We start from the raw sequence: 57,418 nt of genomic DNA on the forward strand, positions 1-57,418 counted from the left end.
CCCCACGAATGCGCCAACTACTTCAAATCATGCGGGTACGAACCAGAATGATCGAAAACCGCTCTAGCTGGCAGGTTCCGTCACTTCCGAAACATCCCAACCACCTGCTGTCGCGACGTATAGACGTGCGACATTCTGGTATTGGCGGATCCGCGTTTCCAGCAAGGCCAGACGTGCGCGCTGGTAGGAGCGGCTGGCATCCAGGACTTGCAGGATGCCGCTGTTGCCGACCTGGAAGCTGCGCCGCGACAGGTGGAGCGAGCGATCCGCGATGGTTGCGGTTTCGTGGCGAGCTTCCAGTTCGCGGCTGTCGCTGTCCAGCGCGGAAAGCAGGCTGGAGACCTGCCCGAAAGCTTCGGTCACGACTTGCTGGTATTCCGCAGCGGCCGCGCGTGCTTCCGCTTCCGCACCGCGTTTGTTGGCCTTGAGTGTGCCGCCATGGAAAATCGGGGCTGTCATGCCGGCGAAAATATCGAAGGCGTTGAACTTGCTGTTCGCGATCTTGCCGGGTTCGGAGGTGGACTGCGTGATCGAAGCGCCGATCGTGATGTCCGGGTAGAGTTCCGCTGTCGCGACACCGACGCCGGCAACCGCGGCATGCAGACGCGATTCTGACTCCAGAATGTCCGGTCGTTTGTGGACCAGCGCCGAGGGCAGTGCGACCGGGACGCTGGCAGGCAGGATGAAGTCATCAAGCACGAAGTCGGTCGAACCCAGTTCGGCCGGAGAAATGCCGAGCAGGACCGCCAGCATGGCACGCCCTTCCGCCAATTGTTGTTCCAGTGCGGGAAGGCTCGCCTTGTCTCCGGCAAGCTGGCCTTGGGCGCTCAGCACTTCGACGAGTGTGCCGGCGCCGGCGTTCTTGCGCGCTTGCGTGAGAGAGAGGTTGCGCTCGTCTTCGGAAAGCAGCTTGCGCTCGGTCGCAATGCGGTCGTTGAGCGCCGCGATGGCGAGAACCTGCGACACCACACGGCCGGCAATGACGAGATGCGCGGCGGAGGTCGCCCGCTGTTGCGCTTCGGCCTGTGCGGCGGCTTGCTCAAGCGCGCGGCGGTTCTTGCCGAACAGGTCAAGGTCGTAGGAGACGCCGCCGCCCACAGTGTAGAGATCGAACTCGGGATTGGAGATACTCTGTCCACCGAAACCGTCGAAACCGAAAGCGGCAAGGTTTACCTGCTGGTATTCCCCGCGGCCTTGCGCATCGACCTGCGGAAGGCGTTTGCCGGCAACGGCCGCGATGCGCTCGCGAGCCCTGGCAAGCGTCGCGCGGCTTGCGGCAAGGCTGTGGTTCCCCACCAGCGCACGGTCGACCAGCGCGTCCAGCTCCGCGGAGCCGAACACCTTCCACCATTGGCCTTCCGGCCCCTCGTTCAGCACGGCGCGGCTGCCGCCATCGTCGGCATACCCTGCAGAGGCGGAGGGCGCGGGCGGTGCCGTGAAGTCCGGCCCAGCCGTCATGCAGCCTCCGGCAAGCAGGCACGAACCAAGCAGCGGGACGAGGGCGGCGGCGGTGGTGCGCTTCATGTCATTCCCCAATTGGAAGCGTGGCATCCCCGCCCTTTACCTTGTCCACGCGCAGCAAGAGCACCAGCGGAATCAGTACCAGGGTGAGGATGAAGACGAAGTGATAGATCGAAATGTTGCCGACCATGCTGGCCTGGCGCATGACCTCGCCGTTGAGACGGGCCAGCGCTTCGGTCGAATTGAAGTCCAGACCGGGGCGAGCGTAGAGAACGGCCGGGTTATCTGGACGCAGACCCTGGATAAGGGTGTTCCGGGAGGCGGCAATGTCCTGAACCAGTTGCACGTTCAGCAGCGAGATGCCGATGGCGTTGCCGATATTGCGGGTCAGCGCATACATCGATGCGCCTTCGTTGCGCAGCGCCGGAGCCAGCGTTGAAAACACCACGACCGAGAGCGGCACGAAGATCAGGCCGCTGCCTAGCCCCTGCACGAAGCCGGTGATCAGCAGCGTGCGTTCGTCCACATAAAGGTCCATGTGCGAATACATGAGCATGCTCATGCCCATGATCGTCAGGCCCGCGATAATGACTACGCGTACGTCGAGGATCGAAACCAGCCGCGTTACGATGACCATGGAGACCAGCGTGCCGAACGCGCGAGGCAGGCCGACGAGGCCAGTGTGGAGCGCCGAGTAGCCCAGTAGCGACTGGGTCATCACCACCACCATGGGGATGGTGGCAAAGGCGACGATGCCGATCATCATGCTGAAGATGGAACCCACCGCGAAGTTGCGGTCGCGGAACAGGCGCGGCTTGATGAAGGTATCCGTCGCGGTGAACATGTGCACCACGGTCAGGTAGCCGGAGATGCAGAGGATCAGCGCATAGATGCGGATCTCGGTGGATTCCCACCAGTCAAGATGCTCGCCGCGGTCGAGAATAAGCTGCAGTGATGCGAGTGCGATCGATACCGTGACGAAGCCGAACAGGTCGAAGCGATGCACTTCGCGGTTGTGACGGCGGATGAGGAAGGCCGCCATCCCTGCAAACGAGAGGACGCCGAAAGGCACATTGATGAAGAAGACCCAGCGCCAGCTCAGCGTATCGGTGAGGTAGCCGCCCAGCGTCGGGCCGATGATCGGCCCAGCCATCGAACCCAGTGCGAAAATGGCCATGGCCTTGGCGTGTTCTTCAGGCGGATTGATGTCGAGCAGGATCGCCTGACTGAGCGGGATCAGCGCTGCACCGAAGGCGCCTTGCAGGAAGCGCGCGAACACGATCATCGTCAGACTGGTAGAAAGCCCGCAAAGAGCCGAGGCCAAGGTGAACCCGCCGACCGAGAACAGCATGACGTTCTTGCGGCCGACCCTTCCGGCGAGCCAGCCGCTCAGCGGCGTCGCGATCGCGCCTGCCACCAAGTAGGATGTCAGCACCCACAGCACCTGCTCCTGCGATGCCGAGAGGCTCGATTGCATATGCGGCAGCGCTACGTTCGCAATCGTGATGTCCACCGCGACCATGGTCGAGGCGATCATCGAAGGCACCGTGATCAGCATCCGTCGAGCCTTGCTCGGATACTGGATGGGGAGTTCGGACGTCATCGCATGGGCCGCTGGCAGCCTGCGCTACTGCTTCGTTCCCGGCGCTTTGGCCGCGGTATCGGACCCGAAGAGGTGGCGCTGGTGTCCGGTGTCGACTTCGACGGTTGCACTCAGGCCGGCGCTGAGAGGCAGGCCCTCGGGGGCGTTGTCGATCGCGATCTGGACAGGAAGGCGCTGCACCACCTTCACCCAGTTGCCTGTGGCGTTCTCGGCGGGAAGCACAGAGAAGCTCGAACCCGTGCCGGGGCTGAAGCTCTCGACATGGCCTTCCAGCTTTTCGTCGGGATAGGCATCGACCTCGATTTCGGCCGCTTGACCCACGCGCATGTAGCGCAGCTGGTTTTCCTTGAAGTTAGCCTGCACCCAGTAGTGCAGCCCGGTCAACATGAAGACCGGACGACCGGGCGTGACATAGTTGCCCGGCTGAAGCTGGTTGACCCGGGTCACGACGCCATCCTGCGGCGCGCGCACGACCGTATCGCCAAGAGCAATTCGCGCCTGTTCAAGCTTGGAGGCCGCCTTGCGAACCGACGGTTGCGAGGCGACGTCGCCCGTGACGCTTCCGGCAAGGCTGGCGCGCAGGCTTTCCGCCTTGGCCTGCGCTGCGGCGATGCTGTCGCGTGCGGTGCGGGCTTCGGTCACGGCTTCGTCGTACTGGGCCTGAGAAGAGATGCCTTCGGCCACCAGCGACTTCTGGCGGGCTGCTTCACTGGTCGCCAGGTCGTAGCGTGCCTTGGCCGCGCTGACTTGTGAGAGGGCTTCGCGGTGATCCGCCTGGAGCGAGCTGGCATCGGTGCGGGCATTGGCCAGTTCGGCCTCGGCTTCGGCAACGGCCGCTTCATAGCTGCTGGCCTTGATACGGAACAGCACGTCGCCCTTGCTGACGCGCTGGTTTTCACTGACCTCGACCGAGACAACCGTGCCCGAGACGCTGGGACTGATCGCGACCATGCCGGTCTGCAGCGAGGCATTGTCGGTCGACTCGTAGCGCCCACCGGTAAGGTAGAACCACCCGGCACCGATCAGGACCAGAGCCGGTCCTGTCACCATGAGGATGGTCCGCAGGCTGCGCTTGCGGGGCGGCGTTACGGTCTCGTTTTCGCCTTCGGCCGAAATAGTGGTCTCAGCGTTCATGAAACTTCCTGTTCTGACTGCTATGTGCCGATACTAAGCATGGCTACTATCGGCAATAGGAAGATAGGAGATGACATTGGAACGGGTCCTTCCGCTGGACGGTGTGCACAACTTCAGGGACTGCGGAGGGTATTCCGTAGCTGGGGGCGGACGCCTGCGCTGCGGGGTTCTTTGGCGTTCCGGACAGCATCATGGCGCCACCGATTCGGATCTGGAAAAGATTGGCGCACTTGGGCTCGCCAGCGTGTTCGATCTGCGCACATCGAAGGAGCGCGAATCACATCCCTGTCGCCGTCCGCAAAACTTTGAAGCAGAAGTGTTTTTCAGCGATGATCCGGTGCGCAGGCATGCGCCTCATATCGCTGCGGCACAGACCCCGCGCGAGCGCACGGCGCAATCGACGCACGAAAGCCTCGTACGCAATTACAGCGCGATTTGCTTCCGCCCGGAGCTTCAGACGATGGTCGGACGCTATCTCTCACGGCTGGCCGAGGGACACGGACCGAGCCTCGTCAATTGCATGGCAGGCAAGGACAGGACCGGAATCGCGGTCGCGATGCTTCACCTGGCGGTAGGCGTACACCGCGACGATGTGGTCGAGGACTACCTGCTGACGAACACGGCGGGAGATCCCGAAGCGCGTATCGCGGCCGGCGCGGAAACGATCCGTGCGGTTACCGGGCAACTCGACGATGCTGTCCTGCGCGTGCTCATGGGCGTCCAACCGGAATATCTCGAAACGGCCTTGGCCGCGATCGAGGAGCGCCATGGCTCCATCGATGCCTATCTCGAAGAGGCGCTTGGTATCGATGCGGCAACGCGTGACAGGCTGCGTGCCGAGCTGGTCGAGGACTAGCCGAGAAACGTCTTCACGTCGCCCATGAACCGGTCGAGCTGGTCGTGGTGCAGCCAGTGCCCGGCGTTCTCGTACTCGATGAGCTGCGCGGTGGGAAAATGGTCCATGCGACCGTCCGAAGCCGGGCTGGAAGCGAAGCTGTCCTTGCCCCACAGCATCAGGATCGGACAGGTGATGGCTTCCCACAAGGCGATGATTTCATCGGTGGGCCGGTCCGATGCGGACCAGACGTTGAGGTAATTGTCGAACTTCCAGCTCCATGTGCCATCCTCGTTCCGGCTGGCGCCGTGGATGGTCAGATGCCGCGCCTGTTCATCGGTGAGGAAAGTGTTTTCCGTTTTCATCCGCTGATAGGCGTCGCGCCGCGTGGCATACTTGCGCGGCGTACGGCCAGAGGCCTTGCGCTTGTCTTCCACCCACTGGCGCAGCCGCTCGCCGACGCTCTTCTCTTCCATCTCGCGGCGGATCTGCGGCGGCGGGCCGAGCCCTTCGATGTTGACGAGCTTCTCGACCTTTTCAGGATAGAGGCCGGTGTAGCGGGTGGCGATGTTGCCGCCCAGCGAATGGGCGATGATCGTCACCTTCTCATAGCCCAGCGTATGCACGAGCTGCGCGAAGTCGTAGACGAAGGCGTCCATCCCGTAGTGCCCCTCGGGCGACCACTCGCTGTCGCCATGGCCGCGCAGGTCGGGGCAGATCACGTGCCAGTCGTGGCGTAGCTGTTCGGCCACCCAGTCCCAGCTGCGGCAATGGTCGCGTCCGCCGTGCTGGAGAATCAGCGGCGGCGCACCGTAATTGCCCCAATCGACGTAGTTGAGGCGAAGGCGCTGCGATATGAAGCGGTTGGAGGTGGGGCCTAGCTGCGTTTCCATGCGCGGGAAATTGGTACGGACCGCGCGCAAGGTCAATCGAAGCCCTGATTTACGGGGGAGAACAATTTCGATTGGCGCCCTGCGCTTGGCAAAAGCGCGCCAATGTCCCTATTTCGCCACTTGAGAGATTCACGCCGGAGGCAAGTTACATGGCGACCACGCACAAGACCCGCATGCTCATTATCGGTTCCGGCCCCGCCGGCCTGTCCGCCGCGATCTACGGCGCGCGTGCCGGGCTCGAGCCGATCGTGGTGCAGGGTCTGCAGCCCGGCGGGCAGCTGACGATCACCACCGACGTCGAGAACTATCCGGGCTTCCGTGACGTCATTCAGGGCCCCTGGTTGATGCAGGAAATGCAGGCGCAGGCCGAGCATGTCGGCACGCGCATGATGTGGGATACGATCACGTCCGTCGATCTTACCGGCGACACCTTCAAGGCGATCGGCGATGGCGGCGACATTTACGAAGGCGATACGCTCGTCATCTCCACCGGCGCGCAGGCCAAGTGGCTGGGTGTACCTGGCGAACAGGAACTCTCGGGCAAGGGCGTTTCCGCCTGCGCCACCTGCGACGGGTTCTTCTATCGCGGCAAGAAGGTGGTGGTCATTGGCGGCGGCAATACCGCGGTCGAAGAGGCGCTGTACCTCACTAACCATTCCGATGACGTGACGCTGATCCACCGCCGCGACTCGCTGCGCTGCGAGAAGATTCTGGAAGACCGGCTCATGGCCAATCCCAAGATCTCGGTGCTGTGGAACAAACGGGTCGAACGCTTCGTAGGCGGCGAGAACAGCGAGCTTCGTGCTCTCGCGCTGATCGACACGCAGACGAGTGAGGAAAGCGAGATCGAGACCGACGGCGCCTTTGTTGCCATCGGTCATGCACCGGCGACCGAGCTGTTCAAGGACAAGCTCGCCATGGACGATTCGGGCTATCTTCTGGTCAAGGCGGGTACGCCGAAGACCGACGTGCCGGGTGTCTTCGCTGCAGGTGACGTCTGCGATCACACCTATCGTCAGGCGGTCACTGCCGCGGGTATGGGCTGCATGGCCGCTCTCGATGCCGAGCGCTATCTCGCCGAGAAGGAATTCAGCGGGGTTACCGCAACCGTACAGGGCTGACGGGGCTCAGTTACGCAGCACCTCCAGCACCTGCTCGACGAGCCAGTCCTGCGCGGCCGGCTCGACGTAGCTGTGCGTCGCCTCTGCAAAGGTGCAGATGCGCGGATCGGTCTTGTCCCATTTCGACAGGAAGGCGAGGCCGGTGCGGTCGCGGCCTGCAATCAGGAAACGAACCTCTCCGGAAAATGAAGCCAGTCCCGCCGCGATCTCTGCAGCAAGGCCTTCCGGGGCCTTCGGTGCAGGGCGGAGGGCGGAAAGCAGACTGCGGATCAGGCTGCCGATCGGGACTTTCCCGGTGAGCAGGCGCTTGATCGCGGCCGGATCGGTCAGGCGGCGGCGATAGTGGTCGCGTACGACTTCGGCCGGAGCCTCTTCCGAGTCGTCTTCGATGGTCCAGGGGTTGGACAGGATCAGCCCATCGCACCCGGCGCCACCAGCCAGCATCAGGGCACTGGCTGCATCGCAATTGCCGAAACCGACCACGCGGGTAAGGTGGGGGCACTGCGCGCGAAAAGCTGCTAGGGCAGCGGCCAGATCGGGTACGCTGGAGCGAAAGCCACCGTTGATGCCCTCGCTGTCGCCGGTGCCTCGGCGGTCGAAGCGCAGGACTGGATGCCCGGCCTGAGCAATGTGGTCCGCAAACAGTGCTTGTCCGTTCCACGCTCCTGCCCGGATTTCATTGCCGCCGGTCACGAGCAGCAGTCCGGTGGTGCCTGCTGCCTCGTCCAGCGTTCCGACAAGTTGGGCGCCCTCGCAACGAAAGGTGAATTGACGCCGGGTCATGCCGTGATCTCGGCCGTCAGGATGGCGGCTAGTGTATCGGATTGCGTGGCATCCTCGTCGGGTTCGGCCCGCAACCACAAGCCGCTTCCACCGAGCTTGCCTTGTTCGATGACGGTTGCGCCGCTGTCGGGCACCAAGGGCTCGAAGTGGCTGTAGAAATCAGCGCCAAACTCATAGCCGGCAAGGTTTATTCCCGAGGTCCGGGCCTGCTCGGCTAGCGTTTCGCGGGTTTCCTCGCGTCCGGCTTCGCGCGAGGACAGAACCCGCGCGCGGAGCATCTGGCGAAGGATCGAGGCCGCCTTGACCGGTACATAGTGCAGGGCCGGAAGCTCTACCGGCGTGAACAGGCAACCACCTCTAACGCCCAGCGCATGGGTAGCGCTGAAGTGGCGGCCCGCTTCGATGGTCGCAGCGAGCCAGCCGGGAATCGTCTGTTTGCCGAGAGGCTGCAGGCTTTCGTTGCAGCCGGGCAGGTCAGGCAGGAATGCGTCGATCCCGGCCGCATCGAGTCGACGCATCACTTCCACCGTAAAACGGCGCAGGCGATTGCCTTCGTCGAACAGGGCAGGGAGGATCAGCAGGCGGTGGCGGCGCTGGCGGTCGAAGGTGAGGGCGTATTCCTGGCTCATGCCGCCATCGGGCAGCGGACAGGGCCAGTTCGTCGGCGTCATCGCAAAGGCCGCCGCATGCTCATGCCTCGGCGAGCTTGGCCTCGGCAAAGGCGAGCAGGCCGCCATAGGTTTCGAGCATCTCGCCGTCGATCTCATCGTCTTCGATAACTATGTCGAGGCGGTCTTCCAGTTCGGTCAGCAGACCGGCCACGGCCATCGAGTCCAACTCGGGCAGGTGGCCGAACAGGCCGGTGTCGGCATCGAAACCGTCAGCCTGGCCCGGCTTGAGCCCCAGCACATCGGTAAGGATGCGGCGCAGCAACTGGTCGGTATCGTTGGACATGGCCCCTCGGTGAACTCGCATGATTAACGGCGCGCCTCTAGCCGCGCTTGGCCTTGGCGGCAAGGCGTCGCAGGCCGATCTTGCCAAGCTCGGGCCAGTTGCGCAGCGCCATCGGGCGGAACATGTCGAGCCGGAAGCGGGGGCGGACTTCCTCCATCCAGTCCCGTTTGTACGGATCATCGCCCGTGCCGAAGTCGACGAGATCGACCTTGTCGGTGTCGATCACATGGCGGAACAGGGCCGCAGTGAGCACCGATCCGGGCGATAGCGGCTTGGCCGCCTCGCGGTGGGCGAGCTTGTGAATGAAAGCCGTTCCACCTTCGACAGTCCACATTTGCGCTGCGATTGCCTCGTCGCCACCGGCGGGCCGGGCAACGGCCAACCTGAGTCGCCCGGCTTCGCCTTCCTGCTGCGCAAAAGCGCGCAGGAAATCGGGCGAGCCTTCCTCGGGCTTCCAGCTTTCGCTGTAGATATCCTCATACGCGGCCCAGGCATCCGCATCGAAATGCGTGAGGATCTGCGTATCGACCTTGTTCGATTTGCGCTTGAGCGTGGTGCGCAGCTTGCCCGGTCTGCCCGCGATATAGGCGTCATAGTCGCGGCCAGACACGGCGAGGATGTGGTTCGTATCGCAGACTTCCCGCCGCACGAGCCAGCCGGCCGATGTGAAGGCGGCTTCAAGCAGGCTGGCGCTATCGTCCTCATCGGGAAGACCGGAGATTGTGATGCGGTGTGCTCGTCCAGCGAGTTCGCGAGCAAGTTCTGCAAGCGGGGGCTGATCGTCCGTCACGATGGGGCGGAAACGAAACGTATACCAGTTGGCCAGTGCCGTGAGGTGACCGTCCGGCCCTGCCAGTGCGAGCACTGCCGCACTGTCCGCCTCCCGGGCTACGGCGAGGAGGGGCTTTAGGTCACAATGCTCTTCCAGCAACTGCCACCAGGCGAGCCGGTCGAACGGGGCATGCTGGGAGGCATCGGAGAGCAGCCGCGCAAGCTGGCCATCCGATTGCACTTCCTTAAGATCGGAGTGATATTCGATCTTTACCACGTTACTTCGAAACCCTTCCACGGAGCCATTGTCTGACCATGCGCGGCAGTCCTGAAAATTCCGTCCTGCCGCTCGACCATCTCGCCCTACGCGGGGACGACGAGGCCGATGCGCTGGTCTTGCGTGAAGGTGTGCTTAGCTACCGAGAATTAAGATCGCGTGTCTCTCGCCTCGCCGCGTGGCTGGCGCATGAGGTGCCCGATAAGGGCGCGCGCGTGGCAAGTTGGGCTGCGAAAGGCGAACTGACCTGCCTCATGCCGCTGGCCGCGGCGCGGGCCGGGCTGGTCCATGTACCGATCAACCCGCTGCTCAAGCACGCACAAGTGGCGCATATCCTGGCGGACAGCGGCGCCGTGATGCTGATCGGTACGCCCGCGCGGCTCAAGACGCTGCAGGATGGCGATGTTTCGTCGCAGTGCCGGATCGTCGAGGAAGCACAGGCTTTGAACGACGCGCAGGATCTGGCCGGCGACCTTGCCCCGTCGACAGCCGATCCGGACGATCTGGCCGCGATCCTCTATACCAGTGGTTCTACCGGAAGGCCCAAAGGCGTGATGCTCAGCCACGCCAATATGTGGCTCGGCGCGGATAGCGTGGCCGACTACCTTGGCATGGCAAGCGATGACCGCACGCTGGCCGTGTTGCCGCTTTCGTTCGACTACGGCCAGAATCAGCTGCTTTCGACATGGTACGCTGGCGGCTGCGTAGTCCCGCTCGATTACCTCATGCCGCGTGACGTCATGAAGGCCGTCGAGCGTCATGCGATCACGACGCTGGCGGCTGTCCCGCCGCTCTGGGTGCAGGTCTGCGAGCTCGACTGGCCCGCCGAGACGGCCGCGCGCTTGCGCCGGCTGACAAACAGTGGCGGCGCGCTAACCGTCGATCTCGTTCACCGCATGCGCGCGTTGTTTCCGGGGGCGCGTCTCTTCGCCATGTACGGTCTCACCGAGGCCTTCCGGTCGACCTATCTCGATCCCGATCTGATCGATACCCATCCGACCTCGATGGGGACCGCCATTCCGCACGCAGAAATCTTGGTAATCAACGATATGGGCGACATAGCTGAGGCCGGACAGGAAGGCGAGCTGGTGCACTGCGGGCCCTTGGTCGCGCAGGGCTATTGGCAGGACCCGGAACGCACGGCCGAACGCTACAAGCCGGCGCCGAAAGCGTCCGTCTATGGCGGCACGGCCGTCTGGTCCGGCGACCGCGTGAAGCGAGACGCAGACGGTTTGCTCTATTTCGTCGGTCGACGTGATGCGATGATAAAGAGCGCGGGTAACCGCATCAGTCCGCAGGAGATCGAGGAAGCAGCGCTCGCCACCGGCCTGGTGGCCGAGGCGGTGGCTCTCGGCGTGAAGGACGAGCGGCTCGGGCAGGCGGTCCATCTCGTCGTTAGGGCGGCGCCGGGAACTTCAGATGCGCAAACAGAATTGCCGCGTAAACTAATGCAGGAACTGCCGAACTTCATGCAGCCGAAAGTCATTCATTGGCGTGATGCCATGCCCATTGGGCCGAACGGCAAGATCGACCGGACCAGCCTGCAGACGGAGCTTGCGGCATGAAGCAGCTTGGCCCGATTCCCGCCGGCTATGAAGCCGTCGATGGCGTGCTTGCAATTGCCGGGAAACCTGTAACCCACTGGGTCGATCAGGCCGGCACGACGCCGCTGTTCCTCTACAGCGCAGACCATGTCCGCCAGCGCGTCGCCGACTTACGCGCCGCAATGCCCGATCGGTTGGCGCTGCACTATGCCGTGAAGGCCAATCCCTTTCCGCGGCTGCTTTCGCTGATGACGCAGCTCGTCGATGGGTTCGACATCGCCTCGGGCGGAGAACTCGAAATCGTGCGTGGTGCGGGCGTCCCGCTCGATGCTGTTAGCTTTGCCGGGCCGGGCAAGCGCGATGCCGAGTTGGAAGCGGCGATCCGTGCTGGCGTGACGCTCAATCTCGAATCTGAGGGTGAAGCAGCACGGGCGCTTGCCATTGCCGAACGGCTGGGCGTGACGCCGCGTCTGGCCGTGCGCGTCAATCCCGACTTCGACCTCAAGGGCTCGGGCATGAAGATGGGCGGCGGTGCCAAGCCGTTCGGTGTCGATGCCGAACGTGTGCCGGCACTGGTCCGCACGATTCGCGAGAGCGGTGCGGAGTGGCGCGGCTTTCACATTTTCGCTGGCAGTCAGGCGCTCGATGCCGAGGCGATTGCCGATACGCAGGCGCAGGCACTGGCTCTTGCGGCGAAGCTGGCAGAGGATAGCGGAGCGCCGCTCCCCCATTGCAACCTCGGCGGCGGCCTCGGGATTCCCTATTTCCCGGGAGACACCCCGGTCGACTTGCCGCTGGTGGGCGAAAAGCTGGCGGAGCAGTTCGCCAGCTTGCCTGACGTGCTTGCGGAGACGGCGTTCTGCATAGAACTCGGGCGCTATCTGGTCGGTGAAGCAGGCGTCTATCTGGCCCGGATCATAGACCGCAAGGAAAGCCACGGCGAGATTTTTCTCATTACCGACGGTGGTTTGCACCACCAGCTCGCTGCATCCGGCAACTTCGGTACGGTGGTGCGCCGCAACTATCCTTCCGCCATCGCCACCCGTTTCGATGTCCCGGTCGAGGAAGAATCCTCGATCGTCGGGTGCCTGTGCACCCCGCTCGACAAGCTGGCCGACAAGGGCGGCTTCCCGCGCGCCGAGGTGGGCGATCTCGTTGCCGTCTTCTGCGCAGGGGCGTACGGCGCGAGTGCCAGCCCAGCCTCGTTCCTCGGGCAGGGACCGGCAGCGGAAATGCTCGTCTGAAAAAGCCGTAAGGATTTAAGTGGTTGCGCGTCCCGTTTTGGGACCCGGTTACTTTTCAGTGGCCAAGGCTAACGCAATGTTCACCCTTTTTTCGGATTACGGAGGCTGGATTTTGCCAGCTATCCCTTCGTGCCTGCAGGAACAGGGGCGGTTGGCGCAAACAAGGATGTGTCCATGCCGCGTTACCGCTTTGCCCGACATCTGGCCGCTGCTGCGCTTGCCAGCGTCGCCCTGACGGGGTGCATGGGATCGGCCTCGGGACCGGAATTGCCGCCTGCCTCGTTCGTGGCGATGCAGGAAGGTCCCGGTGAGGAATACGTCATCGGGCCGCTCGACACGCTGACGATTTTCGTTTGGCGCAACCCGGAACTCGGCGCGAAAGTTCAGGTCCGGCCCGACGGGCGGATTACCACCCCGCTGATCACCGACATGCCGGCCGTGGGCAAGACGCCCTCGATGCTGGCCGAAGACCTGCGCCTGCAGCTGTCGCAGTACATCGAGGATCCGCTGGTCTCGGTGATCGTCGACAACTTCTCCGGCACGTTCAGCCAGCAGATCCGCGTTGTCGGTGCCACCGAGAAGCCAGCCTCCATCCCCTACCGCGCCAACATGACCGTACTCGACGCGATGATCGCCGTCGGCGGCCTGTCCGAATATGCAGCGGGCAACAAGGCGCGGCTGATCCGCTTCGACAAGAGCAGTGGCAAGCAGAAGGAATACAACCTGCGCCTGGGCGACCTGCTCAAGAAGGGCGAAAGCAAGGCCAACGTGATGCTGCAGCCCGGCGATGTGATCATCATCCCCGAAAGCATGTTCTGAGGGGCGGGCGCAGGCGATGACCAACCTCTACGAAGAGCTGCTTTCAGCAATACACAGCGTCTGGACACGGCGCTGGATTGCCCTAGGGCTTGCCTGGGGCATCTGCCTGCTGGGCTGGCTGGTGGTGGCGTTGATCCCCAACAGCTACGAATCGCAGGCGCGGATTTTCATTCAGCTCGATGATGCGCTGGCCGAACAGGTCGGCATCGGCGTTGCCGACAAGAAGCGCGACATCGAACGCATTCGCCAGACGCTGACCAGCGCAGTGAACCTGGAGAAGGTCGTTCGCGGCACGCGCCTCGGGGATACCATCGAATCGCCCAAGCAGATGGAATCGACGGTTCTAGCATTGGCCGACAATGTGAAAGTGGTGAGCCAGCAGGATAACCTGTTCGAGATCACCGCCACCGCAAGCTACTCGTCCTTTTCCGACGCCGAAAATGCCAAGCTGGCGCAGGACATTGCGCAGAAGCTGATCGACATCTTCCGTGAGGAGAACCTCTCGGGCGACCGTGGCGAAATGGTCGAGACGCTGGAATTCGTGAACCAGCAGCTCAAGCAGCGCGAGAAGCAGCTTGAAGTGGCCGAGCAGAAGCGCACGGCTTTCGAGGCTGCGCACCCCGAACTTGCCCAGGGCGGGACAGCGGTGATCCAGCGGCTCGAAACGTCGCGCGCGGCACTGCGTGATGTCGAGGCCGATCTTGCCGCCGCGCAAAGCGCCCTTGCCGCTATCGACGGACAGATCGCGGGTACGCCGCGCACCATCGCCAGCCCCAACGGCGGCGGCGCGCAGGCGGGGCTCGCCAAGGCCCAGTCCGATCTCGCATCGATGAAGGCACGTGGCCTGACGGACAGCCATCCGGACGTTATTGCCGCCCGCAACCAGATCGCTGCACTCAAGGCTCCGGCCGCGCAGGAAGCCGCCAGCGGCGGTGGAACCATCAACCCGGCTTACAGCTCGTTGCAGTCCATCCGTGCCGAGCGCTCGGCGAATGTTCAGGCCCTCCAGTCGCGCCGTGCAGCATTGCAGTCCGATGTTTCGTCGCTGATGTCCGCCGCGATTCAGGATCCGGAGCTGTCCGCACAGGCTCAGCGCATCAATCGCGACTACGACGTTCTGCGTCGCCAGTACGACAAGCTCCTGCAGGACCGCGAGGAACTCAAGCTGCGCGGCGAGGTGAAAACCGAACGCGAGGCAGTGAAGTTCGAAGTGGTCGATCCACCGACGACGCCGCGCTCGCCGGTCGCGCCCAATCGCCCGGTATTGCTGTTCGGGGTGCTGATTGTCGGCATCTGCGGTGGTTGCGCCGGTGCTTTCGCGTTGAGCCGCGTGCGTTCGGTGTTCAGCACTACGGCCGGTCTCGAGCGGAGCACGGGGCTGCCGGTTCTGGGCGCGATTTCGCAGAATCTGACCGATGCCGCGCGCGCGCTGCGCCGCAAGCGGATGAAATATTTCTACGGCGCCAGCGCAGCGCTGGGTGGGTTGTTCGTCGTGCTGCTCGCCGTCGAATTCGTCCAGCGTGGCATGGTGGCGTGAGGGGAACAGCATGACCGACCAGAGCAAGATCCCCATGCCCGAAGGGTCTGAAAAGCGCAGCGAATCGCTGCTCGAACGCGCCGCCGGCCGTTTCGATTTCAGAAGCGCGATCGCGAAACCCGGTGGAGTCCCGGCCGAGGCCCGCGCCAAGGCGCAGCCGCCGCGCGAAGCTCCGGCCCCGCCGCCGCGTGCCGTTGCTGAAACGCCAGCGCCGGCCCCGGCACCCATCGTCAACGAGGAGGTGCCGCCGGCACGGCCGGCACCAGAACCAGCACCAGTACCCGCGCCGATACCTGTTGTCTTCCACGGGAAGCCCCATCCGGTCGACCGCGAGCATCTGCGCGAGCAGGGTCTGATCGTACCCGAGGGGGCCGTAACCGGTCTGCTCGAAGAATTCCGCATCGTGAAGCGCCAGATCCTCGTTCAGGCCGCCGACCTGCGCCGCCAGAAAGCTGGTCCGATGGCGCAGCGCGTGCTGATCAGTTCCCCGCACCCGGGCGAGGGCAAGACCTATTGCGCGCTCAATCTCGCGCTTTCCATCGCGGCGGAAAAGGAAAGCGAAGTCCTCCTTGTCGATGCCGACTTCGCCAAGCCTTCGATCCTGTCGGCGCTCGGCATGCCTGGCGGTCCCGGTCTGATGGATGCGCTGATGGATGAGAGCATCGACGTTGCCGACTGCGTGCTGGGCACCGATATTCCGGGGCTCTGGGTGCTTCCTGCCGGCGATACGAGCAACCACGACAGCGAATACCTCTCCAGCTCGCGCACGGCACGGGTGCTGGAACGGCTGACCGAAGGCACGCCGCAGCGCATCGTCATTTTCGATTCTCCTCCGGCGCTTGCTGCGTCGCCGGCGGCCGAGCTTGCCAAGTACGTCGGGCAGACCGTGGTCATTGTCCGGGCCGACAGCACCGGGCAGGGCTCGCTCGAGGATGCGATCTCGCTCCTCAACGCCTGCCCCAACGTCCAGCTTCTTCTCAATGCCGCGCAGTTCAGTCCCACCGGTCGCCGTTTCGGCACCTATTACGGTTACAAGGGGTGAAACGGATGCGACAGTCATTGCACAGACTGGCATCGATCAGGTTTTCCGCGACCTCGGGCATGGCGCTTGTCGCGCTGGCCGTGGTGAGCATGCCGTCCGCGGCCTCGGCCCAGTCCATCGGTTACGATGGCTTCAACGGCAGCGACAGCAGTGGTTCCGAGGCTTCGCCATCTCAGCCCTCCAAGGCGAGCAAGCGCGGCGGGAAGGGCAGCAAGCGGCTCGAGATCAGCCCCTATATCGAGGTCGATCAGATCGTGAATGCCCAGCTTTCGCCGGGCAACGATGTGCTGACCTATACGCAGCTGGCTGCAGGCATCGACGCGGGCATCGCTGGCCGTAACAATGCCGCGTCGGTCTCGGTTCGTTACGAACGCCAGTTCGGATGGGGCAAGAAAGCCGCCGATGGCGATGCGATCAGCGGCATTGCGCGCGGTTACACCACCATCGTGCCGGGCGTGACGCTGGAAGCAGGCGGTCTCGCCACACAGGCCAGCGTCGAAAACGGCGTTGTCGCGGGCAACAACGGTCAAATTTCGGACAAGAGCAAGACCAAGATCTACTCGGTCTATGGCGGTCCTTCGGTGGCGACGCGCGCGGGGGCCGTGAATCTCACGGCGAACTACCGCGCCGGCTACACCAAGGTCGATCAGTCGAATGCCTTCGTATCGGCGCCGGGCGTCGCGGCCGTGGACGTTTTCGATGAGAGCGTGACGCAGGTCGCAGACGTCGAGGCAGGTGTGGCGCCGGGCACTGTGCTTCCCGTGGGTCTCGCGGTTGGCGGTAGCTTCTACCAGGAAGACATTTCGAATCTGGACCAACGCCTGCGCGACATGCAGGTCCGCGCCATGGTGACAGTGCCCGTCAGCCGCACGGTGCAGGCTGTGGGCGCGATCGGGTACGAGGACGTCGAAGTATCGAGCCGCGATGCGGTGCGCGATGCTGATGGCAATCCCGTGATCGGTTCGGATGGCCGCTACGAGACGGACAAGAGTGCACCGCGCGTGCTGGCGTACGACGTCAACGGTCTGACCTGGGACGTTGCCGTGATGTGGCGCCCGAGCCGGCGCACTTCGCTCTCCGCGCATGTCGGACGCCGCTACGGCGCCACGAACTTCGGCGGCACGCTTTCCTATGCGCCCGATGACCGCAAGCAGCTCAGTATTGCGGTCTACAACAACATCGCCGGCTACGGCGGTCAGCTCAACCGCCTGATCAACGAACTGCCCGACGACTTCGAGGCCGTGCGCGACCCGGTGACGGGCGATCTGACCGGCTGCGTCGACACGCTCGAAGGCAACAACTGCCTTTCCGGGGCACTGGGATCGCTGCGCTCCTCGACGTTCCGCGCGCGCGGCATCTCGGCGAGCTACACGATGAAGATCGGCCGGCTCAATGCAGGCGTCGGTCTCGGCTATGACCGCCGCAAGTTCATTGCTGCCGAAGGCACGGTGCTGGCTTCGGCCAATGGCGTGATCGACGAGAACTACTGGCTCGCCGGATATCTCAGTGGCCCGCTCGGCCGTGACGCCGGCTGGGCGACCAATGTCTATGCAAACTGGCTCTCGTCCAACGATCCGCTGTTCGGGGATGTGGCCGGCTATGGTGCTTCGGCCAGCTATTCCCGCCTGCTGACGAGGCGCCTGCGCGCGAACGTGGCGGTCGCTGTCGACGGCTCAAGCCGCGACACGCCCGACATCGACGATATCTGGACCGCGTCGGCACTGGCCGGTCTTCGCTACAATTTCTGAGTCCCCTGGGAGGACATACAATGTTCGACGATTTCTACGGGCTCCAGGCAAGGCCCTTCCAGCTCACGCCGGATCCGGAGTTTTATTTCGAGAGCCTGACCCACCGCAAGGCGCTCTCCTACCTGGGCTATGGCCTTGCGCAAGGTGAGGGCTTCGTGGTCATCACGGGCGAGGTCGGTTCGGGCAAGTCCACGCTCGTCGCCTACCTCATGGCCACGATCGATCCTTCGCGCATGACGGCGGCCAACGTCGTGACGAGCGCGCTGGACGGTGAGGAGATCGTCCACGTTGTCGCGCAGGCGTTCGGTCTTCAGGTTGCCGGGCACGACAAGGCCTCGGCGCTGGGCGCCATCGAGGCCTATCTGCACGAGGAAGCGCGCGCCGGCCGCCGCTGCCTGCTGATTGTCGACGAAGCGCAGAACCTCTCGATCAGCGCGCTCGAAGAGCTGCGCATGCTGTCGAACTTCCAGCTTGGATCGCATCCGCTGCTGCAGACGCTGCTGCTCGGCCAGCCTGAATTCCGCGACGTGCTGATGGAGAGCAACCAGCTTGAACAGCTGCGCCAGCGTGTGATCGCCGCGCACCACCTCAGCGCGATGCTGCCCAAGGAAGTGCAGGCCTACATCGAACACCGCATGACTTGCGTGGGCTGGAAGGGCAATCCTAGCTTCGACCAGCGCGTCTTCGCGGAGATCTATGAGGCGACCGGAGGTATTCCGCGCCGGATCAACCAGATCGTCAATCGCCTGCTGCTGCTGGGCGCTGTGGACCAGCGCACGCGTATCGATGGGTCAATGGTCCGTCAGGTCCTCGACGAAATGAACGACGATGGATCGCTGGCTCTGGTGACGCAGAAGCCGGAAGCGGCCGAACCGGTACCGGCCCCGGTGCAGGAAGACCCGCGCCCCTTCGTGCAGAGCGAAGCACCGGCGGACGATGTCGCCGTCGAAGCCGAAGCGCCGGCCCCGCAAGCGGTTCAGCCGGACGGGCTCGATGCAGCCGCTGCGGTGGCTCTCATCGAATCCGCGCTCGTCGACCGAGACGCGCAGATCGCCGAATTGAAGCAGGCGATGGATGACCTGGCCGCGGCTGCGGAAGAACGCGCTGCCGCAGAAGCCGAAAGCGAGAACGAGCAGGTCGCCGCGTTGCAGGCGCAGCTGGTTGACGTCAGTGATCATGCGGCCAAGCTCGAAGCGCGCCTCGGCGAGCAGGAGCGCACGCTGCGTCACACACTGACCATGCTGATCGAATGGATCGAAGGCGGTGAAGGCCAACGCGAAGCGGCCTGATCCATTTTCGTCCGGGGAGTTTCGTCCGATGAATTCCAGCGAGCCGATCAACGGACTCTCGGTCGATGTCGAGGACTGGTTCCAGGTGGGCGCCTTCGAAAAGGTGATCGACCGGGACAGCTGGCCCTTGCTTGCCGACCGCGTGGAGCGCAACTGCGACGAAATCCTGCGTCTTTTCGATGATTGCGGGGTGAAGGGGACATTCTTCACACTCGGTTGGGTGGCTGAACGGCATCCCGTGCTGATGCGCCGGATCGCTGCAGAGGGTCACGAGATCGCCAGCCATGGCTGGGATCACGAGCGCGTGTTCCGCCTTGGCGCCGAAGGCTTCGCGCAGGACATTGCGCGGGCCCGCAAGGCCATCGAGGATGCCTCGGGTACAGCTGTTCTCGGCTATCGGGCTCCGAGCTTTTCCATCGACGCGCGTACGCCCTGGGCTTTCGAAGTTCTGGCAGAGCAGGGCTATGCCTACAGCTCCAGCGTGGCGCCGATAACGCACGACCACTATGGTTGGCGCGAGGCCCCGCGCTTTGCTTTTCATCCCTTGCCCGGATGCGATCTCGTTGAAATTCCGGTGACCACCGCAACTTTCGCGGGTCGTCGTCTGGCTGCCGGCGGGGGCGGGTTCTTTCGTGTTCTGCCTTATGGGTTCTCGCGCTGGGCCATCCGGCAGGTGAACCGCGAGGAAAAGCGTCCCGCCGTGTTCTATTTCCACCCCTGGGAAATCGACCCCGAACAGCCCCGCGTCGCCGATGCGCCGATGCGCTCGAAGCTGCGGCATTACACCAACCTTGGAGTGATGGCCGGCAAGCTCCGCCAACTGATCGGCGATTTCCGCTGGGGACGCATGGACGAACTTGCGGCCCGCGAGGCAGGCCGAGCAGTGGCGCTCGCGGCATGAATGCTCCGTTTGCCCTGATGCGCAGCACAGTGCGCCTCGTCGATCTGGCCGACCCCGGCGAGATCGATCGGCTTGAAGGCTTCGTTGCCCGACATCCGGAAGGTACGCCCTACCATCGCCCGGCGTGGTTTGTATCGGTCGCCAGCGCCACTGGTAACGAGGCTCAGGCTCTGGTGCAGGAGCGGGGCGGGGACATCGTCGCATTCCTTCCCGTCGATGTCATTCACTCGCCGATTTTCGGGCGCGTTGTCGCCTCGACCGGTTTCGCTGTAGGCGGTGGTCTACTGGTGACTGAAGGCGCCGATGCCGACGCGATGTTCTCCGCGGTGGAGGAACTGGCGCGGCGCCAGTCCTGCCTTTCGATCGAGCTGCGCGGTGGCACACTCCCGACCGAGGGCGAGGGCTGGGCGCTGAAGACCGAATCCCACGCCAACTTCGCCCGTCCGCTTGCCGCAGACGATGACGAGCAGATCAAGGCGATTCCGCGCAAGCAACGCGCCGAAGTGCGCAAGTCACTTGCCAACGATCTGACCGTGGAAGTCGGCTCGTCCGAACGGGACAAGGCGGCGCACTACGAAGTTTTCTGTGAGAGCTATCGCAATCTCGGGACGCCGGTCTTCCCACGGGCGCTGCTCGACAGCGTCGTCGATGCTTTCGGCGAGAATGCCGATATTCTCACCGTGCGGCATGAAGACCGGCCCGTGGCCAGCGTCATCAGCGTCTATCATGGCGGTGCGGTCATGCCCTATTGGGGCGGGGGCACTTGGGATGCACGGCGTCTGCGGGCCAATGACCGCATGTACTACGAGCTCATGCTCCATGCCCGGCGCCGGGGTTGCACGAGCTTCGACTTCGGTCGCTCCAAGACCGGAAGCGGCGCTTATCACTTCAAGCGCAACTGGGGTTTCGAGCCCGAACCGCTGACCTACGCGACATGGACCGTGCCGGGTTCGACAGCTCGCGAAGCCGATCCGACGAGTTCGAAGCTGTCGCTGCAGATTGCGATTTGGCAGCGCTTGCCGCTGGCCGTTGCGAACCGCCTGGGGCCGCTGATTGCGCGCGGGATCGGCTAATGGGCGAAATCCTGTTCCTGGCCCACCGCATCCCGTTTCCACCGGATCGCGGAGACAAGATCCGCTCACACCACATCTTGAAAGCGCTGGCCCGGCTTGCGCCGGTGCATGTCGCCACTTTCGCGGATGACCGGCACGATCACCAGTTCGAAGCCAATCTGGCAGCCATTTCGGCGAGCTATCGTCTTGTCGACCGCAACAAGTCGTTGTCGGTGGCTGGGATCGAGGCACTGGCGACGGGCAAACCTCTCAGTCTTGTCGCGTTCCACGACGGGCGGCTCGAACGGTATGTTCACGAGGTTCTGGCGCACCATCCGATCGATGTGATCTACGTCTTTTCCGGTCAGATGGCACAATATGTCCCGGCCGACTTCCGGGGGCGCGTCGTGGCCGATCTGGTCGATGTCGATTCCGCCAAGTTCGAGGCTTACGCAGCCAAGGGCAGGGGCTTCCGCTCCTGGATGGAGCGCCGCGAAGGCAAGCTCCTGTGTGCTGAAGAGGCGCGCATCGCCCACACGCGCGACGTAACCCTGCTGATCAGTCAGGCCGAAGCGGGGCTACTGCGCTCCCGTCTTCCCGACCCGGCAGATCCGTCTGCGCATGTCTGCGCCATGGGCAATGGCATGGACAGCGAAGGTTTCGATCCTTCGCTTGTCGAGCCCGAGGCCCAAATGCTCGAAAAAGGCGCGCCGCGGCTGATCTTCACCGGTCAGATGGATTACGCGCCCAATGTCGAAGCGGTTACTCGCGCCATGGATCGCGTGATGCCGTTCGTGCGCAAGGTCTATCCCGAGGCAACTCTGCACATCGTCGGGCGCAATCCGCCTGCGTCGCTTCAGGCGCGCAGCGGCAAGGACGGCATCGAGGTCTGGGGCAGGGTGGAGGACATCCGGCCCTGGCTGGCCGCTGCCGACATCGCACTGATTCCGCTCGAAATCGCGCGCGGTGTTCAGAACAAGGTGCTGGAAGCCATGTCCATGCAGGTTCCGGTGGTGCTCTCACCGGGGGCTGCCACCGGGATCGAGGCGTGCGATGGGCGCGATTTCATCATCGCCGCAGATGATGAAGACCTGGCCGAGGCTGTCATCGGGTTGGCCGGCGATGAGAAGCGGCGCGAGCGGATGGGCCATTGCGCAAGGGAGTGGATCGTCGCCAACGCCAGCTGGGACGCAGCGCTTGCCCAGCTTCCCGTCTATCTCGGTTTCGAAGGCGGGAATCTGAGCGATGCCGCCTGAGACGCGCGCCATGGCTGACACCTTCTTTTCCGCAAGCCGCCGCCTCTCGCCTGCCTGGCAAGGAGCCCTGCTGCGACTTACTGCGGCCTGGGTCGTGCTGTTGGTCGTTTTTGCATCCGACTGGGCTGCGATGGCGCGGCAGTGGTGGGATATTTCCACCTACAACCACATTGTCCTGATCCCAGTCATCCTGATGTGGCTGGTGTGGCAACGCTGGCCCGAACTGGAAAAGCTGGAGCCGCAGGCATGGTGGCCGGGCCTGTTCCTGTTTGCGGGAGCGGCCTTTATCTGGGTGCTCGGCGCCATATCGGGGCTGGATCTGGCGCGACAGGCAGGCGCTGTTGCCATGCTGGCCGCAGCTGTGCCGGTGCTGCTGGGCGTGCGCGTCAGTGCCGGGCTGATCTTCCCGCTTTGCTACATGGCTTTCCTCGTTCCTGTTGGTGAGGAACTGGTGAAAGTCCTGCAGACGGTGACGGCTGAAATCACCATCGCGCTGACCCATCTCAGCGGAATTCCTGCGGTCATAGATGGCGTGTTCATCGATACGCCTGCCGGCCTTTTCGAAGTTGCGGAAGCCTGTTCCGGCGTAAAGTTCCTCATCGCGATGACTGCGTTCGGTGTGCTTGCCTCCAATGTCTGTTTCGTGAGCTGGAAGCGGCGTTTCGGCATGATAGCGGCTTGCCTGGTGGTGCCGATCGTCGCCAATGGCATTCGCGCCTGGGGGACGATCTATGCCGCGCAGATCGTAGGCGTGGAAGTGGCCGCCGGGTTCGATCACATCGTCTATGGCTGGGTCTTCTTCGCGGTAGTTCTGGCCTTTGTCATCCTCGGGGCCTGGCACTTTTTCGACCGCCCTCTGAACGAGCCAGTGCTCGATGCCGAAGCTATTCGCACTGCGGCCGTGCTCGAGCGGATAGAGGTCTCCTCGAAATCGCATCGTAACGTTCTGCTTGGCCTCGCAGCGCTCGTGATCGCCGCTCAGGCATGGGCTTTCAGTGCAGACAGGCTCACCGCGCCTGTGCCCGAACAGATCGATCTGCCTCAGGTTCCGGGATGGAAACGAGTGGACTACACGCCAACGGTGTGGTGGGAACCGCACGCCGAAGGTGCGGAGCATCGCCTGCTGGGACGCTACGAAGATGCCGCAGGCCGGCAGGTCGATGTTTTCGTCGCGGTCTACTCCAGTCAGGGGGAAGGTCGCGAAGCCGGAGGCTTCGGGCAGGGTGCTCTCATGCCCGAGAGTGCATGGTCTTGGCAGTCGCCCGGACCGGCTTTCGATAGCGGCAAGAGCGAACGCTTCCTGGCCAACGGGAATGTCGAGCGTCTGGCGGTCACGTGGTATCGGAACGGTGACCTGCTCTCGGGCAGCAATGCCCGCCTCAAGCTGGCGGTAATCGCCAACCATCTGCTTTTTCGCGTTCGGCCGACGGTGACTGTGATCCTCTCCGCGGAGGATAGCCCTAAAGGTCAGGCGGCAGAGGCCATTCGCGCGTTCCGCAAGTCCACCGGTCCGTTGGGACCGTGGATGGACCGCATGACGCACGTGAGATAGAGGCCCTTCGCATGTGCGGTATCGCCGGTATCTTTCATCTCGAAACGCCCAAGCCGGTCGATCCCGCAAGGGTCGAGGCGATGTGCGACGCCATCGCGCATCGCGGGCCTGACGGTCACGGGATCTGGACAGCCCCCGGCGTCGGGCTGGGGCACCGCCGCCTCTCTATCATCGACCTTGCCGGTTCCCCTCAGCCGATGGCAGCCAGCGACGGTCGGGCGATGCTGGTCTTCAATGGCGAGATCTACAATTTTCAGGAACTCCGTCAGGAACTGAAGAGCGCGGGGGCGACCTTCCGGACCGATGGCGATAGCGAGGTCATCCTGGCCGCATGGCAGCGCTGGGGCCCCGATTGTGTCACCCGCCTGCACGGCATGTTCGCTTTTGCCATCTACGATCTCGATGCGCGCACGCTCTTCCTCGCGCGGGACAGGCTGGGGGTGAAGCCGCTCTATCTCGCTCCATTGAGCGATGGCAGTCTGGCTTTCGGGTCTGAACTCAAGGCCCTGTTGGCGCACCCGCTGTTGCGGCGCGAAGTCGATCCGCTGGCGGTCGAGGACTTCCTGACCTGGGGCTATGTTCCCGACCATCGTGCATTCCTCAAGGGCGTGACGAAACTGCCGGCAGGGCACTCGCTGCTGCTGCGCCACGGTGCGCCATTGCCAAAGCCTAACCAGTGGTGGGACGTATCCTTCGCCGAGCGCCGCAAGGGCAAGGAAGCCGATCTGGAGGCGGAACTGCTGCATCTCCTGCGGCAGGCAGTAGCATCGCGCATGGTTTCCGATGTCCCGCTGGGTGCTTTCCTCTCGGGCGGCGTCGACAGCTCCAGTGTTGTGGCGCTCATGGCCGAGGCGAGCGGGCAGCCGGTGCGGACTTGCTCGATCGGCTTCGATGTCGCTGCGCTCGATGAAAGCGACTACGCGGCGAAGGTAGCGCGGCAGTACCAGACAGATCATGCATCGCGGCTTGTCTCGCCGGACGATTTCGACGCGATCGATGTGCTGGCCGGCATGTTCGACGAGCCTTTCGCCGATGCCTCGGCCCTGCCGACCTGGCGGGTGTGCCAATTGGCCCGGGAATCGGTGACCGTCGCCTTGTCCGGCGACGGGGCGGATGAGGCTCTTGCGGGGTATCGCCGGCATGTGTTCCAGCATGGCGAGGATCGCGTGCGGCGCCTTTTGCCGCAGGCCTTGCGTGGCCCGCTGTTCGGTACACTGGGCGCCTACTATCCAAAGGCGGACTGGGCACCGCGGCCTTTGCGGGCGAAAACGACGCTTCTGTCTTTGGCCGGCGACAGTGCCGAAGGCTACGCACGAGCGCTCGCCTGTGCCTCGCCGGAATCCCGCGACCTGCTCTACTCGGATGCTTTTCGGCGGCTGCGCGGCGATTACCGGGCCGAACAGCCGCTGCAGGATCTGATGCGATCGGCACCGGCTAGGTCCGGATTGGATCGCGCGCAGTATGCCGATCTCAAGGTCTGGCTACCCGGCGACATTCTGACCAAGGTCGACCGCACCAGCATGGCTGTCAGCCTCGAAGCGCGCGAACCCTTGCTCGATCACCGCCTGATCGAATTCGCCGCCAGCCTGCCGGAATCGATGCGCGTGCGCCGCGGGCAGGGAAAGTGGCTGATGAAGCACACAATGGGCCGCTATCTGCCGGACGATATCCTCTATCGCCCCAAGCAGGGCTTCGTGACCCCGATTGCGCAATGGTTTCGCGGTCCGCTGGCGCAAACAGCCCGTGATATCGCGAATAGCGCGACGCTCGCGCGTACCGGGTGGTTCGACACCCGCCGCCTCTCCACGCTGGTCGAAGATCACGTGGCCGGAAGGGCCGATAACTCCCGAACGCTCTGGCAGCTTCTGATGCTGGACAAGGCGTTCGCGGAGAACGGTATCGGCTGAAGCAGGCCGATTTCGGTGCCTGACGGGCAGGGGCACCGGAAGGATGCTCCATATTAACTATACCGATTATTAGGACATTTGCCGTACGCCCGAAATCTGAACGTCAGTATGGGACGTCTATGAACGATGTAGGTCGCCATTATCGCTCTCAGATGCCGGGTTTTTCCGGCAGCGATGGTGCACATCTGGAACAGACGCCCTTTGGCGACCTGCATAGGGCGCTGCCATCGTGACTGACGCTTGGACCAACCTCAAAAAGTTCTGGAAGCAGCCGCGCGTCCGGATCGTGTTCTGGGCAGCCCTGACCGGATTGTTCTTCGGCGTCACGGGCATCGCCCAGCCTGCGGAGGACATGCTTCGCGGCGTGCGCTGGTCATTGGTTGAAAAAGAGTCCGATGGCGATGTGGTTATTGTCCAGCAGGACACGAAGACTCTCGATGAGCTAGGCGCGATCGATGTCGATCGTGGAACCGACGCACGAGCTTTGGATCATCTCTTCGATGCAGGTGCCCAGCGTGTGTTTTTCGACAGGTCTTTCGCAAATCACAGTACCAAGAAAGATGACGACGAGTTCATCAGTGTTCTGAAGGACAATCCCGGCAAAGTGTTCCTTGGCGCAGTGCCTTCGGCCAACAGCAGGCCCGGCAACTACGCCGGGAAGCTGCCGCTAAAGGAATACCGAGAATACGCGGGCGTCGTTTCACTCCTCATCTATTACAGACCGTTTAATCTGAATGTCCGCCTTCCGCTGGCTTCGGATAGTCCGATTGGGAAAATCCCGTCGTTGTCGGCGAAGATTGCAGAAGTTGATGGAGACACGAGCCAGGCCTATTCGCCTGATTTTTCGGTTCAGGTCGGCACGTTCAAGAAGCTGAGCTATGTCGATGTGATGCGTGGCGATTTCGACCCCGCCATCGTTCGCGGCAAGACGGTGCTAGTTATCCCCACAGCCGTAACGTTCAACGACATCCACTCCATCCCCGGCCAGAGAGTAGATGCACCGGGCGGTTTCTTTCACGCTATCGGTGCCGAGACTCTCAAGCACGGTGTGCCCAAAGAATATGGATGGCTGCTGCCCTTCATGCTGATCCTTGCGGTTGTGACTTCCGGCCTGCGCAGAGGACGCGTGCTGGATGTCTATCGTCTAACTGGTCTGGTCGTAGTTCTCGGAGCGGCGCCTTTCCTGCTCGATTTTGTCCGGATACATGTCGAGGTCGTGCCGGCTCTGGCAGTCGCTCTCGTCGCCGTGGTCCGCGTCCGCAATCTGGATCGCGTCGAGGAAGCAGGCGAAACCAATGCGGGCTCGGGGCTGCCCAGCGTGCAGGCCCTGCGCAATTCCGACGAACTGACCCCGCATATTCTGGTCGCCCTCAAGATCCGCAACTACGGCGGTATCATCGGAAGTTTTGCCGAGCATGTAGAAGCGCAGCTCGCCAAGGAAATCGTCCGGCGCATCCGTATCAGCGACGACGATGTTGCCGTCTATCACGAAGGCGGCATGTTCGTGTGGCTCTCGAATATCCGCAGCACGTTCGATCTGTTCGAAAACCTCGAGGGTCTGCATCGCATCGTCCAGAACGGCATTCAGGTGGGCGGTCTGGATATCGACCTTTCGTTCAACTGTGGTGTGGATTCAGAGTTCGATCGTCCCTTGTCAGGGCGTATCGCCAGCGCCATGCAGTCGGCCGAGGAGGCCGTCCGCAACGATGAGCTCGTCTACCAGCACGACAGTCGCAGGCACGAGGCTCAGTGGGAAATCTCGCTGCTGACATCGTTGGACCGTGCCATCGACAATGGCGAGGTCTGGGTGGCTTATCAGCCCAAGCTCGATGTCAGGAAGAACGAGATCTGCGGTGCGGAAGCACTTGTTCGCTGGACCCATCCGGAGCGTGGCCCGATCAGCCCGGAAAAGTTCATCCGCATTGCCGAGGAATTTCACCGCATCGAACGCATTACGCGTTTTGTGGTCAACGAAGCGGTCAAGTCCGCCGTCGAGCTGGACCGGCTGGGGCACGACCTGACGATCTCCGTCAACATATCCGCCCAACTGCTTCGCAATCCGGGCCTGCCCGGCATGATCGGCGATATTCTGGCCGAACATGGCCTTCCGTCAGAGCGTCTTATCCTCGAGATCACCGAGACGGATCGCCTCGATCGCAGTTCGCGGACATTCCAGATGCTGCAGAGGCTGGTCAAATCTGGCTTGCGGCTATCCATCGACGACTTCGGCACGGGCAACGCGACGATCGAATACCTGCGTTATCTGCCCGCCAGCGAAGTGAAGATCGACAAGGTCTTCGTGCAGTCGATGGAATCGAGCAAGGACGATTTGCTCCTCGTGCAGTCGATCATCGAAATGGCGCACTCTCTGGATCGCACCGTCGTCGCGGAGGGCGTGGAGACAGCAGCCGCATTGCAGATGCTCAACGACATGCAGTGCGATGTGATCCAGGGCTATTATCTCAGCCGGCCTGTCCCATTCCGGGATTTGGTCGAGCAGATTGCTGAACCAAAGGTTCTTAAGATTGGTTAAAAATTCCTTGATGGTCCGTTAAGCTATTGTTATCCATGTTTTCAGTCGCACTGAATGCGGCTGTTCACATGGGGAATATACTATGCGTAAGGATTTCTGGGGCGGTCACTGGGGTACTGCCGGCGTCTGAGCCGACACTACTTCAAGGTGAATCTGCAATCTGATTGCAGTTAACCGCGATAAATTTGAAGCGCTTTTCGGAAGAGGTTTTCTTTTGAAAAGCGCTTCATTTATTTGGGGCATATGGCGTCTTTCCAGAAGCGGACAGGCGCCTTGTTTTTATTTGAAATGCAGGAGGGTGGGCGCCTGATCTTCTTGCCAGTTGGCTTCCGGGCGAAGCATCAGGGTCAAGGTCCCGATTCGGGAATCGTTAACCAATCAGCCTTCGCCGTGCCCCAGGGCAAGGTATTCAGCGCTCTGCATTTCGTTCAGGCGGCTGACTGTGCGTTCGAATTCGAACCGGCCGGTTCCTGCCTGATAGAGGTCTTCCGGTGCTGCGTCGGCGGCAGCGATGAGCTTGACCTTGTCTTCATACAGCGCGTCGATCAGCGTCACGAAGCGGGCTGCCTCGTTGCGCCGGTCCGGCCCCATCTTGGGAATGCCCATGACAAGCACGGTATGGTAGGCGCGCGCAATTGCGAGGTAATCCGATGCGCCGCGCGCTTCACCGCACAGGCGTTTGAAGCTGAAGACCCCGACGCCCTTTAGGCTTTTGGGCACGTGAAGCATGCGCCCGCCGCCGACGTCGATTTCCGCTGAGGGGACGTGTTCGGCATCTTCGGGTGGATAGTCGGTCAGGCGGTAGAAGGCTTCGCGCGCCTGTTCGGTCGCTGCTTCGCCCAGAGGCATATGCCAGGTCGCCATTCCGCCCAGCCGTTGCAGACGATAATCGGTGGGACCGTTCAGCGTGAAGACGTCGAGCTCGCTGTTTATCAGGTCGATGAACGGCAGGAAGTGTTCGCGGTTGAGGCCGTCCTTGTAGAGCTCGGACGGCGCGCGGTTCGATGTGGTGACGATCGTCACGCCTTCATTTACGATCAGGTGCGTGAACAGCCGGCTCATGATCATGGCATCGGCCGAGTTGTTGACGACCATCTCGTCGAACGCCAGGCAGCGCACGTTACGGGCAATGGCGGCGGCTACCGGCGGTATCGGATCGCCCGACTCGCTCTTGCGCTCGTCGCGGAGCAGGGCGTGGACTTCGAGCATGAAGGCATGGAAGTGTACGCGGCGCTTTTCCGGAATGTCGAGCGTCTGGATGAACAGGTCCATCAGCATCGACTTGCCGCGCCCGACCCCGCCCCACATGTAGATGCCGCGCGGAGGCTCCGCCTTCTTGCCCAGCAGCTTGCCGATCAACCCTTTGGAGGAGGCGGTCTTGTAGAGTTCGCGTTGCAGGCGGTTGAGCCGCTCGGCTGCTGCCTCCTGCTCGGGATCGGACCGTAGCTCGCCGGTTGCCACCAGCGCCTCGTAGCGTTCGAGCATCGCTGTCATCGTACGCTCGGCTTGCGCAGGGTGCCGATGAAATTGGCCACCAGATGATCGCCTTGTTCGACGGTACCGCGCAGGAAGACCAGGCGGCGGGTTTCCTTCACCACTTCAGAAACGACATCGAGCGGTTCACCAATCTTGCCCGAACCGACGAACTGGTTGTGCAGGTCCAGCGTCACCGAACCGGCAGCATCGGCGCCCAGGACGGTGTAGATCGCAGCGAACATGGCGACATCGATCAGCGCGAGCGTCACGCCGCCGTGGACGTTGCTGTGCAAGTTGCTGTGCCGGGTTTCCACGTCGAGCAGGCGCAACCGGGCGCCGCTTTCGCCCTCGGGCCGGATGATCATCCGGCCGAGCGCGTGCGTGTTGAAGCGTGCATCGTCGTTCACGCGCCACGTATGCCAACCCGGATTTTCCGGATCGGGCACGTGGATGAATTCGCCGGTCGGCTTCATCCGAAGGCCTTGCCGTTGCGCCCTTAGACCTGGCGCTCGGCCTGCATCTTCTTGATTTCGGCGATCGCGCGTGCGGGCGAAAGGCCCTTGGGGCACACGTTGGCGCAGTTCATGATCGTGTGGCAGCGATAGAGGCGGAAGGGATCTTCCAACTCGTCGAGGCGCTCACCGGTCATCTCGTCGCGGCTGTCGGCCAGCCAGCGGTAGGCCTGAAGCAGGATTGCCGGGCCGAGGAACTTGTCGGAGTTCCACCAGTAGCTCGGGCAAGAGGTGGAGCAGCAGGCGCACAGAATGCACTCGTAGAGGCCATCCAGCTTTTCGCGCTGTTCGGGGGTCTGCAGGCGCTCCTTGCCCGACGGCGTGGTCGAGACGGTCTGCAGCCAGGGGCGGATCGAGGCGTACTGCGCGTAGAAGTGCGTGAAGTCGGGAACGAGGTCCTTGACGACGTCCATGTGCGGCAGCGGCGTGATGCGGATGTCGCCCTTGAGGTCCTCGATCGCGGTAGTGCAGGCGAGGCCATTGGCGCCGTTCATGTTCATCGCGCACGAACCGCAGATGCCTTCGCGGCACGAGCGGCGGAACGTCAGCGTCGGGTCCTGTTCGCTCTTCATCTTGATGAGCGCGTCGAGGACCATCGGGCCGCAATTGTCGAGGTCGATCTCGAAGGTGTCGTAACGCGGGTTCTCGCCCGAGTCCGGGTCGTAGCGATAGACGGTGAATTTCTTCACCTTGGTCGCGCCCTCGGCCTTGTGGACGTTGCCCTTCTTCTTGATCTTGCTGTTGGCCGGGAGGGTGAACTGCGCCATGAAAGAATCCCCGTGATTTCGCAACTGCGGCATCAACCGCGACTACAGGTCTCCTCTAGCGATTCAGCCGCGCGGGGCAAGAGGCCAAAGTCGCAGGCTTTGACGCTAATTTCCCAATCTTTGTCCACGTTGGCCATGAGGGAATTTCGGTTAATGCATTGAAAAACATGTTTATTTATGCTCGCGCCATGAGATTTGGCAGGGCTCGGAAAGGGCTTTGCACGCAGTTTGGCGGAAATCGGGGCCGGTAGGAAAGGTCCATTTCTCCCTGAAAAACGGCGAGAATCGCCGCGGCGCTGCGCCAAACTCACGCTTCGTCGGCGAACGAGCCGAGATAATCCGGTCCCTGCGTTACCAGTTCCGCCAGACATCCCGCCTGCTGCAGGAGCGACAGCGTCTGCCCGCGATTGGTAAGGATCGTCCAGCTTCGGGCGGCTGTCGGGCACCGGGCACTGTCGCGCACCGACTGCAGGGTCTCGGCGAGCAACAGCGGGTCGGGAGCGTGCACCGCGAGACCTTCGTTGGCGAAGGCTGCCTTATCAACGCCCAGGGCCTCGCAAGCGGCAGCGAGATCGGGCACGTCTTCCAGCGCGACGCGGCGGTGGGCTTCGATGATGCTGACGGCCTCCGGATCGGCGATCTCGCCATCGCGGACCAGCACGGGCAGGTCGTCGTCCCACGCCTCGGGCGGGCAGAGGCGGTCCTGCGGCGTCCATGCAGTAAGCGGCCGGCGTTCGAGCGGGTAGATGCGGCAGATGCGCGGCCGGGCCTCGTAGTTCCCGCAGCGCATGTCCGGTTGCAGGTGGGGGCAGGGGCCATCGTGATAGGCGACCAGCGCGATGGCAATACGCACCGGAATATCGCCGCTGGTTCCCGGAAAGGAGCGCGCCTTGTCATAGACGGACTGGGGCGTTTCCGGTTCGGGATCGGCCGGCCACGGCAGCGCTTCGGCCAGGATCTGCACGGCATGGCCGCGCCCCGCCCACGTGATGGCTTCGTCCACGCTCAGGGTCAGCCGCAGGTTGTGGCAGCATTTGCCGCACTGCGTGCAGTCGAAATGAATGGTCATGGTGTTCCCCGAACGTTGCCGATGTCGCTCTGCCCTGCGTCGGCTCCTGCGGTGCGGTCAAGACGTGATGTTCGGCGCGTCCGCAGCCTCATGGTCGTGCGCGCGTACGCGGTTGTGCGATTCCTAGGGATCAGCGTTTTGGCGGGATAGCCACGACGCAAGGAAAACCCGGTAAATGTGGCCAGAGCAGTCTGGCGGTTCGGGCAAATGAACTGACCGGGCATGTCGGCCGCTTCCGGGTCTGGCAGATGCCCGCGCCGCCTAGGACTTTTGCTGCTTGCGGTAGCGCAGCAGCACGACCATCGGCGCCAGCGCGAAGGCGCAGACGTAGAGCAGCCAGAACGAGTCCGTGTAGGACACCATCAGCGCCTGTCGCCCGATCTCGCCGCTGGCGCGCAGCATCTCGATGGGCGAACCGAAGTCGAAGTCGGGCCAGCGCCAGACCAGCGCGGGATTGTCGGGACGCACGCCCTCGGCGAGGCGGGCGTGGACCGAGGCCTCGTTGCGGATCGTCATCGACTGCATGACGGAGATCCACACCGACCCACCGAGCGCGCGGATCAGCGAGTTCATCGCCGTGCCCTGATTGCGCAAGTGGGCGGGGATCGTCGCGAAGACTACCGTCGTTACCGGCACGAAAAGGAAGGCGGCGCCGATGCCCTGCACGAAGCCCGCCACTTCGACGAGGCGCGCGTCCATGTGCAGCGAGAAACCGGACATCATTGCCGTGGATATGCCGCTGATGACCATGCCGATGACGATCAGCACCCGCGGATCGCCGCGGTTCACCAGAATGCCCACGATCGGCATCATGATGAGCGTGCCGATCCCGCGCGGTGCCATGGCAATGCCGACGAGTATGGCGGGATAACCCATCAGGTCCGCCAGCAGCGGCGCCGTCATGGCCATCACCGAATACATCAGGCCGCCGAGAAAAAAGCCGAAGACCGAGCCGACCGCGAAATTGCGGTCGCGGAAGATCGACAGGTTCACGAAGGGCCGGTCGGTAGTGAGCGTGTGGACAAGGAACAGGTAAAACGAAGTCGCGGCCAGTACCGCCTCGACCCAGATCTCGCGCGATTCGAACCAGTCGAGCATCTGCCCGCGGTCGAGCATGAGCTGGAACGAGCCGATGGCCACGGCCAGCAGCGCGAAGCCGGTGAAGTCGAGCTCGACGGCGTTTTCATCCTCGAAGGCGGGCAGGAAGGCCAGCAGACCCATGACCGCGAGCACGCCGAAGGGCAGGTTGATGAAGAAGATCCAGCGCCAGTTGAACGCCTCGATCAGCCAGCCGCCCAGGATCGGGCCGCAGATCGGGCCGAGGATCACGCCTAGCCCCCATGTCGCCATGGCGGAGCCGTGCTTTTCGGGCGGGTTGATATCGAGCAGGATCGCCTGGCTCATCGGCAAGAGCGCCGCGCCCATCATGCCCTGGAGCATGCGGAAGAACACGAGCTGTTCGAAGTTCGCCGCCATGCCGCACAGCATCGAAGCCACGGTGAATCCGATCACCGACGAGACGAACAGCCGCTTGCGGCCGAACCGGCTTGCCAGCCAGCCCGAGAGCGGGGTGAAGATGGCGGCCATGATGATGTAGCTGGTAAGCACCCAGGTGATCTGTTCGCGCGAGGCAGACGTGCTGGCCTGCATGTGCGGCAGGGCAACATTGGCGATCGTTGCGTCCAGCTGGGTCATGAAGGCCGCTGCAAGCGTGAACAGCGTGATCAGCTTGCGACGGCCTTCCGGGGGATAGGCATGCATTGCGCGGGACATTCGGGACAATCGGGGGCCTGCGCAAGTCACCATAATGGAACCGCGTGGGCGATGCGATTTGACGGTAAAGGCCTTGTCGGCGGGCAGGGGCGGTGAGACCTTGGCCGAAACAGGAAGAACGGGAGAAGAGCCATGGCTACGCGCGGGCATCGCGACATCTTTGCGGAAGACATGGCCTGGCAGGAGGGCGAATCCTCCGGCATCCGCTATGCGCGTTTTCTCCTGGAGGAAGGCAAAGGCGCTTCGCCGATGGTGATCCTCTCGCGCTTCGAGCCGGGAGAAGTCGTCGGCGCGCATACGCACGATACAAATTACTTTGAATACGTGATCGAGGGCGAGCAGACGGTCGGCAAAGTGACTTTCAGCAAGGGCGATGTGCGTCTGGTCACCGCCGGGACGGGATATGGTCCCATCGTCGTCGGGCCGCAGGGCTGCACGGTGCTCATCGTGTTTCAGGAAGCGGCCCGGGCGATGACGATACCCAAGGGCAAGGACAGCGAAAGGAAGATGGTACAGTGAGCGAATGGCAGGGACGCACCGCGGTCGTGACCGGTGGCGGCAGGGGATTTGGCAAGGCGTTCGGCACGGCGCTGGCGGGCGAGGGCGCGCATGTCGTGCTGGTCGATATCGATGCCGGTGAAGCCGAAGCCGCCGCGGCGGAAATATGCGCATCGGGCGGTTCGGCCGAAGGGATGGGCGGCGACGTCACCGACGAGGCGCGCATGGCCGAAGTCATGGCGCAGGCGGCGAAGACCCACGGCGGTATCGACCTGCTGGTGAACAACGCCGGTCTGCATTCGGACGAATACGGGCAGCCGATCCTCAAGATGGGCCTCGCCAAGGTGCGCCGCCTGTTCGAAGTGAACGTGCTCGGGGTTGTCTGCTGTACGCTCGCCGCGCATCCGCACATGAAGGGCCGGGCAGGGGCCTCTATCGTCAATATCTCCTCCAGCGCGGCGCACATGGGCGGTTCGGCCTATGGCGACAGCAAGCTGGCCGTTGCGGGCCTGACCATCACCTTTGCGCGCGAGCTGGGCGTGGACGGCATCCGCGTGAACGCGATCTCGCCCGGGCTGATGCTCACCGACACGATCCGCAAGGAACTGCCCGAAGCGACCAAGGCGCGGGTGCAGGCGATGCAGCTGATCGCCGGTGACGGGCTCGAAGAGGACATCGTCGAAGCACTGCTCTACCTCGCCTCGAAAAAGGCGCGCTTCGTCACTGGCGAGACGCTTCGCGTGACCGGCGGCATGGCCGCCGGCGTATGACCGTACACAAGGGCGACATCTCCCCGGACAAGGCCATCATCGGCCGCAGCTCCTACCCGCCGCCGCACGACGAGAAGGTGAAGGGCCGCAAGACCTGGATGCTCACGCGTCAGTGGAAGCTTGCGCAGTTCGGGGTGAATAGGGTGGAGCTGCCGCCCGGCGCCTGGTCCACCCAGCGCCACTGGCACCGCACCAACGACGAACTGGTGGTGATGATCTCGGGCGAACTCGTGCTCGTCACCGATGATGGTGAGGAGACCTTGCGCGCGGGCGACTGCGTGGGGTTCAAGGCCGGGGTGGAAAATGCCCACCACCTGCAGAACCGGTCCGATGAACCGGCGGTCTACTACGACATCGGCGGGCGCGATGCCTGGGACGTCTCGACCTTCCCCGACATCGGTCTGGAAGCGCGCACGCATCAGGAACTGCGTTTCCGCGAGATCGGGAACAAGGCATGATCCGGCTGCTTTATTTCCCGACGCTCAATGGCCACAAGGTCGCGATCGCACTGGAGGAAATGGGGCTGCCCTACGAAGTTGAAATCGTCGACATCCTGAAGGGCGAGCAGGATGCCGAGGCTTTCCGCGCGGTCAATCCGAATGGGAAGATCCCGGCGCTCGTCGACGGCGATGTGCGCGTATTCGAAAGCGCGGCGATCCTGCAGTACCTGGGCCGCAAGACCGGGCAGTTCTATCCGGCTGAAGAGAGCCTGCGCACTCAGATCGATTCCTGGCTGTTCTGGCAGATGGCAGGGCTGGGCCCGATGTCCGGCCAGCTCAACTGGTTTACCCGCGCCGCGCAGCATCCCGACCGCGAGCCCGCCGAGACCTCGCTGCCGGTCCACCGCTTCCGCAAGGAGACCGAACGCCTCTTCGCCGTGCTCGAACAGGCGCTGGAGGACCGTGACTATCTGTGCGGAGACTATTCCATCGCCGACATGTGCGTGTGGCCGTGGATCGAGAAGTACCCCGATAACGGCGGCGGACTGGGCGTGCACCCGGCCATCGCCGCCTGGCACGCGCGCATTGCCGAACGGCCCGCGGTGCAACGCGCGCTGGATGTCGGCGCGGATGTGATCGCCGCCTATCAGAGCCAGACCTCGTGACCCGCGCCTGCATTTTCGGCGCCAGCGGCGGTATCGGCGGCGCACTGGTCGAGGCGCTGGCGGCGCGCGAGGACGTATCGTGCGTCTATGCCGCGAGCCGCACGCCACCTGCCGCCAGCGATCGCGTTGTCCCGCTTACCTGCGACGTTTCCGATGAGGACAGCCTCGCCCAAGCCGTCGCAACCATGGCGGAGCAGGACGCGCCCGATTTCGTGATCGTCGCCACCGGCGCACTGGAATTCGCCGACGGGGCAGGGCCGGAACGGACGTTCAAGAAGCTCGATGCCAGGCGCATGGCGCAGCTTTTCGCGATCAACACCATCGCCCCGGCCATGGTCGCGCGCCATCTCCTGCCGCTGCTGCCGCGCGAGGGGCGCAGTGTCTTCGCGGCGATTTCCGCGCGCGTCGGGTCGATCTCGGACAACCGCCTCGGCGGCTGGCACAGTTACCGGGCCTCGAAAGCCGCGCTCAACATGCTGGTGCGCAACTTCGCCATCGAAATGGGCCGCACGCACCGTGAAAGCGTGATCGTGGCGCTGCATCCGGGCACGGTGGACACGCCGCTGTCCGAGCCGTTCCAGAACAATCTTGCCGAAGGCCAGCTGACCGCGCCCGCGCAGGCCGCGCAAAACCTGCTTGCGGTCCTCGAGGGCCTGACCCCGGCGGAAAGCGGCGGTTTCTTCGCCTGGGACGGGCAGCCGATCCCGTTCTGATTGCCCGGCGCGGGCAAGGCATTTGCCTGCGTGACCGCATCCTGCCTGCGCCCTTTGCGCCCGGCCCCCCGTGGCCTAGGCTGCGCGGATGGGAGACAGCGTAAAGACCTTTTGCCGCAACTGCAGCGCCTTGTGCGCCATGGAAATCGAGATGGACGAGGGCCGCATGGTCCGCGCCCGGCCCGACGGCAGCGTATCGCCCTACGGCGCCTATCTCTGTCCCAAGGGCCTCGCGGCAGTCGACTTTCATAGTGGCGCGGAAGGCCGGCTGATGCACAGCCTCGCGCGCCAGCCGGACGGTACGTTCGCGCCTATTGCCAACGACGCCGCGCTCGATGTCATTGGTGAAAAACTCAAGGCGCTGGTGGCCGAGCATGGCCCGCGCAGCGTGGCGGTCTATCACGGCACCGGAGCCTATCGCTGTGTGCTCGGCGGGCTGATGGAGCGCGCTTTCGTGGCGGCGCTCGGCACGCCCAATTTCTTCTCGACGATGACCATCGACCAGTCGGCCAAGTGGGTCACACTGGCGCGGCTGGGCACGATGGCCAGCGCCAAGAACGCGCTGCGCGATTGCGATGTGGCGCTGCTGGCCGGGGGCAATCCGCTGGTCACGCACCAGGGTGCGCCTTATGCCGTGGCCGAGAGCGGTGCTCCCGCGCGCGCTTTCGAGGCGGCGCGCGCCAATGGCTGCAAGGTCATTCTCGTCGATCCGCGCCGGACCGAGACTGCGCGTTTTGCCGACCTGCTGATCCAGCCTCTGCCCGGTCACGATGCCGCGATCTTCGCCGCCATCGCCCATATCCTGCTGCGCGACGGCACCTACGACCGCGCTTTCGTGGAAAAGTGGTGCAAAGGGCTGGAGGATCTGCGCGCCGCCGTCGCGCCGTTCACGCCCGAAATGGCGGCCACGCGCGCCGACGTGCCGGTCGAGCAGATCGAACTGGCCGCGAAGTGGCTGGGCGAGGCGCGCCGGGTGACGGCGGGCAGCGGTACCGGTCCGTCATTTTCAACCCATTCGAACGCCAACGACCACATGATCGAGGTGGTGAACGCGCTTTGTGGTGGCTACCGGCGCGAAGGCGACCGGGTGCGCAATCCCGGCACCCTGCGCACCAAGCCGGTCTATGAAATGGCCGTATCCCCCTCGCGCAGTTTCGAGCGCGAGCCCAAGTGCGTGAGCGAGGATACCGGCCAGCTTCTGGGCGAAATGCCGTCCGTGCTGCTGCCCGCGGAGATCATGGCCGATCATCCCGACCGCATCCGCGCGCTGATCGTCCTGGGCGGCGATCCATTGATGGCAGTGGGCGATCCGGCGGTGGCCAAACCGGCGTTCGAGCATCTCGATCTGCTGGTCTCGCTCGATTGCCGGATGAACGAGACCGCAAAGCTGGCCGACCATGTCATCGCCACCAGCCAGCCGTTCGAGCGGCATGAAATCTCGGTTCCCGGCGATGCGCTCTATCCCTCGCCCTTCGCGCAATATACCCGGCCCGTGGTCGAAAAGCCCGAAGGCTGCATGCACGACTGGGAGTTCTTCTGGGCGCTTGGACAGCGCATGGGCGTGCCGCTGACCTTCAAGTTCTGGTCCTATGGCCTCAACTTCGCCGACATTCCCGAAGGGCTGGACCTCTCTGGCCCCCAAAAGCCCGATCCGGAAGAGCTGTGCCGCTTCCTCGCAGCGGGTAGCGCCGTGCCTTTCGACGAATTGCTCGCCCATCCCGAAGGCGTACGGCCCGACATGCCGGAGCATTTCGTGCAGTCGGCCCCGGCGGAGGGCGGGAAGCTCGAATTGATGCCGCTCGATGTCGCAGGCGAAATGGCCGTGATCCGCGACGAGCAGGAGGAGGACGCGCGGCCCTATCGCCTGATAAGCCGCCGCATTCTCCACGCCATCAACGGCGCCTATCGCCATTCGCGCGAAACGAAACGGCGCTATCCGGTCAACTTTGCCTATATGAACCCGGACGACATGGCGCGTGATGGCCTGCGCGAGGGCGATGCCGTGGAAATCGCCTCGGAAGACGGCATGGTGCGTACGCAAGTGAAGGCGGAAGACCGACTGCGCCCCGGTGTCGTCTCGATGACGCACATGTTCGGCCCGCTGGTTTCGACCGACGATCCCGAAGCCGACGAAGGCGCCAATGTCGGCCAGCTCTGTTCGCTGACCAGGGTGCTGGAGCCGGTAAACTTCATGCCGCGGTTTTCGGCAATTCCTGTTACCGTGCAGCCTTACGGGAAGAACTGAGAGGAGGGCGGAGATGGGATTGGCACGCTGGTGGGATGAAACCGTCGTGCCGCGCATCATCCGCTGCGGCTGTGCGCAGGCGCCGATCATGGAGATCCGCAAGGATGTGGTGCCGCTCGCTTCCGGACGGGTGCTCGAACTGGGATGCGGCGGCGGCATCAACCAGCAGCTCTACGACCCGGCACGCATAGAGCACTTCGCCGGGCTCGATCCTTCGGGGAAGGGCCTCGACTATGCCCGCGCCGCAGCCAGGGAAAAGGGCTGGAGCGCCGACATCCGCCAGGGCGTGGCCGAGGACATCCCCTTCGCCGACGACAGTTTCGACACCGTCGTGTGCACTTTCACGCTGTGCTCGGTCCACGACCATGGCCGCTCGCTATCCGAACTGCGCCGCGTGCTGCGCCCCGGCGGTACGCTGCTTTTCGCCGAGCATGGCCGGTCTCCCGATGCCAAAGTGGCGCGGCGGCAGGAACGCATCGATCCGCTGTGGAGCAAGATCTTCGGCAACTGCCACCTCTCGCGCCCGATTACCTCCGCGGTTGCTGCCGCCGGCTTCGCCACCGAACCGGCGGGCGCCCGCTACATGGGCGTGGGGCCGCGCTTTGCGGGCTGGATGGAATGGGGCAGGGCGGTGAAGGCGGGGTAGGAGGATGACGAGATTGGTTGGGATGTCTAATCCCAAACGTTCGGCCGCTCTTTCAGATACTTAATTGCCGCAATGGGCGGGCGCCCGCGCCCATGGAAAAAGGCCCCCCGTCAGCGACGGGAGGCCTTTTCTTTATTCAGCCGGCATCAATTGCCGAAGGTGCGCTGCCACCAGCCGCGGCGGGGCGCTTCCTGGCTGTCGCTGTCGCCTTCGGTCTCGCCCGCACCTTCGCCTTGACTTTCGCTCTGGCCGGAGCCGTTTGCGTCGTTGGCGGCTTCCGGAGCGGGCGCGGGATCCGCGGCCGGGGCTTCGCTGGCCGCGGCCGGAGCCTCGGCAGCCGGTTCAGGCGTGGCAGCTTCCGGAGTGGGAGCCGGCATTTCCGCAGGGGCTTCCGTGGTCTCGGCAGCAGGCTCGGCCTTCTTGCGGCGGGTGCGCTTGGGCTTGGCCGGGGCCGCCTCGGCAGTGCCTTCGCCGGTTGCTTCGGCGTCTGCAGCAGGTTCGACCTTCTTGCGGCGGGTGCGTTTCGGCTTGGCGGGGGCTTCCTCTGCAGGCGCCTCGGCTTCGGCATCCGCCTTGGGAGCCTCAGCGTCGGCAGCCGGTTCGGCCTTCTTGCGGCGGGTGCGCTTGGGCTTGGCCGGCGCTTCCTCCGCAGTGGCTTCGCCGGTTGCTGCCTCGCCTGCTTCGGCTTCGCCGGTTTCCGCTTTGGCGGCAGGCGCCTTCTTGCGGCGGGTGCGCTTCGGCTTGGCGGGCGCTTGCTCTGCAGGTGCTTCGGCTTCCGCTTCGACGGCAGGGGCAGCTTCGAGAGCGGCTTCCTGCGCGACCGGTTCGGGTGTTTCGCCGGCTTCGGATTCACCGTCTTCGCTTACGGTGTCGCCGTTCTCGGCGGTGTTCTCACCGTTCTCACCGTTCTCACCGTTTTCGCCATTGCGACGACCCCGGCGACGGCGACCACCGCGACGGCGGCGCTTGCGCGGCGCTTCGCCTTCTTCGCCCTCGGCGATTTCGGGCTGTTCGCTTTCAGCTTCGTCGCCTTCGGCTTCATCGCCTTCGCTGTCGGAGGCTTCGTCCGAACCCTGCTCATCGGAGCGGTTGCGGCTGCCACGGCCCCGGCGGCGCTTGCGGCGCTTGCGGCGGCCCGAGCCGTCGCCTTCGTCGTCCGAACGGGCTTCTTCCTGTTCGAACTCGTCGTCCTCTTCGGGAATGTCCTCATCTTCGACATCGGCTGAGATCGGCTCGAAACGCGGCACGAAGTCGTTGCGCGGGCCAGAGGACACGACGCGCATCTTCGCGCCTTCGTTCTCGCCTTCGGGGATCACTTCGACCGAAACGCCGTAGTGTGCCTCGATGTCGGCAAGGTCCGCACGCTTGGCGTTGAGCAGGTACACCGCCGCTTCGGTCGATGCGAAGAGCGTGACGATGACACCCTTGCCCTTGGCGGCTTCGTCCTCGACCAGACGCAGTGCCGAAAGACCTGCCGAGCTGGCGGTGCGCACCAGGCCGGTGCCGTCGCAGTGCGGGCAGGCGCGCGTGGTCGCTTCGAGCACGCCGGTACGCAGGCGCTGGCGGCTCATTTCCATCAGGCCGAAGCTGGAAATACGGCCAACCTGGATGCGCGCACGGTCGTTCTTGAGCGCGTCCTTCATCGCCTTCTCGACCTTGCGGACGTTGGAGCCGTACTCCATGTCGATGAAGTCGATGACGACGAGACCCGCCATGTCGCGCAGGCGCAGCTGGCGGGCGATTTCGTGCGCGGCCTCGATGTTGGTGGCGACCGCCGTCTGCTCGATGCCGTGCTCCTTGGTGGAGCGGCCCGAGTTGATGTCGATCGAGACCAGCGCCTCGGTCGGGTTGATGACGATGTACCCGCCGCTGCGCAGCTGCACGACAGGGTCGTACATCGCGGTGAGCTGGTCCTCGGCGCCGTAGCGCTGGAACAGGGGAACGGGGTCCGAGTAGGGCTTCACCTTGCGCGCATGGCTGGGCATGAGCAGCTTCATGAAGTCCTTGGCGGCGCGGTAGCCTTCCTCGCCCTCGACCACGACTTCCTCGATATCGCGGTTGTAGATGTCGCGGATGGCGCGCTTGATCAGGTCGCTGTCCGAATGGATCAGTGCGGGCGCGGCCGAGTGCAGCGTCTTTTCGCGCAGCTCGTCCCAGAGGCGGGCGAGGTAGTCGAAGTCGCGCTTGATCTCGGTCTTGGTGCGCTGGAGGCCGGCGGTGCGCACGATGCAGCCCATCGAGCGGGGCAGCTGCATTTCGGCGATGATCGACTTGAGGCGCTTGCGGTCGCTGGCCGAGCTGATCTTGCGGCTGATGCCGCCGCCATGGCTCGAGTTCGGCATGAGCACGCAGTAACGGCCGGCGAGGCTGAGGTACGTGGTCAGCGCCGCGCCCTTGTTGCCGCGCTCTTCCTTGACGACCTGCACCAGCAGCACCTGACGGCGGTGGATGACGTCCTGGATCTTGTAGCGACGACGCAGCGCCATGCGCTTGGCGCGCATGTCGTCGGCTTCCTTGGAACGGCCCGAGTTGCGCCCGCCCTGACGGCGGCCACGCCCGCGGCGCCCGCGGTTGTTGCTCTCGTCGTTCTCGGCGTCGGACGATTCATCCTCGCCGTCGTCGCCTTCGGAGAAGCCGTTCTCGACGTTGCCGTCCTCGATCGTGGCGACGTCTTCCTTTTCCGATGTGTCGACTTCGGTCAGGCCGCCATCTTCGTAGTCTTCGTTTTCGTCGTTGTCGGTATCCTCGTCGTCATCGTCCGCGTCGTTCTCGCTGTCGCGCAGGGCCTCTTCCTCGGCGAGGAGTGCTTCGCGGTCTTCCTTCGGGATCTGGTAGTAATCGGGGTGAATTTCGCTGAAGGCGAGAAAGCCGTGCCGGTTGCCGCCGAAATCGACGAAAGCCGCCTGAAGCGAAGGTTCGACGCGTGTCACCTTCGCCAGGTAGATGTTGCCTTTTATCTGCTTGCGTTCAGTGGACTCGAAATCGAACTCTTCAATGCGATTTCCCTTGAGTACCGCCACCCGTGTTTCTTCCGGGTGGCGCGCATCGATGAGCATGCGCGTTGCCATTATGTGATCTCCATGCGCGCCTCATCCCGGCCGGATCAGCCTGGGTGGCGCGATTCTGTTCGAAAAGGCCCGGTGCAGGAACGAATGCCCGGTCGAAAGCGACGGGGGTTTTCGTGTGCCGGGCAGAGGTAAATATGGACACGGGGCCATCCGGCGCCCCGTGCGTTGCAATGATGTCGACCGCCGAAAGGGCGGTGTTCGTGTCTGCGAGAGGAAGAACGCGTGGCGAATTCGGACACGCGACAAATTGCGGCGACGCCGCGACCGCCCCTTCGGGCGTCGGCTGGCAAAGCGGCAATTGGCTTCTCATGGCTCGCATCAACCTGTTCGGACCCGGAAACGGATTTTCCGGTGTAGTCGGTCCGGGGATTGCCTGACCGGTCCTGTTCCGGTGTCATCTGGTGATGCTTGTGCCGGATTTCGAGGACCGGAGGTGTCATGGGCCCCGGATCGAATTGGCCTAGCATTCAAGGCCGCCATCGGCAAGTTACTTGGCTAGGGCGCTTTTAGGGCAAACAGGGTTACCAATTCCTTGACCAAAACCGTGGGAACACGCCGGGGCAGGATTGCCGGTTCGGCGAACGCCATCTAGGCAATCCGGCAATGTCGCGCATGATACAATTGTTGATCCTCCTCTCGGCGCCACTGGCGCTGCTGGTGGCGGCATTCGTGGTCGACAGGACCTTTTCCGCTGCGGAAGATGGCGAGAACTACGACTACGTGGTGCGCTTCGACCTGCCGAGCGTCGATGCGCCGGTGGACCTGCCCAGGGTGGACGGTCCCGCCGATGCCAGCCGGCCGCTGGTCGTCATCGATCCCGGGCATGGCGGTTTCGATCCCGGCGCCGGCACCAGGGACGTTCGCGAAAAGACCGTGGCGCTGCGGATCGCCCAGGCCATTCGCGACCGGCTGCTGGCAGGGGGCGGCATCCGGGTCGCGCTGACCCGCGACACCGACCGCTTCGTCTCGCTGCAGGACCGCCCGGACATTGCCCGCAGGCTCAATGCCGACCTGTTCATCTCGATCCATGCGGACAGTGCCGAAAGCGATCAGGCGCGCGGCGCCAGCGTCTATGTGCTGTCCAGGAAGGGGTCGAGCGAGGCCGCCGAACGCTTCGCCGCGCGCGAGAACGGGGCGGACCGGATCAACGGCGTGTCGCTTTCGGATGCGAATGAGAATGTCGGCGCGATCCTGCTCGACCTCTCGCAGCGCGGCACACAGGCGGATTCGACCGAACTGGCCGACCTGATGCTGCGCGAACTGCGTGCGGAGGATGTCGGCCTGCATCACGACCGCATCGAATTGGCGGCGCTGGCAGTGCTCAAGGCGCCCGACATTCCCTCGATCCTGTTCGAGACCGGCTACATAAACAACCCGCAGGATCAGGCGTTCCTGCGCTCCGCGAAAGGCCGCAAGGTCCTGGCCGATGCCACGGCGCGGGCGGTGCGGATCTACCTTGCGCGCAAGGCGGGGGTTTAGGACGCCCTGCCTGATTTCGGTTCAATAGATGCAGCTATCGGCGGACCAAGGCTGAGGCTGGAATCGCGATTTTGTCGGGGGAGCGGACATCGACCTGCCCCCGGCATACGGGTGCATATCTAATGTCCTTCGTCCGACCGACTGTTGTGGACATTCGGTCTCAGGGCTCGGATAAAGGCGCGAACGGATAACGGGACGCCTCCCGCTCCTAAGGCTCCATGCCTCAAGATAGATAGCAGGAACGACGATGGCGGGTCTGGAAAGCACAAAACAAGGCAAGATCGAGCGCATTCAGGAAAATCTCCTGGCGCAATCGGAGCGGAAGATCCTCAATTGGTTGTGTGCGCGGATGCCCGCCTGGGTAGTGCCCGACTTGCTGACCACTATCGGCATGGTGGGAGCATTCATGGTGTTTGCCGGCTATGTTACCAGCAATCTCGGTGATGGATGGTTATGGTGGTCCATCCTTGGCTATGTGATCCAATGGTTCGGCGATTCCATGGATGGCAGCCTTGCAAGGTATCGCAAGATCGAGAGGCCGAGATACGGATACTTCCTAGATCACAGCTGCGATGGGCTTGCGACGACGCTGGTGGTTGTGGGCATCGGCCTGAGCAGTTACGTTCTGCTTGAAGTCGCTCTCCTCGCGCTTGCAGGTTATCTGCTCCTCTCTATCCATGCCTTTCTTCTGGTTAGAGTGCTTGGCGAGATGAAGCTCTCCTATGCATATGCGGGGCCGACCGAACTCCGCCTGATACTGATAGCCCTGACGTTGGCGATGATCGTTGCCGGATCGGAGCCGGTGTTATTCGGCACATTAACTTGGTTCGATCTCATCGTCGGTTCGATTGGTGGAATGCTGATCGCGTTCTTTATAGCGCAAACTGCATTGACTGCGCGGAGGTTGGCGATCGAAGAGCCAGCTCGGCGTCAATAACCGTCGGTCTATTCTTTGCCATGATTTTCGCTTTGGCGGCGTGTCCTGCAGGTCTGATTATGGGCGCAAGTCCTGTATAGCAGTCATCGCGCCTCAGCCTTGTACTTGCCGCCATCACTCAAGCAACAGCCGCACCAATGCCCCCACACGAAGATACTCGTCGCAAATTCGCGCTTCCTGTCTGGCGCTGCGCGAAACGAGCGTGCTAGAGGGCTGGCGCAATGAGCGATCCTACCGACACGTCCGGCGAGCCGCAGCCCGAAGATGCCACCTACCGCGTCCGTCGTGGCGCTTCGGGGGGATTGGCCGCAATCGGGTCCGTCTGGCGCGAGCGCAAGTGGTTACGCCGCTTTACTTATCTGTGCCTGGCCGGATTCGTCTGCCTCGCCGGTTTCTGGAACATCCTGACCCGCGATCTGCCCGATGCCGGAAAGCTGCTCGAATACCAGCCGCCGCTGCCGACGATGGTCCGCGATATCGATGGCGACATCGTCTACAGCTACGCGCGCGAGCGGCGCGTGCAGCTGCGCTTCGTCGATTTTCCCAAGCCGCTGGTGAATGCTTTTCTGTCAGCCGAAGACAAGACGTTCTGGACGCATGGCGGTGTCGATTTCACCGGTCTGGCCGGCGCGGTGGTGGACTATGTTTCCAAGCTGGGAACGGGCGGTCGCGCCAAGGGCGGGTCGACGATTACCCAGCAGGTCGCCAAGAACATCCTGATCGGTGACGAGTATTCGGTTACCCGCAAGCTCAAGGAAATGATCGTCGCGCATCGCATCGAAGGTGTGCTGACCAAGCAGCAGATCCTCGAGCTCTACCTGAACGAAATTCCGCTGGGCCGTCAGAGTTTCGGCGTGCAGGCGGCCTCGCGAGCCTATTTCGGCAAGGACGTGGGCGATCTCGACCTGCACGAGGCGGCCTTCCTCGCGATCCTGCCCAAAGCGCCCGAACGCTATGGCCGCAAGAAGTACGAGGGCATGGCGATCACCCGCCGCAACTGGGTGCTGGAGCAGATGGTCGACAACGGCTGGGTATCGCGCGCCGATGCCGATGCCGCGAAGGCCAAGCCGCTGGGGCTCATTCCGCGCCGCTCCGAAAGCTACGATCCCTCGAACGGTTATTTCGTGGAGGAAGTGCGCCGTCGCCTGATCGACCGCTACGGCGAAAAGGCCGAGGATGGTCCGAACAGCGTCTATGCCGGCGGCCTCTGGGTGCGCACTTCGCTCGATACCGAAATGCAGAAGGCCGTGCGCGCCTCGCTGCGTAAAGGCCTGCTCAGCTTTCACGGCAACCGCGGCTGGACCGGTCCGGTCGCGCATATCAAGGATATGGAGAACTGGCAGACCCAGCTGATCGTCTCCAACCGCACGATCGACTACAAGAACTGGCGCGTCGGCGTCATTCTCGACACGTCCGGCAGCACCGGCCGTATCGGTTTTTCCGATGGCAACATCGCCGCGCTGACCAATGTCGCCGACAAGGCGAAGGTGGGCGACTTCGTGGTGGCGGAACCGGTGTCCGCGGGCACCTGGGCGCTGCGGACGGTTCCGGAAGTCTCTGGCGGCATGGTCATGGAGCAGCCTTCCACGGGTCGCATCCTCGCCATGCAGGGTGGCTTCGATTTCGGCCTCGGTTCGTTCAACCGCGCCACGCAGGCCGAGCGCCAGCCGGGTTCGACCATCAAGCCCTTCGTCTATGCCACCGCGCTCCAGAACGGCATGACCCCGGCCACGCAGGTGCTGGACGGCACCTTCTGCGTCTATCAGGGCGCGGCGCTGGGCCAGAAGTGCTTCAAGAACTTCGGCAACGAGGGCGGAGCGGGCAGGCATACGCTGCGCTGGGGGCTCGAGCAGTCGCGCAACCTGATGACGGTGCGCATCGCCAACGACACCGGCATGCCGCGCGTGATCAAGACGTTCCACAACGTGGGCATCGGCGACTACAAGCCGTACCTGTCCTTCGCGCTCGGCGCGGGTGAGACCACGGTGGAGCGGATGGTCAACGCCTATTCGGCGCTCGCCAACAATGGCGTCCAGTTCCCGGCTTCGGTGATGGATTACGTGCAGGATCGCAATGGCAAGGTGATCTGGCGTGCCGATCCGCGGCACTGCGACCCCTGCAACATGGCCGAGTGGGACGGCAAGCCGATGCCGCGCATCGCCCGAAAGGGTAAGCAGGTGATGGATGCCGCGACCGCCTATCAGACGGTCCACATGCTGGAAGGCGTGGTGATCCGCGGTACCGCGGTGCGCCTGCGCAGCCTGAACCTGCCGCTGTTCGGCAAGACCGGCACTACCAACGGTCCGACCGACGTGTGGTTCATGGGCGGCAATCAGGACTACGTCGGCGGCGTCTACGTCGGCTACGACAGCCCGCGCTCGCTGGGCGGCTGGGCGCAGGGCGGCCGCATTTCCGCGCCGATCTTCAAGGATGTCGTCGAGGCCACGCGCGAACGCTGGACCGACCGGCCGCTGCTCGCCCCACCGGGCGTGCGCATGGTCCGGATCGACCGTGTGACCGGCAAGCAGGTCATGGGTGTGGAGCCGAGCGATGCGCCCAAGGCTTCGGTCATCTGGGAGGCTTTCAAACCCGATACCGAACCGCGCGAATATACCGCGCAGGATGAATTCACCCGCCGGCGTGATGCCCTGGTCGCACAGATCGCGCAGGCGCGCGAAGAGCGCGAAGCGGCAAAGGCGCGTGCCGTCGCAGGCGAAGCACAGGACTTTGCAGAACAGCAGGGTGGGCTATACTGAGCACTCGTACAGTCTGAGAGCGGCAAACGCTCCGACTTAAAACTTTGGGAGGATTGATCGATGCCCGGCTACCATCCGTCGTGTCATGCGCGCACTACGCCTGATGCCCTGGCTCTCGTTGTCGCCGACACCGGCGAGACGCTGACCTATCGCCAGCTGGACGAAGGCTCCAACCGCTTCGCGCAACTGCTGCGCTCACTGGGGCTGCAGCCGGGAGACCGTATCGCGGTGATGCTGCGCAACTCGCCCGAGTTCGCGCAGGTCTACTGGGGCGCCACGCGTTGCGGCTGCTTCGTCACGCTGCTGTCCACACACCTCAAGCCTTCCGAAGCCTTGTACATTGTCGAGGACGCCGGGGCGAAAGTGCTGATCCTCTCGGCTTCCATCGGCGAAACGCCGCGCGCGCTGGCCCGCGACCATGCCGAGCTCGTGCCCGGTGTGGCCAAGGTGTACCACGCCGGCGACCCGGCAGGGGAGGGTGCCATGGAAGGCGCGGAGCCCTTGTCCGAGGCGCTGGAGGCGATGCCCGCCAAGCCGGTATCGAACGAGATTTCCGGCTTTCACATGATTTATTCGAGCGGCACGACCGGGCGGCCCAAAGGAATAGTCCTGCCCTTTACCCCCGGCCCGATCGACGAGTTCAACGCGCTCGAAGGCGTGATGCCGATCTATCACGAGCTGGACCCGCTGGTCTCGCTCAACGTCGGCCCGCTCTACCACGGCGCGCCGCTGTCCGGCATGGTCACCGCGCAGCGTCTGGGCGGGCTTTTCGTCACCCAGCGCAAGTTCGATGCTGAAGGCGTGCTTGCCGCCATCGACCGCTACAAGGTGGGCGTCGCGCAGTTCGTGCCGACCATGTTCGTGCGCATGCTGGCGCTGCCCGACGAGGTGCGCGCGCAATACAATGTGTCCTCGCTGCGCATGGCGGTGCACGCCGCCGCGCCGTGCCCGGTCGAGATCAAGCGCCGCATGATCGAGTGGTGGGGCCCGATCATCTTCGAATACTACGGCAGCACCGAAGGTGTCGGCGCGACCGCGATCACCTCGCAGGAGTGGCTCGAAAGGCCCGGATCGGTGGGCAAGTCCTCGCTCGGCCCGATCCACATCTGCGACGAGGAAGGGCGCGAACTGCCGCCGGGCGAAAGCGGGATCGTCTATTTCGAGGCGCCGGGCGGGCGTGTCGTGAACTACCTCAACGACGCCGAAAAATCGCGCAAAGCCACGCATCCCGAGCACGACAACTGGTTCGCGGTGGGCGACATCGGCAAGCTCGACGAGGACGGCTATCTCTACCTCACGGATCGCAAGGACTTCATGATCATCTCGGGCGGGGTGAACATCTACCCGCAGGCAATCGAGGATTGCCTGATCGTCCATCCCCAGGTGCTCGACGTCGCGGTGCTGGGCGTGTCCGATCCCGAATTCGGCGAGAAGGTGAAGGCCGTGGTCCAGCCCAAGGACTGGGCCGATGCCGGGCCCGCGCTGGAACAGTCGCTCAAGGACTGGTGCCGCGAGCGGATTTCGCCGGTCACCGCGCCGCGCGAGTACGAATTCGTCAAGGAACTGCCGCGCCTGCCTTCGGGCAAGCTGGCCAAGCATGAACTGCGCAAGCTCTACGGCAATTCGGTTGCCGTCGTCTGAGGAGGTAATGACCATGAAGACAGGTTCCCGTTCGCGCATGGCGCGCCGCTGGTTTGTTCCCTGCGCAGCGCTGGTCGCGCTGACGGCTCCGCTCCCGGCGATGGCGAAAGATGCGAGTGCAGAGGGCACCGTTCACGCGCAGGCTGAAAAGGAAAGCGCGGCCAAGCCTTACGTGCGGCCCGATGTCGTCGATTATCTCAAGACGTTCTACGCCACACCCAAGCCGCCGTTCACGCGCGAGATGCTGATCAAGATCCACCAGCTTCCGCCCGCAGCCGTGGCGGCGATGTCGCAGCAGGATCTGCCGGTCGGCGACATGGCGGTGATCAAGGATGTGACGATGCCGGGGCCCGGCGGGCCGATGGCGCTGCGCCTGTTCGATACCCGCGCGGAGCGCGAGCCGGGACCGGTCGTGGTCTTCTACCACGGCGGTGGCTATGTGCTTGGCAGCATCGATACCCACGCGGGGATAGCCGCGGAGATCGCGCGCCAGCTCGATCTGCCTGTTGTTTCGGTTGAATACCGCCTTGCACCGGAAAACCCGTTTCCCGCCGCCGTCGACGATGGCGAGGCCGCAGCGCGCTGGGTCGCGGAGAACGGCGAATCGTTCGGCCGTGACTTCACCGGCCTGATCCTCAGTGGGGACAGCGCGGGTGGCAACCTGACGCTCGTGGCTGCAGCAGCCCTGCGCGACAAGCCGGCAGCCGTGCCGGTCGTGATGCAGATCCCGATCTATCCGGCGACCGATTTCTCGCGGACCTATCCTTCCGCCGAGAAATTCGCCGAAGGGTACATGCTCGATGCCAAGAGCATGGGGCAGTTCAGTGCGATGTACGAGGCCGATCCGCAGAGCCTGAAGGCCTCGCCGCTGCTCGGCGATCTGCACGGCATGCCGCCCACGGTGCTGGTGACTGCCTCGCTCGATCCGCTGCGCGACCAGGGCAGGGCCTATGCCGCCAAGCTGGTCGAGACCGGCGTGCCGACCGTCTATTATGAGGGCCAGGGGCTGATCCACGGCTTCGCGACGTTCCGCAAGGATATTCCCTCGGCGCAGAACGATACGGTGGCTTTCCTCAAGCTCGCCCGGACGATGCTCGACGAGATCGAAGCCGATTCAGAATGACATGATCGTGTCGAAATGACATGATCATGTCATGGAGAGAGGGCCTTTCGAGTCGCGGCATCCCCTGGTGGGGCTTGTCGATGAGACGATCCGGTTGAACAGCCGGCTGCGCAGCGTGTTTGCGGCTGCGCGGCAGGAAAGTGCCCTCAACGATTCCGAGCAGATGGTGCTCAATGCCGTGGTGGAGGCCGAAAAGGCTCCCACCGTGGCGCAGATCGGCCGCTCTATGGGGCAGGCGCGACAACTCGTGCAGCGCGCGGCCAATTCGCTGCGCGATGGCGGCTTGATCGAAACGCTCGACAATCCCGATCACAAGCGGGCCCCGCTGCTGTGCGCGACCGAGCAAGGGCTGGCGCTGAAACGCGCCATCGATGCGCGCGCCGATGCCATTGCCGAAGACCTGCTGCCCGCCGCCGAGATCGAATCCGTGCGCGAGGCGACGCTGGTGCTTCGTGCCCTACGCAGAAAACTGGAAGCGCAGCTTCGCAGGCGCTGAAACGGAGAGGATGATGGAAGCCGATCTCGATAAACTGGCCCCGATCGGGCCGCTGACCGAATGGCTCGATGCCCACGTGCCCGAACTGGGCAAGGGGCCGCTCAAGACCTCGCTGCTTTCGGGCGGTACCTCCAACGTCGTGCTCACGCTCGACCGCGGCGAGAAGCCGATGGTCATGCGCCGTCCGCCCGAAGTGCCGCCACCGGGCGCCGAGAAGGGCGTGCTGCGCGAGGCGCGCATCCTCACCGCGCTCAATCAGACCGATGTGCCGCACCCCGTCTGTTATGGTTCCTGCCCGGATGACAGCGTGGCCGGCGCGCCGTTCTACGTAATGGAAAAGGTCGACGGCTGGGCGCCCAACTTGCGCGACGAGAAGATCCACAATGAGCCGCCGTTCGACCGGATGCCCTACGAATACGGCATTCCCTTCGCCATCGTCGACGGCCTCGTGAAGCTGGCCAATGTCGACTACGAGGCGATCGGCCTCGGCGACTACGGCAAGCCGGGCAAGTTCCTAGAGCGACAAGTCGATCGCTGGTCCGGCCAGCTTGCCTCCTACAAGGAGCGCTACGGCTACGAAGGCCGCGAGCTGGAAGGCTACAAGGAAACCGAGGAATGGCTGCGCGGGGCAAAGCTGCCCGAGGAAGTGCGCGGCATCATCCACGGCGATGTCGGCACGCCCAACATGATGTTCCAGTGGGGGCCGCCGGCGCGGCTGGCGGCGATGATCGACTGGGAGCTTTCGACCATCGGTGATCCCATGATCGACATGGGCTGGTTCACCGGCGGCATGCGCGACGAGGAGAACCCCGACAAGGAGTTCGCGACCGCGCTAAACAACCCGGAACACTTCCCCACCAAGCAGGAACTGGCCCGCTACTATTGCGCCGGGACCGGCCGCAATATCGAGGACTTTCGCTGGTTCTCGATCCTCTCGCGGTTCAAGTCGGGATGCCTGCTCGAATACAAGGTGGCCCAGGCCGAAGCCGGTATCCTTTCGAAGGACACCGGGCGCTTCTTCGCGCGCATCGTTGAGAATGTTTTCAAGGAAACCGCCGCCGAAGTGCGGAAGCTCAAGTAAAATCCTCCCCCGGCGGGGGAGGGGGACCACCCGCAAGGTGGTGGAGGGGCACAGGCGGTTTACGCGGCGTTTCGTCTTGCCGCCCGTGCCCCTCCACCATGCTTCGCATGGTCCCCCTCCCCGCACCGGGGAGGATCTGAGGAGAGTCTGAGATGATTGATTTCAGTGTTGAACCCGAATTCCAGGCCAAGCTCGACTGGATGGACAAATTCGTCCGCGAGGAATGCGAGACGATGGACCTGCTGTTTCCCGAACAGGGTGCGCAGTTCGATCCCGACTACGCGGCGGCCAAACGCCACCTCAAGCCGCTGCAGGAGGAAGTGAAGAAGCAGGGCCTGTGGGCCTGCCACCTCGGCCCGCATCTTGGCGGTCCGGGCTACGGGCAGGTGAAGCTGGCGCTGATGAACGAGATCATCGGCCGTTCGAGCTGGGCGCCGGTGGTGTTCGGCACTGCCGCGCCCGACACCGGAAATGCCGAGATCCTCGCACTGTTCGGCACGCCCGAGCAGAAGCAGCGCTATCTAGGCCCGCTGATGGCCGGGGAGATCGTCTCGTGTTTCTCGATGACCGAGCCGCAGGGCGGGGCCGATCCCGACGTGTTCACCTGCTCGGCTACGCTTGAGGGTGACGAATGGGTGCTGGAGGGCGAGAAATGGTTCTCATCCAACGCCAAGTTCGCTTCGTTCCTGCTGGTGCTCGCCGTTACCGATGCCGACAAGCCGCTGACCGAGCGCATGAGCATGTTCATCGTGCCGACCGAGACCCCGGGCATCGAGATCATCCGTAATGTCGCGATCGCCGGAGACTTCGATCCCGAGAACGGCCACCACGCGCATATCCGCTACAACAAGGTGCGCATTCCCTACGATCACATGCTTGGCGAGCGGGGGGACGGCTTCAAGGTCGCGCAGGCGCGTCTGGGCGGCGGGCGCATCCACCACGCCATGCGCACGGTCGGCATGTGCAACCGGGCGATGGACATGATGCTCGAACGCGCCGTTTCGCGCACGACCAAGGGCAAGATGCTGGGCGAGCACCAGATGGTGCAGGAAAAGATCGCCGATTCCATCATCGAGCTGGAACAGTTCCGACTGCTGGTGCTCAAGACCGCGTGGATGATCGATGAAGTCGAGGCCGGCCGCTTGAAGCACGGCGCGCCGCGCAAGCACATCGGCATGTGCAAGGTCGCCATGGCCTCGGTTTATGCCAATGTCGTCGGCAAGGCGCTGGAGATCCACGGATCGCTGGGCATCTCGCTCGATATGCCGCTGGCCAAGTGGTACGGCGGGCACATGTCCCTGGCCTTCGCCGACGGGCCGACCGATGCGCACAAGTCGCAGCTTGCCCGCGCCTATCTCAAGCGCGCGAAGCCTGCCGAGGGCATGTTCCCCAGCGAGCACATCCCGACACGGACGGCGGCCGCGCTGGCTCGCTATCCCGACGCGCGGGAGTCATGAACGTGGCGTCCAACATCCCCCTCGTCATTGCGAGGCCGCAGGCCGAAGCGATCCAGGGCGGTTTGCCTGCACTCTGGATGGCCGCGTCGGCTTCGCCTCCTCGCCATGACGAAGATCTGAGGATTGGAGAATAGAGATGGACCCGCTGTTCGATTTTACCGGCAAGGTTGCGCTCGTCACCGGCGGTTCGCGCGGGCTCGGGTACCAGATGGTCAAGGCCTTCGCCGAGCGCGGCTGCGACGTCATCATTGCCAGTCGCAAGCTGGAAAACTGCGAGGCCGTCGCCGAGGAATGCCGCGCGCTGGGCGTGCGGGCCATGGCACTCTCCGCCCATGTCGGCCGCTGGGATGCCTGCACCGAACTGGTCGATCAGGCCTGGGATGCCTTCGGGCGTGTGGATATCCTTGTGAACAACGCGGGGATGAGTCCGGCACAACCGAGCCACGAGGTAACCGAGAAGCTGTTCGACTCCGTCGTGAACCTCAACTTCAAGGGGCCGTTCCGCATTGCCAGCCTGATGGCGCACCGCATGTCCGAAGGGAAGGGCGGATGCATCATCAACGTCTCGTCCTCGGGCTCGATGATGCCGCTGCCCAAGACGATTCCCTACGGCTCGTCCAAGGCGGCGCTCAACGCCATGAGCAAGAGCCTCGCGTGGGAATATGCGCCCAAGGTGCGAGTGAACACGCTCTCGCCCGGCGCCTTCCGCACCGACATCGTCGAGGCCTGGCCGGACAAGGGCAAGGGCCCGATCCCGATTCCGCGCGGTCATGCCGCCGAGCCGGAGGACATCGTCACCGCCGCGCTGTTTCTGGCGAGCCCGGCTTCGGTCAACGTGACCGGCTCGCTCGTTCGCTGCGACGGCGGGCAGCATTAACCGGCGCGCCGTCCCGAAGGGCGCGGCCCCACTTTCTCCCCTCCCGCCTGCGGGAGGAGGATCGGTTGACCAAGTCACTACGTTCCCTGGGAGTTTTTCTATGCCCCGCGCTGTAATCGGCCACGAATTCGGCCCGCCCGAAAGCTATGTCCTCGAAGACTTCGATCCCGGTGCCCCCAAGGACGGCGAAGTCCGTGTGGCGATCAAGGCGGCGGGGGTCTCCTATGTCGATGTGCTGACCGCCATGGGCAAGTACCAGTTCAAGCCGCCGCTGCCGTTCACTCCCGGCAGCGAGGCGGCGGGTGTCGTCGAGGCCGTGGGGCCGGGCGTCACGCACCTTGCCGTGGGTGACCGCGTGTTCTGCGGGGGGCTGGGCGGACTGTTCGCCGAAGCGAACAATTTCAAGGCTGCCAACATGGCAAAGGTCCCCGAGGCGATGAGCTTCGAGCAGGCTTCGGTCTTCTCGGTAAACTACCAGACCGCCTACTATGCGCTCGCCGATCGGGGCCGCGCGAAGCCGGGCGAGACGCTGCTGGTGCTCGGGGCAGCCGGTGGCACCGGCTTCGCGGCGATTCAGGTGGCCAAGCATCTGGGGCTGCGCGTGATCGCCTCGGCCTCCAGCGCGGTAAAGCAGCAGGCGGCGCTTGACGGCGGCGCTGATGCAGTTGTGACCACCGGAGCCGAGGACTGGCGCGATCAGGTGGTCGCGGCAAACGACGGCAAGCCGATCGACCTGGTCTTCGATCCGGTCGGCGGCGACGCACTGGAGCCGGCGTTCCGGTGCCTCGGCTATGACGGCAGACATCTCGTGATCGGCTTTACCGGGGGCATTGCCGCGCTGCGCACCAACCTCGCGCTGCTCAAGAGCGCCAGCCTCGTCGGCGTGCAGATGCGCGATCACGCGATCAAGCGCCCCGAAGAAGCTGAGGCGATGCGCCGCAAGGTCATGGAACTGGCGGGCGAGGGCATCTTCAGCCCTGCCATCGCCGAGCGCTTTGCTATCGAGGACTATGCAGCCGCCATGAACGCGGCGTTCTCGGGCAAGGCCGCGGGTCGCATCGTCCTGAAGATGGACTGAGGCAGCCGGCGACAGCGCAGCCGTCAGAAGGTCTTGCGCGTCTCCACCCGCAGCCGTGTCAGCCGGCTGGACTGGATGCGCCAGCCGCAATCGAGCCGCTGGTAGGTCTCGTGGTAGTGCCCGAAGCCGTGGAGATAAGTACTGCCGTCTGCAAGCGGATGTTGCGCGGTCCGGTAGAGCCGGTCTTCCATCGCCCAGATCACGCGCGCCTCGTCGTCCGAGACGAAGTCGATGATCGGCATGTGTCCGTGATGCACCGAAACCTGATCGCCGGTCGAGGCGGCGACCCACTCGATGATCTTGTCGAGCGGTGCGACGACCATATCGGCCTCGGGCACTTCGAGCCGGCCATCGGGTGCCCAGACGCTGCTGCGCCACAGATCCCAGTCGCGGTGGTCGAGACCGTAGAAATACCGGGCCTTCGTCTGCTTGATCTCCTCGATGGCGAGGAGGCGTTCCACTTCGGTCATCAGTCGGTGGCTCTCAGCAGGACGATGCGCGGTACTGCTGCGGGGTTATCCCGGTCCAGCGCTTGAAGGCGCGCCCGAAGCTGGTCTGCTCGCCGTAGCCGAGACGGTCGGCGATCTCGTCGAGCGACAGGCGCTTGTCGGCAAGATGCGCCTTGGCCAGTGTTTCGCGCTGCTTTTCGACGAGTTCGGAGAACTTCGCGCCTTCGGCAGACAGGCGCGACTGCAGCGTGCGCACCGACATGCCGGTCTTTTCGGCGCAGCGTTCGATCGAACACGTCCCGCGCGCCAGCGAGCCGCGGATGAAGCTGTCGACCTTGTCGATAATCGACTGGCTGTGCTCCGATTTCACCCGCTGCAGATAGGACCCGAGCAGCTTGAACAGCAGGCGGTTGGCGCTCGGTACCGGTTGCTCGAGTGCGTGGACCGGGAAGGCCACCGAATTGCGCGCGGAATGGCCGACGACCCGGCAGCCCAGCGTCTTCTCGATTTCGGGCAGATCGCTGGAGCGGGTATCGGCGGAAAGGCTCACCCAGCTCGGACGGAAACCGGGGCCGCCGATGGCCTGTAGCAGTTTCGTGTTGAGCATGGCCGCCTGGTAGTTGGCCTGGTCGTTCACGCCAATGTCGGCGTTGACCAGCCAGGTCAGTTCGGCGGTTTCGCGGCCTTCGATCAGCACGACTTCGCAATCGGGGGCGTGGACGACCGGAAGGAAATCGATCAGGCAGCGGATGCCCGCGCGAACCGTAGGGGCCGAACGGCACAGCGCGGTCACGCAGCCGAAGACCTCGGGGTCCTGAATGGTGGCGATGTGCAGCCCGAACAGCGGGTCGTCGAAGGCCGTGCTGCAGTATTCGAAAGTATCGGCAAGCTGCTGCGGCGCGATCAGGCTTTCGGGATCGGTCAGCACGCGCGCTTCCATGCCGTAGCGCTCGACGATGCCGCGCGCATCGCGTCCGTGATTGCGGGCGACCTGCGCCAATCCGGCGAAGTTGGCGGCGCGGACCTGGCCGCCGCCGGGGGCGACGTCGAGAGGTCCGTCGAGACTGAAGAAGCTGCTTTGGCCCATGGCTGTCCTCACCGGCTGGAAAGTCGGGGCGGCCGTCTGCGCGTCCTGCCCGCTGTTGT

Annotated in this window: 48 protein-coding genes (1 of these 48 cut by a window edge); 32 read left to right on the forward strand and 16 right to left on the reverse strand. The window is 63.8% G+C overall.

Annotation, left to right across the window (positions count from 1 at the left end; translation table 11 throughout):
* Window positions 1-63 precede the first annotated feature (63 nt).
* From IEX64_RS18530 to IEX64_RS18540, 3 genes are read right to left on the reverse strand one after another with little or no spacing between them, the layout of a single operon-like run.
* The gene (locus tag IEX64_RS18530) at window positions 64-1,524 is read right to left on the reverse strand and encodes an efflux transporter outer membrane subunit (RefSeq protein ID WP_188822018.1); all 1,461 of its coding nucleotides are present in this window, start codon (window positions 1,522-1,524) and stop codon (window positions 64-66) included.
* Between the two features lies 1 nt (window position 1,525).
* Entirely contained in the window at window positions 1,526-3,064 is a 1,539-nt protein-coding gene (locus tag IEX64_RS18535) for an MDR family MFS transporter (RefSeq protein WP_188822020.1), read from the reverse strand.
* A gap of 24 nt (window positions 3,065-3,088) precedes the next feature.
* Window positions 3,089-4,198 carry an HlyD family secretion protein gene (locus tag IEX64_RS18540; RefSeq protein WP_188822022.1) on the reverse strand — a complete coding sequence of 370 codons (1,110 nt, stop codon included), beginning with the start codon at window positions 4,196-4,198 and terminating at the stop codon, window positions 3,089-3,091.
* A gap of 70 nt (window positions 4,199-4,268) precedes the next feature.
* Here IEX64_RS18540 and IEX64_RS18545 point away from each other — a divergent pair, with 70 nt between their 5' ends.
* Window positions 4,269-5,054, forward strand: coding sequence for a tyrosine-protein phosphatase (locus tag IEX64_RS18545; RefSeq protein ID WP_188822024.1), 786 nt, complete (start codon window positions 4,269-4,271; stop codon window positions 5,052-5,054).
* Here IEX64_RS18545 and IEX64_RS18550 read toward each other — a convergent pair.
* Window positions 5,051-5,926 (reverse strand): alpha/beta fold hydrolase, encoded by an 876-nt coding sequence (locus IEX64_RS18550; RefSeq protein ID WP_188822027.1) that lies wholly within the window; start codon window positions 5,924-5,926, stop codon window positions 5,051-5,053. The two genes, IEX64_RS18545 and IEX64_RS18550, sit on opposite strands and share 4 nt — an antisense overlap.
* 149 nt (window positions 5,927-6,075) lie before the next feature.
* Between IEX64_RS18550 and trxB the strand changes: the two genes are divergently transcribed.
* Window positions 6,076-7,047, forward strand: coding sequence for a thioredoxin-disulfide reductase (gene trxB / locus IEX64_RS18555; protein ID WP_188822029.1), 972 nt, complete (start codon window positions 6,076-6,078; stop codon window positions 7,045-7,047).
* Window positions 7,048-7,053: 6 nt separating this feature from the next.
* Here trxB and IEX64_RS18560 read toward each other — a convergent pair whose 3' ends face one another.
* Genes IEX64_RS18560 through IEX64_RS18575 form a run of 4 tightly spaced genes read right to left on the reverse strand, consistent with a single transcriptional unit; the run spans window position 7,054 to window position 9,832 of the window.
* The gene (locus IEX64_RS18560) at window positions 7,054-7,830 is read right to left on the reverse strand and encodes a hydrolase 1, exosortase A system-associated (protein WP_188822031.1); all 777 of its coding nucleotides are present in this window, start codon (window positions 7,828-7,830) and stop codon (window positions 7,054-7,056) included.
* Entirely contained in the window at window positions 7,827-8,501 is a 675-nt protein-coding gene (locus IEX64_RS18565) for an alpha/beta hydrolase family protein (RefSeq protein WP_188822033.1), read from the reverse strand. The genes IEX64_RS18560 and IEX64_RS18565 overlap by 4 nt, the downstream gene beginning before the upstream one ends.
* 19 nt (window positions 8,502-8,520) lie before the next feature.
* Window positions 8,521-8,784 (reverse strand): acyl carrier protein, encoded by a 264-nt coding sequence (locus tag IEX64_RS18570; RefSeq protein ID WP_188822035.1) that lies wholly within the window; start codon window positions 8,782-8,784, stop codon window positions 8,521-8,523.
* A gap of 37 nt (window positions 8,785-8,821) precedes the next feature.
* Complete coding sequence (locus IEX64_RS18575) at window positions 8,822-9,832, reverse strand: GNAT family N-acetyltransferase (RefSeq protein WP_188822037.1); 1,011 nt, start codon at window positions 9,830-9,832, stop codon at window positions 8,822-8,824.
* A 38-nt stretch (window positions 9,833-9,870) separates the two neighbouring features.
* On the opposite strand from IEX64_RS18575, the gene IEX64_RS18580 reads away from it, so the two are divergent.
* From IEX64_RS18580 to IEX64_RS18640, 13 genes are all read left to right on the forward strand, one after another.
* A complete protein-coding gene (locus IEX64_RS18580) occupies window positions 9,871-11,397 on the forward strand; it encodes an acyl-CoA ligase (AMP-forming), exosortase A system-associated (protein ID WP_188822039.1) in 1,527 nt (508 codons plus the stop codon).
* Complete coding sequence (locus IEX64_RS18585) at window positions 11,394-12,620, forward strand: pyridoxal-dependent decarboxylase, exosortase A system-associated (RefSeq protein WP_188822041.1); 1,227 nt, start codon at window positions 11,394-11,396, stop codon at window positions 12,618-12,620. The genes IEX64_RS18580 and IEX64_RS18585 overlap by 4 nt, the downstream gene beginning before the upstream one ends.
* A 174-nt stretch (window positions 12,621-12,794) precedes the next feature.
* Window positions 12,795-13,439, forward strand: a complete 645-nt coding sequence (locus tag IEX64_RS18590) for an XrtA/PEP-CTERM system exopolysaccharide export protein (RefSeq protein WP_188822043.1) — start codon at window positions 12,795-12,797, stop codon at window positions 13,437-13,439.
* A 16-nt stretch (window positions 13,440-13,455) separates the two neighbouring features.
* Window positions 13,456-14,976 carry an XrtA system polysaccharide chain length determinant gene (locus IEX64_RS18595; RefSeq protein WP_188822045.1) on the forward strand — a complete coding sequence of 507 codons (1,521 nt, stop codon included), beginning with the start codon at window positions 13,456-13,458 and terminating at the stop codon, window positions 14,974-14,976.
* 10 nt (window positions 14,977-14,986) lie between these two features.
* Window positions 14,987-16,018, forward strand: a complete 1,032-nt coding sequence (locus tag IEX64_RS18600) for a P-loop NTPase family protein (protein WP_188822047.1) — start codon at window positions 14,987-14,989, stop codon at window positions 16,016-16,018.
* Between the two features lie 5 nt (window positions 16,019-16,023).
* On the forward strand, window positions 16,024-17,766 hold the full coding sequence (locus IEX64_RS18605) for a preprotein translocase subunit YajC (RefSeq protein ID WP_229710566.1): 1,743 nt from the start codon (window positions 16,024-16,026) through the stop codon (window positions 17,764-17,766).
* A 20-nt stretch (window positions 17,767-17,786) separates the two neighbouring features.
* A complete protein-coding gene (locus IEX64_RS18610; protein WP_188822049.1) occupies window positions 17,787-19,055 on the forward strand; it encodes an XrtA/PEP-CTERM system-associated ATPase in 1,269 nt (422 codons plus the stop codon).
* Between the two features lie 28 nt (window positions 19,056-19,083).
* Window positions 19,084-19,956 carry an XrtA system polysaccharide deacetylase gene (locus IEX64_RS18615; protein ID WP_188822051.1) on the forward strand — a complete coding sequence of 291 codons (873 nt, stop codon included), beginning with the start codon at window positions 19,084-19,086 and terminating at the stop codon, window positions 19,954-19,956.
* The gene (locus tag IEX64_RS18620; RefSeq protein WP_188822053.1) at window positions 19,953-21,029 is read left to right on the forward strand and encodes a FemAB family XrtA/PEP-CTERM system-associated protein; all 1,077 of its coding nucleotides are present in this window, start codon (window positions 19,953-19,955) and stop codon (window positions 21,027-21,029) included. The genes IEX64_RS18615 and IEX64_RS18620 overlap by 4 nt, the downstream gene beginning before the upstream one ends.
* The gene (locus tag IEX64_RS18625) at window positions 21,029-22,264 is read left to right on the forward strand and encodes a TIGR03087 family PEP-CTERM/XrtA system glycosyltransferase (RefSeq protein ID WP_188822055.1); all 1,236 of its coding nucleotides are present in this window, start codon (window positions 21,029-21,031) and stop codon (window positions 22,262-22,264) included. The genes IEX64_RS18620 and IEX64_RS18625 overlap by 1 nt, the downstream gene beginning before the upstream one ends.
* A 10-nt stretch (window positions 22,265-22,274) precedes the next feature.
* Window positions 22,275-23,816, forward strand: coding sequence for an exosortase A (gene xrtA, locus IEX64_RS18630; RefSeq protein ID WP_188822057.1), 1,542 nt, complete (start codon window positions 22,275-22,277; stop codon window positions 23,814-23,816).
* Window positions 23,817-23,827: 11 nt separating this feature from the next.
* Window positions 23,828-25,723 carry an XrtA/PEP-CTERM system amidotransferase gene (locus tag IEX64_RS18635; protein ID WP_188822059.1) on the forward strand — a complete coding sequence of 632 codons (1,896 nt, stop codon included), beginning with the start codon at window positions 23,828-23,830 and terminating at the stop codon, window positions 25,721-25,723.
* 229 nt (window positions 25,724-25,952) lie between these two features.
* Window positions 25,953-28,256 (forward strand): EAL domain-containing protein, encoded by a 2,304-nt coding sequence (locus IEX64_RS18640; RefSeq protein WP_188822060.1) that lies wholly within the window; start codon window positions 25,953-25,955, stop codon window positions 28,254-28,256.
* A gap of 378 nt (window positions 28,257-28,634) precedes the next feature.
* Here IEX64_RS18640 and zapE read toward each other — a convergent pair whose 3' ends face one another.
* The 5 genes from zapE to IEX64_RS18665 form a co-directional block, all read right to left on the reverse strand.
* The gene (gene zapE, locus IEX64_RS18645) at window positions 28,635-29,750 is read right to left on the reverse strand and encodes a cell division protein ZapE (RefSeq protein ID WP_188822062.1); all 1,116 of its coding nucleotides are present in this window, start codon (window positions 29,748-29,750) and stop codon (window positions 28,635-28,637) included.
* The gene (locus tag IEX64_RS18650) at window positions 29,747-30,205 is read right to left on the reverse strand and encodes a PaaI family thioesterase (RefSeq protein WP_188822064.1); all 459 of its coding nucleotides are present in this window, start codon (window positions 30,203-30,205) and stop codon (window positions 29,747-29,749) included. Before IEX64_RS18650 ends, zapE begins: the two co-directional genes overlap by 4 nt.
* Window positions 30,206-30,228: 23 nt before the next feature.
* A complete protein-coding gene (locus tag IEX64_RS18655; RefSeq protein ID WP_188822066.1) occupies window positions 30,229-31,011 on the reverse strand; it encodes a succinate dehydrogenase iron-sulfur subunit in 783 nt (260 codons plus the stop codon).
* Between the two features lie 307 nt (window positions 31,012-31,318).
* Window positions 31,319-32,080: a YkgJ family cysteine cluster protein gene (locus tag IEX64_RS18660; protein WP_188822068.1), complete on the reverse strand. Its 762-nt coding sequence runs from the start codon at window positions 32,078-32,080 to the stop codon at window positions 31,319-31,321.
* Between the two features lie 261 nt (window positions 32,081-32,341).
* Window positions 32,342-33,853, reverse strand: a complete 1,512-nt coding sequence (locus tag IEX64_RS18665; protein ID WP_229710567.1) for a DHA2 family efflux MFS transporter permease subunit — start codon at window positions 33,851-33,853, stop codon at window positions 32,342-32,344.
* 132 nt (window positions 33,854-33,985) lie between these two features.
* Here IEX64_RS18665 and IEX64_RS18670 point away from each other — a divergent pair, with 132 nt between their 5' ends.
* From IEX64_RS18670 to IEX64_RS18700, 7 genes are all read left to right on the forward strand, one after another.
* Complete coding sequence (locus IEX64_RS18670; RefSeq protein WP_188822070.1) at window positions 33,986-34,372, forward strand: cupin domain-containing protein; 387 nt, start codon at window positions 33,986-33,988, stop codon at window positions 34,370-34,372.
* Window positions 34,369-35,121 (forward strand): SDR family NAD(P)-dependent oxidoreductase, encoded by a 753-nt coding sequence (locus tag IEX64_RS18675; protein WP_188822072.1) that lies wholly within the window; start codon window positions 34,369-34,371, stop codon window positions 35,119-35,121. The genes IEX64_RS18670 and IEX64_RS18675 overlap by 4 nt, the downstream gene beginning before the upstream one ends.
* Entirely contained in the window at window positions 35,118-35,579 is a 462-nt protein-coding gene (locus tag IEX64_RS18680) for a cupin domain-containing protein (protein ID WP_188822074.1), read from the forward strand. Before IEX64_RS18675 ends, IEX64_RS18680 begins: the two co-directional genes overlap by 4 nt.
* A complete protein-coding gene (locus tag IEX64_RS18685; protein WP_188822076.1) occupies window positions 35,576-36,226 on the forward strand; it encodes a glutathione S-transferase family protein in 651 nt (216 codons plus the stop codon). Before IEX64_RS18680 ends, IEX64_RS18685 begins: the two co-directional genes overlap by 4 nt.
* On the forward strand, window positions 36,223-36,939 hold the full coding sequence (locus tag IEX64_RS18690) for an SDR family NAD(P)-dependent oxidoreductase (protein ID WP_188822078.1): 717 nt from the start codon (window positions 36,223-36,225) through the stop codon (window positions 36,937-36,939). Before IEX64_RS18685 ends, IEX64_RS18690 begins: the two co-directional genes overlap by 4 nt.
* A gap of 88 nt (window positions 36,940-37,027) precedes the next feature.
* Window positions 37,028-39,184 carry a molybdopterin-containing oxidoreductase family protein gene (locus IEX64_RS18695; RefSeq protein WP_188822080.1) on the forward strand — a complete coding sequence of 719 codons (2,157 nt, stop codon included), beginning with the start codon at window positions 37,028-37,030 and terminating at the stop codon, window positions 39,182-39,184.
* A gap of 13 nt (window positions 39,185-39,197) precedes the next feature.
* The gene (locus tag IEX64_RS18700) at window positions 39,198-39,830 is read left to right on the forward strand and encodes a class I SAM-dependent methyltransferase (protein WP_188822081.1); all 633 of its coding nucleotides are present in this window, start codon (window positions 39,198-39,200) and stop codon (window positions 39,828-39,830) included.
* A gap of 146 nt (window positions 39,831-39,976) precedes the next feature.
* Here IEX64_RS18700 and IEX64_RS18705 read toward each other — a convergent pair whose 3' ends face one another.
* A complete protein-coding gene (locus IEX64_RS18705) occupies window positions 39,977-42,898 on the reverse strand; it encodes an Rne/Rng family ribonuclease (protein WP_188822082.1) in 2,922 nt (973 codons plus the stop codon).
* Between the two features lie 603 nt (window positions 42,899-43,501).
* On the opposite strand from IEX64_RS18705, the gene IEX64_RS18710 reads away from it, so the two are divergent.
* The 10 genes from IEX64_RS18710 to IEX64_RS18755 all read left to right on the forward strand — a co-directional run bounded on the left by IEX64_RS18710 (window position 43,502) and on the right by IEX64_RS18755 (window position 55,823).
* Complete coding sequence (locus IEX64_RS18710) at window positions 43,502-44,377, forward strand: N-acetylmuramoyl-L-alanine amidase family protein (RefSeq protein WP_188822083.1); 876 nt, start codon at window positions 43,502-43,504, stop codon at window positions 44,375-44,377.
* Between the two features lie 247 nt (window positions 44,378-44,624).
* Window positions 44,625-45,314: a CDP-alcohol phosphatidyltransferase family protein gene (locus IEX64_RS18715; RefSeq protein ID WP_188822084.1), complete on the forward strand. Its 690-nt coding sequence runs from the start codon at window positions 44,625-44,627 to the stop codon at window positions 45,312-45,314.
* 221 nt (window positions 45,315-45,535) lie between these two features.
* Entirely contained in the window at window positions 45,536-48,070 is a 2,535-nt protein-coding gene (locus IEX64_RS18720; RefSeq protein WP_188822085.1) for a penicillin-binding protein 1A, read from the forward strand.
* Between the two features lie 60 nt (window positions 48,071-48,130).
* On the forward strand, window positions 48,131-49,711 hold the full coding sequence (locus IEX64_RS18725; RefSeq protein ID WP_188822086.1) for an AMP-binding protein: 1,581 nt from the start codon (window positions 48,131-48,133) through the stop codon (window positions 49,709-49,711).
* A 13-nt stretch (window positions 49,712-49,724) separates the two neighbouring features.
* Complete coding sequence (locus tag IEX64_RS18730) at window positions 49,725-50,834, forward strand: alpha/beta hydrolase (protein ID WP_229710568.1); 1,110 nt, start codon at window positions 49,725-49,727, stop codon at window positions 50,832-50,834.
* 67 nt (window positions 50,835-50,901) lie between these two features.
* Window positions 50,902-51,330, forward strand: coding sequence for a MarR family transcriptional regulator (locus IEX64_RS18735; protein WP_229710569.1), 429 nt, complete (start codon window positions 50,902-50,904; stop codon window positions 51,328-51,330).
* Window positions 51,287-52,411, forward strand: coding sequence for a phosphotransferase family protein (locus IEX64_RS18740; protein WP_229710570.1), 1,125 nt, complete (start codon window positions 51,287-51,289; stop codon window positions 52,409-52,411). The genes IEX64_RS18735 and IEX64_RS18740 overlap by 44 nt, the downstream gene beginning before the upstream one ends.
* Before the next feature lie 152 nt (window positions 52,412-52,563).
* Entirely contained in the window at window positions 52,564-53,868 is a 1,305-nt protein-coding gene (locus tag IEX64_RS18745) for an acyl-CoA dehydrogenase family protein (RefSeq protein ID WP_188822090.1), read from the forward strand.
* Window positions 53,869-54,004: 136 nt separating this feature from the next.
* The gene (locus tag IEX64_RS18750) at window positions 54,005-54,745 is read left to right on the forward strand and encodes an SDR family NAD(P)-dependent oxidoreductase (RefSeq protein ID WP_188822092.1); all 741 of its coding nucleotides are present in this window, start codon (window positions 54,005-54,007) and stop codon (window positions 54,743-54,745) included.
* A 100-nt stretch (window positions 54,746-54,845) separates the two neighbouring features.
* The gene (locus IEX64_RS18755; RefSeq protein WP_188822094.1) at window positions 54,846-55,823 is read left to right on the forward strand and encodes an NADPH:quinone oxidoreductase family protein; all 978 of its coding nucleotides are present in this window, start codon (window positions 54,846-54,848) and stop codon (window positions 55,821-55,823) included.
* 23 nt (window positions 55,824-55,846) lie between these two features.
* Here IEX64_RS18755 and IEX64_RS18760 read toward each other — a convergent pair whose 3' ends face one another.
* On the reverse strand, window positions 55,847-56,293 hold the full coding sequence (locus tag IEX64_RS18760) for a nuclear transport factor 2 family protein (protein ID WP_188822096.1): 447 nt from the start codon (window positions 56,291-56,293) through the stop codon (window positions 55,847-55,849).
* A 13-nt stretch (window positions 56,294-56,306) separates the two neighbouring features.
* Window positions 56,307-57,418: the 3' portion of a helix-turn-helix transcriptional regulator gene (locus IEX64_RS18765; RefSeq protein ID WP_229710571.1), read on the reverse strand. Its footprint extends 10 nt past the window's final position; the window shows 1,112 of its 1,122 coding nt (coding positions 11-1,122); its start codon lies off the right edge, out of view; it ends in the stop codon at window positions 56,307-56,309.

Source organism: Novosphingobium indicum (genome assembly GCF_014645195.1).
Taxonomy (GTDB): Bacteria; Pseudomonadota; Alphaproteobacteria; order Sphingomonadales; family Sphingomonadaceae; genus Novosphingobium; species Novosphingobium indicum.

What these genes read in the sequence shown, in the direction of transcription:
- IEX64_RS18530 (WP_188822018.1), bottom strand. Translation starts at nt 1,524, where the DNA reads ATGAAGCGCACCACCGCCGCCGCCCTCGTCCCGCTGCTTGGTTCGTGC.
- IEX64_RS18535 (WP_188822020.1), bottom strand. Translation starts at nt 3,064, where the DNA reads ATGACGTCCGAACTCCCCATCCAGTATCCGAGCAAGGCTCGACGGATG.
- IEX64_RS18540 (WP_188822022.1), bottom strand. Translation starts at nt 4,198, where the DNA reads ATGAACGCTGAGACCACTATTTCGGCCGAAGGCGAAAACGAGACCGTA.
- IEX64_RS18545 (WP_188822024.1), top strand. Translation starts at nt 4,269, where the DNA reads ATGACATTGGAACGGGTCCTTCCGCTGGACGGTGTGCACAACTTCAGG.
- IEX64_RS18550 (WP_188822027.1), bottom strand. Translation starts at nt 5,926, where the DNA reads ATGGAAACGCAGCTAGGCCCCACCTCCAACCGCTTCATATCGCAGCGC.
- trxB (WP_188822029.1), top strand. Translation starts at nt 6,076, where the DNA reads ATGGCGACCACGCACAAGACCCGCATGCTCATTATCGGTTCCGGCCCC.
- IEX64_RS18560 (WP_188822031.1), bottom strand. Translation starts at nt 7,830, where the DNA reads ATGACCCGGCGTCAATTCACCTTTCGTTGCGAGGGCGCCCAACTTGTC.
- IEX64_RS18565 (WP_188822033.1), bottom strand. Translation starts at nt 8,501, where the DNA reads ATGACGCCGACGAACTGGCCCTGTCCGCTGCCCGATGGCGGCATGAGC.
- IEX64_RS18570 (WP_188822035.1), bottom strand. Translation starts at nt 8,784, where the DNA reads ATGTCCAACGATACCGACCAGTTGCTGCGCCGCATCCTTACCGATGTG.
- IEX64_RS18580 (WP_188822039.1), top strand. Translation starts at nt 9,871, where the DNA reads ATGCGCGGCAGTCCTGAAAATTCCGTCCTGCCGCTCGACCATCTCGCC.
- IEX64_RS18585 (WP_188822041.1), top strand. Translation starts at nt 11,394, where the DNA reads ATGAAGCAGCTTGGCCCGATTCCCGCCGGCTATGAAGCCGTCGATGGC.
- IEX64_RS18590 (WP_188822043.1), top strand. Translation starts at nt 12,795, where the DNA reads ATGCCGCGTTACCGCTTTGCCCGACATCTGGCCGCTGCTGCGCTTGCC.
- IEX64_RS18595 (WP_188822045.1), top strand. Translation starts at nt 13,456, where the DNA reads ATGACCAACCTCTACGAAGAGCTGCTTTCAGCAATACACAGCGTCTGG.
- IEX64_RS18600 (WP_188822047.1), top strand. Translation starts at nt 14,987, where the DNA reads ATGACCGACCAGAGCAAGATCCCCATGCCCGAAGGGTCTGAAAAGCGC.
- IEX64_RS18605 (WP_229710566.1), top strand. Translation starts at nt 16,024, where the DNA reads ATGCGACAGTCATTGCACAGACTGGCATCGATCAGGTTTTCCGCGACC.
- IEX64_RS18610 (WP_188822049.1), top strand. Translation starts at nt 17,787, where the DNA reads ATGTTCGACGATTTCTACGGGCTCCAGGCAAGGCCCTTCCAGCTCACG.
- IEX64_RS18615 (WP_188822051.1), top strand. Translation starts at nt 19,084, where the DNA reads ATGAATTCCAGCGAGCCGATCAACGGACTCTCGGTCGATGTCGAGGAC.
- IEX64_RS18620 (WP_188822053.1), top strand. Translation starts at nt 19,953, where the DNA reads ATGAATGCTCCGTTTGCCCTGATGCGCAGCACAGTGCGCCTCGTCGAT.
- IEX64_RS18625 (WP_188822055.1), top strand. Translation starts at nt 21,029, where the DNA reads ATGGGCGAAATCCTGTTCCTGGCCCACCGCATCCCGTTTCCACCGGAT.
- xrtA (WP_188822057.1), top strand. Translation starts at nt 22,275, where the DNA reads ATGGCTGACACCTTCTTTTCCGCAAGCCGCCGCCTCTCGCCTGCCTGG.
- IEX64_RS18635 (WP_188822059.1), top strand. Translation starts at nt 23,828, where the DNA reads ATGTGCGGTATCGCCGGTATCTTTCATCTCGAAACGCCCAAGCCGGTC.
- zapE (WP_188822062.1), bottom strand. Translation starts at nt 29,750, where the DNA reads ATGACAGCGATGCTCGAACGCTACGAGGCGCTGGTGGCAACCGGCGAG.
- IEX64_RS18650 (WP_188822064.1), bottom strand. Translation starts at nt 30,205, where the DNA reads ATGAAGCCGACCGGCGAATTCATCCACGTGCCCGATCCGGAAAATCCG.
- IEX64_RS18655 (WP_188822066.1), bottom strand. Translation starts at nt 31,011, where the DNA reads ATGGCGCAGTTCACCCTCCCGGCCAACAGCAAGATCAAGAAGAAGGGC.
- IEX64_RS18660 (WP_188822068.1), bottom strand. Translation starts at nt 32,080, where the DNA reads ATGACCATTCATTTCGACTGCACGCAGTGCGGCAAATGCTGCCACAAC.
- IEX64_RS18665 (WP_229710567.1), bottom strand. Translation starts at nt 33,853, where the DNA reads ATGTCCCGCGCAATGCATGCCTATCCCCCGGAAGGCCGTCGCAAGCTG.
- IEX64_RS18670 (WP_188822070.1), top strand. Translation starts at nt 33,986, where the DNA reads ATGGCTACGCGCGGGCATCGCGACATCTTTGCGGAAGACATGGCCTGG.
- IEX64_RS18680 (WP_188822074.1), top strand. Translation starts at nt 35,118, where the DNA reads ATGACCGTACACAAGGGCGACATCTCCCCGGACAAGGCCATCATCGGC.
- IEX64_RS18685 (WP_188822076.1), top strand. Translation starts at nt 35,576, where the DNA reads ATGATCCGGCTGCTTTATTTCCCGACGCTCAATGGCCACAAGGTCGCG.
- IEX64_RS18695 (WP_188822080.1), top strand. Translation starts at nt 37,028, where the DNA reads ATGGGAGACAGCGTAAAGACCTTTTGCCGCAACTGCAGCGCCTTGTGC.
- IEX64_RS18700 (WP_188822081.1), top strand. Translation starts at nt 39,198, where the DNA reads ATGGGATTGGCACGCTGGTGGGATGAAACCGTCGTGCCGCGCATCATC.
- IEX64_RS18705 (WP_188822082.1), bottom strand. Translation starts at nt 42,898, where the DNA reads ATGGCAACGCGCATGCTCATCGATGCGCGCCACCCGGAAGAAACACGG.
- IEX64_RS18710 (WP_188822083.1), top strand. Translation starts at nt 43,502, where the DNA reads ATGTCGCGCATGATACAATTGTTGATCCTCCTCTCGGCGCCACTGGCG.
- IEX64_RS18715 (WP_188822084.1), top strand. Translation starts at nt 44,625, where the DNA reads ATGGCGGGTCTGGAAAGCACAAAACAAGGCAAGATCGAGCGCATTCAG.
- IEX64_RS18720 (WP_188822085.1), top strand. Translation starts at nt 45,536, where the DNA reads ATGAGCGATCCTACCGACACGTCCGGCGAGCCGCAGCCCGAAGATGCC.
- IEX64_RS18725 (WP_188822086.1), top strand. Translation starts at nt 48,131, where the DNA reads ATGCCCGGCTACCATCCGTCGTGTCATGCGCGCACTACGCCTGATGCC.
- IEX64_RS18730 (WP_229710568.1), top strand. Translation starts at nt 49,725, where the DNA reads ATGAAGACAGGTTCCCGTTCGCGCATGGCGCGCCGCTGGTTTGTTCCC.
- IEX64_RS18745 (WP_188822090.1), top strand. Translation starts at nt 52,564, where the DNA reads ATGATTGATTTCAGTGTTGAACCCGAATTCCAGGCCAAGCTCGACTGG.
- IEX64_RS18750 (WP_188822092.1), top strand. Translation starts at nt 54,005, where the DNA reads ATGGACCCGCTGTTCGATTTTACCGGCAAGGTTGCGCTCGTCACCGGC.
- IEX64_RS18755 (WP_188822094.1), top strand. Translation starts at nt 54,846, where the DNA reads ATGCCCCGCGCTGTAATCGGCCACGAATTCGGCCCGCCCGAAAGCTAT.
- IEX64_RS18760 (WP_188822096.1), bottom strand. Translation starts at nt 56,293, where the DNA reads ATGACCGAAGTGGAACGCCTCCTCGCCATCGAGGAGATCAAGCAGACG.